Raw genomic sequence first — 55,453 nt, forward strand, 5'->3', positions numbered from 1 at the left:
CCGGGCAAACTGCTGTTCGCCGACATCAGCGTCGACCCGAGTACCGGCCAGATCATTCTGCGCAGCGAGTTTCCCAACCCGGACCTCGACCTTTTACCGGGCAGTTTCATCCGCGTGCGTCTGGAGCAAGCGGTGAATCAGCAAGGTATCAGCGTACCGCAACGGGCGATCCTGCGTGACAGCGCCGGCATTGCGCAGGTGCTGTTGCTCGATGCCGACGCCCGCGTCAGCCAGCAACCGGTGCAGCTTGGCCAGGTGCAGAACGATCGCTGGATCGTCACCGGCGGCCTGAAACCCGGCGACCGCATTGTCATCGAAGGCCTGCAGCACGCCCGTCCCGGCGAAAAAGTGCAGATCGACGACACCCCTCTTCCCCTTGCCCAAGTCACCGGGCAGTAGGCAGGACGCAGACTTTATGCCGCAATTCTTTATCGACCGCCCGGTGTTCGCCTGGGTGGTCGCGCTGTTTATCCTGTTGGCAGGCAGCCTGGCCATCCCGCAGCTGCCCGTCGCGCAGTACCCCAACGTTGCACCGCCGAAGGTCGAGATTTACGCGGTGTACCCCGGTGCCTCGGCGCAAACCATCGACGAAAGCGTGGTCAGCCTGATCGAGGGTGAGCTCAACGGCGCCGACCACCTGCTGTATTTCGAATCCCAGAGCAGCCTCGGTGCCGCCACCATCACTGCCACCTTCCAGCCCGGCACCGATCCGGAAATGGCTCAGGTCGACGTGCAAAACCGCCTCAAAGCGGTCGAGTCGCGCCTGCCGCAAGCAGTGACTCAGCAAGGCTTGCAGGTCGAGAAAGTCTCGGCTGGCTTCCTGTTGTTGATCACCCTCACCTCCAGCGACGGCAAGCTCAATGACGTGGCGCTCAGCGATTACCTGGCGCGCAACGTGATGAACGAGATCAAGCGTCTGGACGGCGTCGGCAAGGCTCAACTGTATGGCGCCGAGCGAGCCATGCGGATCTGGATCGACCCGCAGAAACTGATCGGTTTCAACCTGACCCCGGCCGACGTCAACGCGGCGATTGTTGCGCAGAACGCCCAGGTCTCGGCCGGTAGCATCGGCGATTTGCCGACCCGTACCACCCAGGAAATCACCGCGACCGTGCTGGTGAAAGGTCAACTGTCGACCCCCGAAGAGTTCGCCGACATTGTGCTGCGGGCCAATCCCGACGGTTCCACCGTGCGCGTGGGCGACGTGGCACGGGTCGAGATCGGCAGCCAGGAATACCAGTTCTCCACCCGCCTCAATGGCAAGCCGTCGACGGCGGTCAGCGTGCAACTGGCCCCCGGCGCCAACGCCTTGAGCACCGCCACCCTGGTGCGCGAGAAGATGGACGAGCTGGCGCGCTACTTCCCGGCCGGCGTGGAGTACAAGATTCCGTACGACACCTCGCCGTTCGTCAAAGTCTCGATCACCAAAGTGATCTATACCCTCGGCGAAGCCATGTTGCTGGTGTTCGCGGTGATGTTGCTGTTCCTGCAAAACATCCGCTACACGCTGATCCCGACCCTGGTGGTGCCGGTGGCATTGATGGGCACCTTTGCCGTCATGTTGGCGCTGGGTTTCTCGATCAACGTGCTGACCATGTTCGGCATGGTACTGGCCATCGGCATTCTGGTGGACGACGCCATCGTGGTGGTGGAGAACGTCGAGCGGATCATGGCCAATGAAGGCCTGTCGCCCAAAGAAGCCACGCGCAAGGCGATGAGCCAGATCACCGGGGCGATCATCGGCATTACTCTGGTGCTGGTGGCGGTGTTTATCCCGATGGCGTTCATGCAGGGCTCGGTCGGGGTGATTTACCAGCAGTTCTCGCTGTCGATGGCCACTTCGATTCTGTTTTCGGCGTTCCTCGCCCTGACACTCACCCCGGCACTCTGCGCCACGCTGCTCAAACCGATCGCCAAAGGTGAACATCACGCCAAGGGTGGTTTCTTCGGCGGGTTCAATCGGCGCTTCGAGCAAATGACCGAGGGTTATCAGCGCTGGGTCGTTTACGCGCTGAAACGCAGCGGTCGTTTTCTGCTGGTCTACGGCGTGTTGTTGATCGGTCTGGTGTTTTGCTTCAGTCGCCTGCCCTCTTCGTTCCTGCCCGTCGAAGACCAGGGCTACACCATCACCGACATTCAACTGCCACCGGGCGCGAGCAAGAACCGCACGGTGCAGGTGGTCGAGCAGATTGAAGCGCACAACGCCACTGAACCTGGCGTTGGCGACAGCACGGTGATTCTCGGTTTCAGCTTCTCCGGCAGCGGCCAGAACGCAGCCCTGGCGTTCACCACGCTCAAGGATTGGTCTGAGCGCGGCAGCAATGACTCGGCGGCCTCGATTGCCGATCGGGCCAACATGGCGTTGAGTCAGATCAAGGATGCTGTGGCCTTCTCGGTGCTGCCTCCACCGGTTGACGGCCTCGGTACATCGAGCGGTTTTGAGTTCCGCCTGCAAGACCGTGGCGGCCTTGGTCATGCGGCGCTGATGCGGGCTCGCAGCGCCTTGCTGGAAGCGGCCGAGAAGAGCCCGATCCTGATGAACGTGCGCGAAAGTGCCTTGGCTGAAGCACCGCAAGTGCAACTGATCGTCGATCGCAAACAGGCCAACGCCTTGGGGGTTTCCTTCGCCGATATCGGCAACGTGCTGTCCACCGCCGTGGGCTCGGCGTATATCAACGACTTCCCCAATCAGGGACGGATGCAGCGGGTGGTGGTTCAGGCCGAGGGCGACCAACGCAGTCAGGTTGCCGATTTGCTGAAGATCCACGTGCGCAACAACGCCGGGAAAATGGTGCCGTTGTCGGCGTTCGTCCAGGCCACGTGGACCCAGGGCCCGGCGCAGCTGACGCGCTACAACGGGTACCCGGCCATCAGCATTTCCGGTGAGCCCGCACCCGGTCGCAGCACCGGTGAAGCCATGGCGGAAATCGAGCGCCTGGTCGCCCAAGGTCCGGCGGGGCTAGGTCAGGAATGGACAGGTTTGTCATTGCAGGAGCGATTGTCCGGCAGCCAGGCACCGATTCTGCTCGGCCTGTCGTTGCTGATCGTGTTCCTGTGTCTGGCGGCGCTGTACGAGAGCTGGTCGATTCCGACTTCGGTGCTGCTGGTGGTGCCGCTGGGTGTACTCGGCGCGGTGCTGGCCGTGACGTTGCGCGGGATGCCTAACGACGTGTTCTTCAAGGTCGGACTGATCACCATCATGGGTCTGTCGGCGAAAAACGCGATCCTGATCATCGAGTTCGCCAAGAGCCTGTACGACGAAGGCCATGACCTGATCGACGCCACGGTGCAAGCCGCTCGTTTGCGCTTGCGGCCGATCATCATGACTTCGCTGGCGTTCATCCTTGGCGTGGTGCCGCTGGCGATTGCTACCGGAGCCAGCTCGGCGAGTCAGCAAGCGATCGGCACTGGCGTGATTGGCGGGATGATTACCGCAACAATGGCCGTGGTGTTTGTGCCGGTGTTTTTTGTGGTGGTGATGAAGTTGGTGCGCAAGCGACATAAAAACATCTGAACAACATAAATCAACTGTGGGAGCGAGCTTGCTCGCGATAGCGGTGGGGCAGCAGACATCAATTCTGAATGTTACGCCCTCATCGCGAGCAAGCTCGCTCCCACAGGGGTTATCGTCTACCTGCTGACTGTGGTCACAACGGACTGTGCTGAGCTAAGGTGTTGCAAAGCCCTGACGTATCGAGCCTCCATGCCCCACCTCCTGCGCACCCACCCGCGCCTGACCGCCGCCACCCTGCTGGGGGTGGCGGTCAGCCTCCTGGCTCCGGCCGACTCACTCATCAGCAAGATCCTGATCGGCTGGAATGCCGGCGTCTGGACCTACCTGGTGTTGATGCTCTGGCTGACCGTGCGTGCGCGAGCCGATGACGTCAAACGCATCGCCGAAGTCGAGGATGAAAACGCCGGGCTGGTGCTGTTCATCGTCTGCATGGCGGCGATTGCCAGCCTCGCCGCTATCACCTTCGAACTGGCGGGCAGCAAAGACCTGGAAACCAGCCGAAGGCTATTGCACTACGCCTTCACCGGGATGACGGTAATCGGTTCGTGGTTATTGGTCGGGGTGATTTTCAGCGTGCACTACGCGCGGCTGTTCTACACCTGGAACGGCAAGGACCCGGCGCTGCGTTTTGCCGAGGGCCTGTTGAACCCTAATTACTGGGACTTTCTGTACTTCTCCTTCACCATCGGCGTGGCGGTGCAAACCGCCGATGTCGGAGTGGCCACACGCGGTTTACGCAAGACCGTACTTGCGCAGTCATTGATCGGTTTTCTGTTCAACACGGCCATCCTTGGTTTTTCGATCAATATCGCCGCGGGGTTGTTTAGTTGATGAAACGCCTGAAAAATTCAAAAAGCCTTTCAACTAGCGGTTATATGTTTTTGAAATAACATTCCACATACATAAAACCTCACAACAACGACCCACATAAAACACCCTCTGTAAACTGTTATATATGACAGTTTACAGCGCAGTGCGACTGCGTTCTGATTAGTTAATCCATGAGTTAGCGATGGTTATCTATCTGTGGATTCTTTGTTAATTACCAGGGAGAAAGCAACCATGAACGTAGCCGCAAAAAAAACCAGCACACAAGACTACTTCGACGTCACGCTGGAGGGTGCCGACGAGTTCAAGGCCAGCGGGACAGCGCTGCGCAGCAGCACAAGCCCGAACCGGGGTGAAACCTGGGTAGTGGAAGCGACTGAAAGGGATAGCGATGAAAAACGCCTACGGGTATTTTTAATCGTGTTCTCCAAAACACTCTCCGACGGGAATCATCAGGTTGGTGAGGACAGACCAGGCTTCGTTACCATTGAACTCGTTGATTACACGGACCCACAGAACCCGACCAGTCAGCTGGCAGTATCAGGAGATATAGATTTTCAACTCAATGTTGCGGGCAGCCGATTCTCAGGTGCCTTTAACGCGCAGATCAAAAAGAAAGACACTGATGCCCGCTCCACCGCGGCTGATGGCGCATTCGATACCCTGTTAACCAGTGAAAACCCTTAAGTACAAAAGCCCTGTCTCGATAGAGACAGGGCTTTACGATTGCGCAGCGATAAAAAGCTACTCACCCATTACCACTTGAACTGCACGCCCAGCGTCCCGCCAATCGGCATTTCGATGTTCTTGCCGTTCATGTACTCGACCTCGGCGTGTGCACTCCAGCGATCCGTCAGTTTCATGGCAACCCCCGCCCCTACTTCAAAGCGCGATCCGGAGAGGTTATGGCTGAACGCAGTGTCGTTGACCTTGAACTCGTCACCTTTGGAAAACTCGTGGGCCAGCGCCGCACGGACATAAGGTTGCAGCGTGCCACCGTTGGCCATCGGCATGTCACGACCTGCCGTCACCCCCGCCTTGCCCACGAATGAATAGGTCCGATCGCCCTTGGCCTGCATGCCGTTGTCCAGCTCATAGTCCTGGCCCTGAATGAACGCGGTCGTCCACCGAGTGAAGGGTTCGATGAAATAGCCATCGTCGAGTTTGATGTTGCGGCCGAACTCCACGGAGCCGCTCACACCGGTGTTGCCATAATCCCCCTTGGACTTGGTACCATCACTCATCGCGACATCCGCCTTGCTCTCGAAGCGGTTGAGCTTGACGGTACCATCGACATAGTACCCGCTCACGTCATCCATCCAGGTCAGGTAGCTGCCCAGATAGTAACTGTCGACGGTGCCGGAAGAACCGTGGCTCAGACTGAGGTCCGACTGGCTGTACCCGGCCATCACACCCAGCAACCATTGACCGTCGCTCAAAGGTGCATCGACACCCAGCGCGAAGCCTTGCTGGGTTTGCCGATAACCATCGCCGAAATCCCCGCCAACGCTGTACTTATTGCCATATGCGCGACTCCAGGCACCCGACTTGTCGGTGTTGAAGCGCACTTCGCCCATGCGCGTGCGCAACGAGGCGTCTTCGCCGTACAACACGGTGAGCGGCGCACCAAACAAGGCACTGACGACCTGAGTGGAAGGGCTGACAGTGCGCTTGGTCGGATCGAGGAACCAGTCTTTGCCGGCCGCATCCTGACTCAGCCCGTAGGAATAGGTCCCTAGATCGACCGCACCATCGGCATTGGCCAGCGAGAACTGCGCATTTCCCCCTTGTGTGTGCACCACAGTGATCGGCTGGCCGCTGGCTGGATCGACACCACTGCTGGTGATCAACAGCTGATGATTGCCGGCAGTGGTCCCGGTGACGTTCAACAGATCGGTCTCACCCGTGGTGAAATGGGTGCGCATGATAAACAGGCCTTCGCCCGACAGGTTGGTCACATCCAGTTGTTTGTAGTCATTGCCATTATCGGCACCAAACCTGACAGTGCCCTCTGTGTGCAGGTCACCGACCCGGCTGTTACCGGTCAACGTCCATCCAGATTGATGGTCGATACCAACCACGGCTGCGTTCTCCATGCGTCCGATCAAATGTGAACCTTGCTGCAGCTGAACATTCGCCGTGCTGCCCGACTCGGCAATCACATCACCGGTCAGCGAGCCTTGATTGAAGCTCAGGTTCGCGGTGCTGTTACCGGCCACCTGAACATTGCCTTGCAGTGCGCTTGCGCCAACGTTCATGTTGACCGACGCCGCACCCGCGACCTCGAGAATCGTGCCGTTGCCACCCTTGAGGGTCGAGCCATTGCGGACTTCAATTTCCGTCGCAGCGCTGGTCGCACCAGCGTAATCGACAACAATCGCCGACCTCGTTCGACCTTCCACGCTTGAATTGTCCAGCACCAGCTTACTGGGCTGCACATCGGCACGTTCAAGACCGAACACCACGCCATCCTGGCCACCGATGATGTGGCTGCGATTAGTGGCAGACACATTGCCATTCAATATCGAAAGCCCAGAGCTCGTTGCTCCGGTGCCTTCCAGTGTGGTATCCGATAACCCAAGGGTGCTGAAGGCTGTGACGCGAGCGCCTCCTGTTTCACCGCTGATGGTACTGCTGGTCACCGTTGCGGTAGACCCGGTGGTAGAGCCATTCACATGGGCGACTTGCAGACCCAGGCGGTTGCTATTGATGGTGCTGCCGGTAATGTTCGCGGTGCTGTTGGACAGTTCGACACCGGCCCGGCCGCCGATACCGTTGACGGTTGCGCCCACAAGATTGACCGTTGAACCACCCACGGCCGAGATCTCGAAGGTCGACATGCCGTCGACCGTTAACGTTGCCCCCTGGGAAAGCCTCCAGCTCTCGGTCAGCCCAGGGGCGCTGACCGTACGGCTTGTGCCGACCAGGTCTGCTGCACTGGCATAAGGGGGCATCAGCGACACAAGAGCCAGTGATGGTGTACAGAACCCGATGAAAAAGGGGCTCAGGCTAAACCGTTGCATTAACGACATGATGAAATTTCCGGATGATAGTCGCGGACAGAGATTCGGTAGGGTTGTGACCCTTCCCGTGATGGCCGGCAGACTACGGCGATAGCTGACACCGGTATGTAGGACTAATCATCAATACCAATGAGATTGTTCCCGCATCGTTTGAATAGAGTCATCAAAAAAAGAGAGAGGCGTCGGACCTCTCCCTTCTATTTTTGAAACGACACCTATTTATTAAAGTGTTGGTGTTCCCTCACAATAGTTACCACCAGAACCCAGCAGCGCCACTTCATTCAAAAACTCAAGAGACTTGGTCTGCTTACCACTTACCGGCACGGTGTACCAGATCTTGATATAGCCATTTGGAAGACCAGAGGCTTGCGTTGGTTGAATGGGTTTGATTTTTGTCAAGTACGGTTGAATATTCACCTGGAACACTCCACCGACCTCTCCTCCATTGATTGGATAGTCCTCAAAGAACTCGGTACCTAAGATCTCATCAAGCCCGGCAGCGTCCGTAGTACCGATTGAATGCACCGTGACAGTGGTGCCCGTTGGCATGTGTGTAGAATCAATAATGACGGTCACAGGCAACAGGCGATTTGTTCCAGAGCCCGACACGCTTCTGCAGTTCACTACCCGCTTCTTGCCACCACTACCATTACCATCATCGACTTCATAAGTGGGTGCCGTAGGTGCAGGAAAAGTAACGGAGACTTCATCAATCGTTACTTCGGTTTTCGGAGAGAACATGACGTTGCGACCGCCGTCTTCCTCGATGCTCCACTGGGCAATTTTTTTGCCCGGCCCGGCGTTATCAATGACGTCGGGACTCATATCAAATGTACGGTCTTCCTCTGGTACAGGCCCCCCCCTAAGAGCAAAGCTTGCGACTACCTTGCCGTCGAACCAAAATTTTAGAATTTCATCGCCGTACGATTGCCAGGGATCTGTCGGCTTAGTCAAGGTGCTCTTGATAGTCACCGGCTTTCCACGGTCGGCCGCGGTTACATGATTCAGTGTTCCGGAGCCCCCTAAAACATCAACGGGCACCATCTCACCGTTTTCCAGTTCCGGCAGGTTCGGGTTGACCGGGCCTCTGTACGTGAAGTCAATGGTGAAATCTCGTTCAGGCGATTTACGAGGGGTCTCAATACCGCGCTTCAGGTAGTAATAAAGTTTAGTGTCAACCAGAGCATAAGGATCGGTGATCAAGTGCTTGAGGTGAATGTAGTTCAATGTGAACCGAAGTTGAGTCCCCGAGCCCATCGGCAACTGTTGTACAGGAGAGGCATCCGTGTCTACACACAGTAAAATGTCATCGTTATCCAATGCATGTAATGGGCGCTCTACGATGACATAAACAGGTGACTCGAGATCCTTGAAGTCCAGTACATCCGGCAATACAGCTTTGGGGATTGTGGGGGCAAGCAGCACAGGTTCAGGTCGCAGGTTTACTTCCAACGTACTGGCGAATGAAACTTTACTGATATTCCCTACGCTATCGGTCAAATTATAATAGACATAATATTTCCCTGTCGTCGGCGACCCCAAATCTGCAACAGGAATATTAACCAGACCGCTGGGAGGTAACGTTGTGGAATACGTCGGTGTTGGCGGAGCGGTATCCGAATAAGTATCCGAGACAAAAACCCGAACGGTATCATTGGTCCGGTAGAATGGATAAGTGGCGTCAATAGTCAACTGAAGTTCAGTATTGGCCTTGAGCCAAGCGTCATCAATTACATCGCCGGGTACATTTCGATAGATTGGTTTCGGGCCCGAGCTACGAACGCCATCAACTTTGCTTTGATAAGGCGCAAACTTGTCAGCTCTAAGCTCCAGCGGGTCAGAATGATCAGAGTTCCCTGTATCACCACGCCAGACTCTGAGCCTTAACTTGTAAAAGGTTGAGTAATTACCCCCGTCATCATCAGGTATTTGGTCGGTCGGTAGCGGAAGATTGATTGGGTAAGTCCTTGGCGGTGGAGGTAAAAGCACGGTTGCACCAATAACTACCCCACCCTCAGGATCATCCACATTTCGCTGATCGTACAAAACGAGTTCAACCTCATCACCCCTTTTTTCTTCAATCATCCCCATCATTTTAACGGTGAGTTCAGGGGTATCCAGTAGCGCTTTAGGCACCAGCCCCTCTTCAATCAACCCGTCAATTTCCGGTTTCTGATTATTCGCCTTCGGACCTGAAAGGTTGAAAGAGCGATAGTTGAAGCGAGATTGTTTGGCAACAATTTGTGCGGCGCTGAGCTTCGATACTGGCCCCAGACTTTCTTTAGCAGTCATTTCACGTTCTCCATCACAGTTGAACTGATGTATGTCCGGGTCGATAAAACCCAAGAACAATCCACTTTCCTCTGGGCAACATTCAACGTGCGCCGAGAGGCGTTTTGTCGGTAACGTTCTGCGATCAATAACATGCGCCTGCTTCTTTCAGAATCCAGTGCCGGCGATGTCTCTTTGATAACCGAGAGGGGGTCTGCAACCCTTGCTAGAAATTAAACGCCCTATCCCCGACACCGGCTACTGTCAGATCTGACAGGTCTAACGACCGTCTGTCGGTTTAATGCGACTTTTCTCACAGGCGCCTAAACGCCGACCCGATGACGCGCAGCTGAAACGCAGGCGTATCCGGGCAATCGGCATGGGGGGTTGAAGGAGTGGGTAGCGAGGTTAACGATGGGTTTTCAGCAAGTCTGCCGCGCAGCGTACGATCCGGCGGCAGGCTTCGGCCAGGCGCTGTTGGTCCAGCACCAGCCCAATGCGGATATGCCCCGCCGCACTCGGCCCGAACGCTTCACCGGCCAGTACTGACACGGCATAACCTTCCAGCAATTTCTCGGCGAACGCCTGCGCGCCGACTCCGGTCTGGCGCACATCGACCATCACGAACATCCCGCCATCCGGGACGACCGGGTTGATGCCCGGGCAGTCGCTCAAGCGCGCGCACACCAGATCACGCCGTGCGCGGTACTCGTTGCGCATCAGTTCGAGCTCCGGCAAGTCAGCCTCCAGCGCCACACACGCGGCGTTCTGCACGAAGTCCGGAAGGCCAAAGAGCATGCACAACGACAGGTTCTCCAGGTGTTCGGTCAGCGGCTTTGGGCCGATCACCCAACCGACTCGCCAGCCACTCATGGCGTGGGATTTCGACAGACTGTTCACGGTCGCCGTGCGTTCGGCCATCCCCGGCAGGCTGGCCGGACTGATGTGCTCACCTTCATACAACAGGTCACTGTAGACCTCGTCGCTGATCAGCCACAGGTCATGCTGGATGCACAAACGCGCCAGGGCCTGCCAGATCGGCAACGACAGGCTGGCCCCGGAAGGGTTGTTCGGACTGTTGAGCAGAATTGCGCGGGTTTTCGGGGTGATCCGTGCGGCGACATCGGCCGGGTCAACGCGAAAACCGTTCTCCGGCCGCACCGCAATCGGCACCACTTTCGCCCCGCAGGCGCCGAACACGCCTTCGTAAGTCACGTACATCGGTTCGGCGACCAGCACTTCATCACCCGGGTCGAGCAGGCATTGCACCACCGAATACACCGCACACTGCGCGCCCGGCAGCACCAGCACATGGTCGGCATCCACCCGCTGACCGCTGCGCCGGGTGTGACGACGGGCGATGCTGGTGCGCAGCGACCGCGTGCCGCGCACTTCCGAATAGTGGGTATCACCGGCCAGTAAGCTGTCGATGGCCGCCTGGACGATCGGCTTCGGCGTATCGAAATCCGGGTCGCCGACCGACAGCAGCAGTACATCGACGCCCCGCTCGCGCAACTCCAGCGCTCGGTAGTGAATCTGCCAGGCATCGGCTCCGTCACCGGCGATTCGTTGGGTCAAGGCTGAATAGCGCATGTACTTCTCCTGTCGCGCACACTCCACATTGAACCCTATCTCAAATCACGAAACGCGCCACCATCGCATTCAAATCAACCGCCAGACGCGACAGCTCATGGCTGGCGGCGCTGGTCTGGTTGGCACCGGCGGCCGATTGGGTGGCCAGATCGCGGATGTTCACCAGGTTGCGGTCCACTTCGCGCGACACCTGGGCCTGTTCTTCCGAGGCGCTGGCGATCACCAGGTTGCGCTCGTTGATCTGGTGGATCGACTGGGTGATCTGCTCCAGCGCCACGCCGGCAGCACGGGCCAGTTCCAGCGTAGAGTGAGTGCGCTGGTTGCTTTGCTGCATGGAATCGACTGCTTCGCCGGTACCGTTTTGAATCCCCGCGACCATTTTTTCGATTTCCTGGGTCGATTGCGCGGTGCGATGCGCCAAGGCGCGGACCTCGTCTGCCACCACCGCGAATCCGCGCCCGGCTTCACCGGCACGCGCCGCTTCTATGGCGGCGTTGAGTGCCAGCAGGTTGGTTTGCTCGGCAATCGCCCGAATCACGTCCAGCACCTTGCCGATATCGCGGCCCTGAGTGGCCAGGCCTTCGATCATCAGCGAGGTGGTTTGCACGTCATGGGTCATGGTCTGAATCGCGTTAACGGTTTCCACCACGCGGTCGCGACCTTCGCGGGCGGCCTGGGTCGATTGATTCGACGCTTCGGACGTCGACACCGCATTACGTGCGACCTCTTCCACGGCGGCGGTCATTTCGTTGACGGCGGTCGCGGCCTGTTCGATTTCGTTGTTTTGCTGTTGCAGACCGCGTGACGCTTCCTCGGTCACGGCGCTGAGCTCTTCTGCCGCAGCACCCAGCTGATTCGCGGAACCGGCGATCTGCTCGAGGGTTTTGCGCAAGTTGGCTTGCATGGTCGACAAGGCGCCGAGTAAACGCGCCGGTTCGTCCTTGCCGTCGACTTCAATGGGTTGGGTCAGGTTACCGCCAGCGATGGATTCGGCCGCGGCAACGGCACGGTTCAGCGGTGTGACGATGCTGCGGGTCAGCAGCCAGGCCAGCAACACCGTCACCAGCGCGGCGATCACCGACACCGCGATGATGCCGTTGGTGGCGTAAGAATATTGGTCGCCGGCTACGGCATCGGCTTCGGTTGCGCCCGCCTGGTTAATAGCGATCAGCTTGTTCAACTGCTCGCCCATCAAATCGGTACCTTCCTTGATACGCGTATTGATCAGGTTGCGCAGGTCATCGAGTTTGTTCTGCCGCGACAGGTCCATCATCTGGCTTTGCGCTTGCAGATAGCTGTCCAGGGTGGCGGCAAAGGTTTTGTACAGCGCCGCTTCCTCCGGGCCGGCTGGCAGGGCTGCATAGCTCTTTTGAGCTTGCCTGGCCTTGTCAGCGAGTACGGTGATGCGGGTTTCAGCTTCTTGCAACCCGGCCGCGTCGCGGTTGACCAGCACACGGAACGACAGAATGCGCATGCGCAAAACGCTCTCCGAGATATTCCCAAGGAAGGCTACGCTGGGCAGTTGGTTGGTTTGCATGTCGATGGACGCCTGACGAATGATCGACATTCGATTCGCGGCAAATACGCCGAGCCCGATGACCAGCAACGCAATGAAAGCAAAACCCAGGAAAGCTCGAGGCGCGATATTCATGTTACGCAAAGACATAGGATAACTCTCGGGGCAGTGAAGTCTTTGAGCATCCATGCAGTGAACGCTGGCAGGCAGGGGATCGCTCCCGGCGTGCAGGTAGGCGACTTTGTCTGGGGGGGTGTGCGCCTATACCCTGTATCGGCAGGGCTTTAGGTTTTATGCAGGCGCGAGAGAAATATATTTCTGGACATGACAAGTGTTTCAAGGGTGAAACACTTGTCAGGCAATGACTGTCATCAGTCCTTGCGAAGCGCCGTGCGCCAGACACGGGCGATGTCCCGTGCTCGATCACGCAACAGGCACGGGGCGTCGGTGCAGGCTTGCTCCAGTGTCATGGGCCCGGACGCGAGCGCGAATGCTGCGTCCACACCCTGTTCGTACATTTGCTGATAGCCCTCGCCGAGGGTGCCGGCGATGACAATCACCGGCACGCCCTGCTGTTGGGCGATACGCGCCACGCCAAATGGCGTTTTGCCGCGCAAGGTCTGGGCGTCGAAACGGCCCTCGCCGGTGATCACCAGATCCGCATCGCGCACCGCATCCGCCAGGCCAACCAGATCGGCAACCACTTCCACACCCGCGCGAAATTGCGCGCCGAGAAACGCCTTGGCGGCAAAACCCAGTCCGCCCGCCGCGCCACTGCCCGGCTCGTCACGCAGATCGTTTCCCAAGGCCTGGGCACAGAGCCCGGCGAAATGCCCAAGGGCCTGATCCAACTGTTGAACCTGCTCGACCGATGCACCTTTCTGCGGGCCGAATATTGCTGAGGCACCGTGGGGGCCGCACAGTGGATTGTTGACGTCGGCGGCGATCTCGAAGCGCACGTTGGCCAAACGCGGATCCCTGTGACTCAGATCGATCTGCGCCAGTTGCGCCAGCGCCAGGCCACCCGGTTTCAATGTCTGCCCCCGGTCATCGAGCAAGCGCACACCCAGCGCCTGCAACGCACCGGCACCCGCGTCGTTGGTGGCACTGCCGCCGATGGCCAGGATGATCCGCTGCGCCCCCGCATCGAGTGCCGCGCGGATCAGTTCGCCCGTGCCGAATGTGCTACTGATGCACGCATCGCGCTGGCCCACCGGCACCAATTGCAAACCGCTGGCCTCGGCCATTTCGATGATCGCGGTGTGGCTATGAGGCAACCAGCCCCAATGCGCCTCGACCTGTGTGCCGAGCGGCCCCCGTACGGTGACGCTGCGTAGCTCACCCTCGCAAGCGGCAAGAATTGACTCGACCGTCCCTTCCCCGCCGTCAGCCATCGGGCACTTGACCAGCGTCGCGTCCGGCCAGACCTCGGCCAGTCCCAACGCGATGGCGTCGGCCACGGCTTCGGCACTCAGGCTGTCCTTGAACGAATCAGGGGCGATGACGATTTTCATGTGAATTCTCCAGTTCCAATGGAGCCCATGCTGCCAGTTGAAATGAACAATAACGCCGGTCCGTTGCACAAGTGCAGCAGGGGTTTATTGTTCATTCTCACAAAACCCACAGGGATTTGTGTCGTTCATGGTTTGGTGTCGGTCTGCGGCAGCAGTTGCACGCCCAGGTACAGCGCGAGCATGCCATCGAGGCGCAACGGGTCAACGCCACTGAGTTCGGCGATGCGCTCCATGCGGTAGCGCAAGCTGTTGCGATGGATGCCCAACGCATCGGCACAGGCCTGGCTTTGTCCGTCGTGCTCGCACCAGCTGCGCAATGTCGCCAACAGTTGGCCGTTAGCGTCCTTGGCAATGACTTTGCGCAGTGGGCTGAGCAACTCGTCCAGCGCATCGTCGTTGCGATGGCGCCAGAGCATCACCGGCAGTCGATAGCGGTTCAGCGTCAACAATCGACTGTTGGGCAGCACGTCACGCCCATAGGCCAGCAAGTCGCCAACCCTTCGATAGCAACGGCGCAAGCCTTGCAAACCGTTAGCCTGGCCACCCACGGCGATCCGTAGAATGTTCCAGCCCAGACCTTCGAGTTTTTCCAGCAAGCGCTCGTTTTCCACCGTTTGCGTGGTCGGTCGGCACCACAGCAACGATGACTTGGCGGAACTTACGCACCAACTGTCGGGATAGCGCGAGATCAGCCAGGCACTCAAGGCCTCGACGGTTTGCCCGGCCCCATGCTCCAGGCCCAACTCGAACAAATAAGGGGTACGCGACAGTTGCGGTTTGAGGCCCATTTGCTGCGCTTCGTCGATCAGTCGCGGCGAATCCCCCGCCTCGCTGAGCAGCAGCGCCAGCAGATCGTCGCAACGCTGACGACGCCATTGCTGCTCGGCCTGCTGGTTACGCTGGCCAACCAGCATCTCGGCAGTCATGCGCACCAGCTCGGCATAGGTTCGCAGTTGTTCGGGCTCACCGGTAATGCCCAACACGCCGATCAGGCGCTGATCGAGCAGCAACGGCAAATTGATGCCCGGCTGCACGCCTTTGAGGTGCGCGGCGGTCTGGGCGTCGATTTCCACCACCCGCCCATTCGCCAGCACCAGCTGCGCACCTTCGTGGCGGGTATTGACCCGCTCCGGCTCGCCGCTACCAAGGATCAGCCCCTGGCTGTCCATGACATTGACGTTGTACGGCAGGATAGCCATCGCCCGGTCGACGATATCCTGCGCCAGGTCGTGATCGAGTTCGAACATGCGGGGTAATCCTTGAAAACGTACGGTGATTGATTGTTCACCCGCACAGGCTGTTGGCGCAAACCCTGTGCTCAGGCACAAAGACATCCGCTTAGGGGTGACCGAGACTCTCCAGGCGATCAACGTTACCCTCGCATCGCAAAAAATCATAATAAAGAGAGACCCGCCATGTCACAGAGCGCCGCTGCCACCCTGGCCACCGATGACGATAAAAACGCCGTCTACAAGCGCGTTACCCTGCGCCTGATCCCCTTCATCTTCATCTGCTACCTGTTCAACTACCTCGACCGGGTCAACGTTGGATTTGCCAAACTGCAGATGCTCGACGCGCTGAAATTCAGCGAAACCGTGTACGGCCTCGGGGCCGGAATTTTCTTTATCGGCTACGTGCTGTGCGGCGTTCCGAGCAACCTGGCGCTGAGCAAATTCGGCCCACGGCGCTGGATCGCGCTGATGATGGTCACCTGGGGCACGCTGTCGACCTGCCTGCTGCTCGTTACCACACCCACCGAGTTCTACACCCTGCGTCTGTTTACCGGAGCCGCCGAAGCCGGGTTCTTCCCGGGCGTGGTGCTTTACCTCTCGCAGTGGTTCCCGACATTCCGCCGTGGCCGCATCATGGCGCTGTTCATGTCGGCGATCCCGGTGTCCGGCCTGCTCGGCAGCCCGTTCTCTGGCTGGATCCTCAACCACTTCGCCGCCGGTCAGAGCGGTCTTGCCGGCTGGCAGTGGATGTTCCTGCTGCAAGGCATTCCGACCATCACTCTCGGCGCCCTAGCGTTCTTCCTGCTCAGCGACAACGTCGCCAGCGCCCAATGGCTGAAGCCAGAAGAGCGTGCAGTCCTTGAGGCGGATCAAGCCGTCGATTGGGCCAACAAACCAAAAGCCTCCACCGACTCATTGCTGGCGGTGTTCAAGAACCCGGCGATCTGGGCGTTCGGCCTGATCTACTTCTGCATTCAGAGTGGCGTTTACGCGATCAACTTTTGGTTGCCGTCGATCATCAAGAACCTCGGTTTCGCCGATAACCTGGTGATCGGTTGGCTCAGTGCGATTCCGTACCTGCTGGCGGCGGTGTTCATGTTGATGGTGGGTCGCTCGGCCGACCTGCATAAAGAACGTCGCTGGCATTTGGTGGTGCCGATGCTGATGGGCGCAGCGGGGCTGTTGATCGCGGTGAACTTCGCCGCCAACCCGGCCATTGCCATTCTTGGCCTGACCATCGCCACCATGGGCGCCCTCACCGGCCTGCCGATGTTCTGGCCGGTGCCGACCGCCATGCTCAGCGCCGGCGCTGCTGCCGGTGGCCTGGCGTTGATCAATTCCATGGGCCAGATGGCCGGTTTCCTCAGCCCGTACCTGGTGGGTTGGGTCAAGGACAGCACCGGCTCGACCGACACCGCGCTGTACCTGCTGGCCGGCGTGATTGTCAGCGGCAGTTTGCTGGCACTGCGCATGACCCGCACCTTGCGCGTGTAATCCCCAGCAATCAGTGTGGGAGCGGGCTTGCTCGCGAAAGCGGTCTATCGGTCAATATCAATATTGAATTGACCACCGTCTTCGCGAGCAAGCCCGCTCCCACATTTGATCTGAGGTGTTCGATAATTCCGTTTGCCCCGTGCGGTTGTTCTGGTATTTGATTGAACCTTTCCCACCGGTAAAAGGACTTTGCACATGAGCTACCGCACCCTCGGCCATTCCGGACTACAGGTTTCCACATTGACGCTGGGCACCATGATGTTTGGCGAGCAGACCAGCACCGCAGATTCGTTGCGCATCATCGAAAAGGCCTGGGATCAGGGCGTCAACTTCATCGACACGGCGGACGTGTACACCAACGGCCGCTCCGAGGAAATCGTCGGTGAAGCGATTGCCAGTCACCGTCAGGAATGGGTGGTGGCCTCCAAGGTCGGCTTCGGCCCGGTCGACGGTGTGCCGAATCGCAGTGGGCTGAGCCGCAAGCACATTTTCAATGGTATCGATACCAGCCTGACCCGCTTGGGCACCGATTATCTGGACATCTATTACCTGCACCGCGAAGACCACAATACGCCGCTGGAAGTCACGGTGTCGGCCATCGGCGACCTGATTCGCCAAGGCAAGATCCGTTACTGGGGCCTGTCCAACTACCGTGGCTGGCGTATCAGCGACGTGATTCGCGTGGCCGAGAAACTCGGCGTCGACAAACCGGTGATCAGCCAGCCGCTGTACAACATTGTCAACCGCCAGGCCGAAACCGAACAAATCACCGCCGCCAACGCCTACGGCCTTGGCGTGGTGCCTTACAGCCCGTTGGCCCGTGGCGTGTTGAGCGGCAAGTACGCGCCGGACGTCACCCCGGACGTCAACAGCCGCGCCGGTCGTCAGGACAAGCGCATCCTGGAAACCGAATGGCGGGTCGAGTCGTTGCGCATTGCCCAGCAAATTCAGGCGTACACCCAGGAGCGCGGCGTCGGCATCGTCGAGTTCGCCATCGCCTGGGTCCTGAACAACTCAGCCGTCAGCTCGGCCATCGTCGGCCCGCGCACCGAAGCACAATGGGACGCCTACACCAAGGCCCTGTCGGTAAAGATCACCGCCGAAGACGAAGCCTTCATTGATTCGCTGGTGACGCCAGGGCATTCGTCGACCCCAGGGTTCAACGATGTGAGCCATTTTGTGTCGGGGCGTAAACCGCATAGCAACTAACTGAACACACACGCCTGAGTGGGAGCGAGCTTGCTCCGGGCGGCGCTCCGACGATAGCGGTCTACCAGCCAACATCAATGTTGAATGTGAAGCCGCCATCGCGAGCAAGCTCGCTCCCACATAGGGTCGGTGTTGATCGCTCGGGCAATATTTAGCTGGAAAACCACGTATCCTCTGCACCCGCTTCACGCTCACATCAAGTCTCGCGAGGACAGTTTGTCTAAAGGTATTGCTCTATCGGTGTCAGCCTCAGTGCTGTTCGCCGTCATGTATTTCTACACCTCATTGCTGTCTCCCCTGAGCGGCGTGGAAATCTTCGGCTGGCGGATGCTGTTGACCGTCCCGTGCATGACGTTGTACATGGTAATTTCTGGCGAATGGAAACGCGTGGTCGAACTCCTCCGCAGGGTGGCAGGCAAACCGGCATTGCTGGGGGGGCTGCTGCTGTCTTCGGCCTTGCTGGGTGTGCAACTCTGGTTATTCATGTGGGCACCGCTGAACGGCCACAGCCTTGATGTTTCGCTGGGCTACTTCATGCTGCCGCTGACGATGGTCCTGACCGGGCGCGTCGTCTATGGCGAACAGCTCTCGTACCTGCAAAAAATCGCCGTGTTTCTTGCCACCCTTGGCGTGCTCAATGAGCTGTACCAGGTGAACAGTTTTTCTTGGGCAACGTTGTTGGTGGCCATCGGTTACCCGATCTACTTCGTGCTGCGTCGACGCCTGGCGGCGGATAATCTCGGCGGTTTGTGGCTGGACATGGCGCTGCTGCTACCCGTGGCGTACTGGTTCGTGCACAGCGGTGAACAAGGTTTTGCGGTATTCGATCAACATCCGTGGCTGTCGCTGTTGATCCCGCTGCTTGGGGTAATCAGCGCCTCGGCACTGATGGTGAACATCATCGCCAATCGGTTGCTGCCCTTCAGTCTGTTCGGACTGCTGAGCTATGTCGAACCGGTGCTGTTGCTCGGCGTTGCGTTGCTGCTGGGGGAAAGCATCAAGGCTGGAGGATGGCTGACCTATATACCGATCTGGTTGGCAATGCTGGTGTTGATGCTCGAAGGGTTCAAGCACTTGGTCCGGCAGCGAAAGAAGTCAGTATAAAAAAAGCCCGGTCAGACGTTATGTCTGACCGGGCTTTTTCACATCTAAAGCAAATTACTCAGTCGCGAGCACACCACGGCGGACCTGGTCACGTTCGATGGATTCGAACAGTGCCTTGAAGTTGCCTTCGCCGAAGCCATCGTCGCCTTTACGCTGGATGAATTCGAAGAACACCGGGCCCATCAGGGTTTCCGAGAAGATTTGCAGCAGCAAACGCTTGTCGCCCGACTCGGACGAACCGTCCAGCAGAATCCCCCGCGCTTGCAGTTCGTTGACCGGCTCGCCGTGGTTCGGCAAACGGCCTTCAAGCATTTCGTAGTAGGTTTCTGGCGGCGCGGTCATGAAGCGCATGCCAATCTTTTTCAAATGATCCCAGGTCTTGATCAAGTCATCGGAGAGGAAGGCAACGTGCTGGATGCCCTCGCCGTTGAACTGCATCAGGAACTCCTCGATCTGCCCGGCGCCCTTGGACGACTCTTCGTTCAGCGGGATGCGGATCATGCCATCCGGAGCCGTCATGGCCTTGGAAGTCAGGCCGGTGTATTCGCCCTTGATGTCGAAGTAACGGATTTCGCGGAAGTTGAACAGCTTCTCGTAGAAGTTCGCCCAATAGGCCATACGGCCGCGATACACGTTGTGGGTCAGGTGGTCGATGATCTTCAGGCCGGCCCCTGGCGGATTGCGGTCGACGCCTTCGATGAACACGAAGTCGATGTCGTAGATCGAGCTGCCTTCACCGAAACGGTCGATCAGGTACAGCGGCGCGCCGCCGATGCCTTTGATCGCCGGCAGGTTCAGCTCCATCGGGCCGGTTTCGATGTGGATCGGCTGGGCACCGAGTTCCAGGGCTCGCTTGTAGGCTTTTTGCGAATCCTTGACGCGGAACGCCATGCCGCACACCGACGGGCCGTGTTCAGCCGCGAAGTACGAGGCCACGCTGTGAGGTTCGTTGTTGAGGATCAGGTTGATCTGGCCCTGACGGTACAGGTGCACGTCTTTGGAACGGTGGGTCGCGACCTTGGTGAAACCCATGATCTCGAAGATCGGCTCAAGGGTATTCGGGGTCGGCGATGCGAATTCGATGAATTCAAAGCCCATCAGGCCCATTGGGTTTTCGTATAAATCTGCCATGGTTGGCGCCTCATCATGCTGCTTTTGGAATTAACGGAACGTTAGTTACAAGCAATGCTGAGAGCGGCAGGTGGCGCGCAGGAGATACCTCGCACACTGCGGGCGAGAAAATCACCGTAGATCAATTGGAACCCAAATATCTTCATTGTCGACCCAAGGCTCTTGCGGGCGAGGCTTCTGCTGCCAGAAGACGTTATTCTTATATGCGTAACTCGATTCTACACAGCGTAACCAGGTTTGTCCGCCTTCTCTATAAAATCCCCCTTTTTGAGGCCGGTGCAAGGGGTTTGTTGCACAGGTAGATCCCCAGCAGAATCGCCCCGCCTCCCAGGTACATCGCCAGGCTCAGTTGCTCGCCCAGCAACAGCGCGCCAAGCAGCACCGCCGTCAGCGGATTCAGCGCGATGAACACCCCCGAACGGGTGGCGCCGATTTTTCGGATACCGTCGTAGTACCAGATGTAGGCCAGCGCCGAACCGAGTACGCCCAGATACAACAGGCTGAGAATCTGCCCCACCTGCAATCCGCGCAGCACCTCAAGACTCACCTCGCCGCGCACCGCGCTGGTCGCCCATAACATCAAGGTGCCCAGCACAATTGAATAGGTGACGGTGTGCAGCGGGCCTAACGTTTGGCTCAGGCCTTTGGAAAACAGCGAGTAAATGCCCCAGCCCAACACACAACCAAGAATCAGCAAATCACCGACCCAGGTGTTCGCGGCGCCGCCAGCAAACACGTGCTGGTTTCGACTGACAATCACCACCCCTGCCCCCGCGATGCACACCGCGATGCCCGCGACTTTGGCTCGACTCAAGCGCTCCTTGAACAGCAGCCACGACGCCAACCCGATGACAGCCGGATTGAGCGCCACGATCAGCGATGCACGAGAAGCGTTGATGTAGTGCAAGCCGTAAAAGAAACACAGGTTGTAAAAGAAGATCCCGAAAAAACCCAACACCGCCAACTGCAACCACTGCCTGAAGGTCGGGCGCGCCAAAGGGATACGCGCCAGCGCCATGAACAGCAGCAAGGCCAGGCTGGCCAGCAGAAAGCGCAGGCTCGCGGCCAATAACGGGCTGAGCGAGTCGGCAAGAAACCGGCCGGCAACGAAGGTCCCGCCCCAGATCATGGTGACGGTGGCGAGCTTCAGGTAAACCGGAACATCCGAATCACGGAAGCCGCTCTGGACAAGGCTTTTCATAAATCTCCACGGTAAGAAAGCAGTCAGATGACGTATTCTTTGCGTAATGTCCGATCATCGTAAAATGAGTAAATGCTCATGACTCTGACCCAACTCGAGATTTTTTCGCTGGTGGCCGAGCTGCACGGTTTCACCAGTGCGGCCAACCGTCTGGGCATCACTCAGTCAGCGGTGTCCCATGCCATCAAGTCGCTGGAGCAGGAACTCGGCGTCGAGTTGCTCAGACGGCATCAGTCCCACATCGAGCTCAGCGATATCGGTCAACAGCTGTTGTTACGCGCCCGCGCCATGCTCGGGCTGGCCAGCACCCTGCGCCAGGAAGCTGCTGATGCCCGTGGGATGAAGCGCGGCACGCTGCGCATCGGCTCATTCGGACCGACCTCGTCGATCAAATTGCTGCCGAAGATTTTGCAGCACTACCGCGCGGCTTATCCCGGGATCGAGGTCCATATCGATGAAGGCCCGGATCGGCAAGTACTGCAATGGCTTGAAGAACGGCGCATCGATATCGGTTTTGTGGTGTTGCCCGAGGAGCGGTTCGACACCTTTGCGCTGGTGGAAGACCAGATGGTCGCGCTGATCCCGGCCAATCATCGGCTCGCCGGGCGCGACAGCCTGACCTTGGGTGATCTGTGTCACGACCCGTTCATTCTCACCGAAGCAGGCTCCTCGGAACTGGTTTCGCGCCTGTTCAGCGCTGCCCGGCTGACCCCGGACATTCGCTATCGCAGCTCGCAACTGCTCAGCACGCTGGAAACCGTCAGCCGTGGCGATGCCTTGACACTGGTCGCCGAACTTTCGCTGCCAAACGCGGAACAGCCGCGCTACGTGACAAAGCCCCTCACACCGCCGGTCAAACGCCAGGTCGGTCTGGCGGTTCTCGACCAGCGCCAGTCATCGCCGGCCACCCTGGCGTTTATCAAGTTGGCCATAAGTCTGGACTACCGTTGAAAGCACAAAGCCTGTACGCCATCTATCATGGCCCGTGTCTGTACTCTTTTTGAGAGGCAAGCCTGCGCCCTTCCTGCATTTGAGAGCCCTTCTCTATCTGAGTGCCCTAGTCCATCGTCACAGGTTCCACAAATGCCCTTGACCGTCAAAGCCCGCCGCACGCCGCTGACTCGCCACCTCATTACGCTGCTGATTGGCCTGGTTCCGGTGCTACTGGGTGTCGTCATTCTGCACATGCAAGCCGAACGGGTGCTGGAGCAAAGCACCTACCAAACGGCCGAAGAAGCGGTGCACCAATTTGATTTGATGCTCGACAACACCGCGCAGGCGGCACAAGAACTGCTGCCGCTGGCGGGACAACCTTGCGTCGACGTAAAACTGGCATTGCGCGAACAAGTCACGCGCCGGCCCTTTGTGCGCTCGACCAATCTGGTGTGGGACAACAACCTGTATTGCAGCTCGCTGTTTGGCGACTATCAGGCAGAGGTTGATCCTGGCGAGTACACCCAAGGCACGTTGTGGTTGATGAACGGTAATCCGGTCACGCCCAATACCGCATTGTTGGTGTATCGCCTCAGCAATGGCAAACAAGGCGCCCTGACCTCCCTTGACGGCTATCACCTGAGCAATGTCCTGCGGCTGATTGGCCGCAAGACCCTGCTGTTACTGCAAGTCGGGCCCCACTGGTTGTCGGCCGATGGCAAGGTCCATGAGGGCGCCCTGCCCGTATTAGCGGTAGCCCGAAGCAATCTTGAATCTTCGCGGTATGCCTTTGAGGTCGAGGCCGGTTTTCCCGAAGGCGAAGTCTGGCGCTACATGAAAAGTGAATACCCGCCGCTTTTCAGTCTGCTGATCTTCTTCGGGGTGATTGCCGGGACCATTGGTCATTGGCTACAGAAGCGCTCGTCATCACAGAGTCACGAACTACAGCGGGCACTGGAAGCCCATGAGTTCATTCCTTACTTCCAGCCGGTGGTCCACGGCGACACTAAACAGTGGGCCGGCATTGAGGTATTGATGCGCTGGAAGCACCCGAAAGAAGGTCTGGTGCGTCCGGATCTGTTCATTCCGTTCGCCGAGCACTCCGGCCTGATCGTGCCAATGACTCGCTCGTTGATGCGCCAGACTGCAACGTTACTCGCCCCGCATGCGCAGTCGTTCCAGGAGCGCTTTCACATCGGGATCAATATCACCGCGAGCCACTGCAATGACCTTGAGCTGGTAGACGATTGTCGCGAATTTCTCTCGGCCTTCCCGCCAGGCAAAGTCTCGCTGGTTCTGGAGCTGACCGAGCGCGAGCTGATCGAGCCCAGCGCCATCACCCTTCAATTGTTCGAACAGTTACATGAACTGGGGGTAATGATTGCGATCGATGACTTCGGCACCGGGCATTCGAGCCTGGGCTATTTGCGCCAGTTCAATGTGGATTTTTTGAAGATCGACCAAAGTTTTGTGGCGATGATCGGGGTCGATGCCTTGTCCCGCCATATACTCGACAGCATCATCGAACTCTCGGCCAAGCTGGACCTTGGTATCGTTGCCGAAGGGGTCGAAACCATTGAACAGAGTGATTATCTTGCCCGCCATGGGGTGAACTTTCTGCAAGGTTACCTATTTGGACGACCGATGCCGGGCAGCGACTTCATTATTGCGTTGAACAGCCACTAATTAGCCACTCGTAGCGCTCCACAGAAACCCTCAACAAATGGCCCCCCGTACCCAATTGCATCAAATAGCCGCATGCGTTACATGAAGAAAAAGACGTGATTTACTCTGAGCGAATTAACTACTACAATTTTTATTGCCTGTGCACGATTGGCAGGTGAGCCGTTAACACCGAGTCGCTACAAGGCTCTTGGCTTATAGCTTTGTTTGCGGTTGGTATCAGCCAAACACACTATTGGAGTAAAGATATTGTCCAGACTCGCTGAATTTCGTGCCGCTGAAAAGGCCCTTCAAGAACAGCTCGCGCAGCTGGAATCGCTGAAGAACGACGCCGGGCTCAAGAAAGAAATCGAATTCGAAGAAAAGCTCCAGGGGCTGATGAAAACCTATGGCAAGAGCCTGCGCGACATTATCGCCATTCTCGATCCGAACCCAAAATCCAGCCTCCAGCTGGCCGCCGCGCCCAAAACTCGCCGCGCCCGCGTAGTCAAGGTTTATCAAAACCCGCACACCGGTGAACTGATCGAAACCAAAGGCGGCAATCACCGCGGCCTGAAAGCCTGGAAGGAACAATATGGTGCGAGCACCGTTGACTCCTGGCTGCGCGCTTAAGCTTCCCTGCGCCCCTCCAAAAGCCCTGCCTGTGCAGGGCTTTTTATGCTCATCTGCACTCAATGCAACGATGATCGCCGATCTAGTTGAAAACACCCGGCAAATACCGTCGGTGCCCTGCACAACTTTATGCTTAATCCCTTTGGGTATTGAACAATAACCCTCGGCACTGAAAACACGCAGGCGTCGCGCACTACTAAAGTTTCAAACTGTTTCGTGCATCGCGTATCTCACCCTGACTTGCGGCATAAGCCTCAGCCTGGCCTGCGTAGGAAAAAACATAGGCCTTATCGGCATCTAGCGCTGCGACTAATGTTTGCGACAACACATGTCGTCCATTCTGGGTGACCGTACAAGTGGTTTCCAACGCTTGCAGCCTGCTCAATGTAGCGGGATGAATTTTGTTGCAAACACTTTGATAGCCGCCCTGAAAAAAATCCTTTTGCACGGACTTGCGCATTTCCAGCAGCACACCTTGCAAATTGACTTCATGCCCAGGCTCAACCTGGGTCATGGTCAACTCCATGACCAGGACCGGATCACCGTTTGCATCGTTTTTCACCGCCCGCTGCCTTGAAACCCTGGACGGTGTTTGAGCTGTCGCATCATCTTGTGGCAACACTTGCACTTCCCAGCCGCTGGGCCAGGTGATCTCGGAAAGCACAGTCTCGGTGCGGGCAACAGCCGAAAACAGGCAGGTCAACACAAACAGATAGCGATACGGTCGAATCATTGCACTCAACACTGACAGGGCGAACGTTAAAGTCTGAGCCCAGCCACGTCACCAGGCAATAGCCGACGGTTTTGCTTTTGCGCAACGCGGGCCCTTGCGTATCATTGGCGCACTGCAAGGAAGCCCAATCAACCGCAAGCCAAGGGACAGCTCTTATCTGGAGCGCCGTTTGCCCCACTTATTTTCCGGAGGGCCCATGAGCCTGCACGAACTGAACACGTTCCCCGGCGTTACCGCCCAACCTGACACCGCCACGCAACAATTCGTCTTCAACCACACTATGTTGCGGGTCAAGGACATCACCCAATCCCTGGACTTCTACACGCGAATCCTAGGCTTTACGCTGGTGGAAAAACGCGATTTCCCGGAAGCCGAGTTCAGCCTGTACTTCCTGGCGCTGGTCGACAAAAACCAGATCCCGGCCGACGCCGCTGCACGCACCGAGTGGATGAAATCGATTCCCGGCATTCTTGAGCTGACTCACAACCACGGCACCGAGAGCGACACGAATTTCGCCTACCACAACGGCAACACCGATCCTCGCGGTTTCGGTCATATCTGCATCTCGGTACCGGACATTCGTGCCGCGTGCGAGCGCTTTGAAGCCCTGGGCTGTGATTTCCAGAAACGCCTGAACGACGGACACATGAAGAGCCTGGCCTTCATCAAGGACCCGGATGCGTACTGGGTTGAAATCATTCAGCCGGCACCGCTGTAGCCTCACCACAGATCCCCTGTGGGAGCGGGCTCGCTCGCGAAGCTTCTGTCGGCCTGACAGTGTCAGCGACTGTAATGGCCTCTTCGCGAGCAAGCCCGCTCCCACACTTGAAATGTGCGAGACACAAAAAACCCCATGATCGCTCATGGGGTTTTGTGTTTTCAGCGTTGACGTTTATGCCGGCGCCGAGGTTCGAATCAGGTGATCGAAGGCACTCAGCGATGCCTTGGCGCCCTCGCCTACCGCAATCACGATCTGCTTGTACGGCACGGTCGTTACGTCACCGGCAGCGAAAACACCTGGTATCGAGGTCTCAGCGCGGTTATCGACGATGATCTCGCCGCGCGGCGACAGCTCAACGGTGCCTTTGAGCCAATCGGTGTTAGGCAGCAAACCGATCTGCACGAAGATACCTTCCAGCTCGACACTCAGCACTTCGCCTGACTGGCGATCCTTGTAACGCAACCCGTTGACCTTCTGATCATCCCCCGTCACTTCCGTGGTCTGGGCGCTGGTGATGACGGTCACGTTCGGCAGGCTGTGCAATTTGCGCTGCAACACCGCATCTGCACGCAACTGCACGTCGAACTCCAGCAGGGTGACATGGGTGACAATGCCGGCCAGGTCGATAGCCGCCTCGACACCCGAGTTGCCGCCACCAATCACCGCAACACGCTTGCCTTTGAACAGCGGGCCGTCGCAGTGCGGACAGTACGCCACGCCTTTGTTGCGATATTGCTGCTCGCCCGGGACGTTCATTTCACGCCAGCGAGCACCAGTCGCAAGGATCACGGTCCTGGCTTTCAGTGAAGCGCCGCTGGCGAACTTGATCTGGTGCAGCTCGCCGTTTTTCCCCGGCAACAACTTGTCGGCGCGTTGCAGGTTCATGATGTCGACGTCGTATTGCTTGACGTGCTCTTCCAACGCGACAGCGAGCTTCGGCCCTTCAGTTTCCTGCACCGAGATGAAGTTTTCGATCGCCATGGTGTCCAGCACCTGACCGCCAAAACGCTCGGCCGCAACGCCGGTACGAATGCCTTTACGGGCCGCGTAGATCGCCGCCGAAGCACCGGCCGGTCCACCACCGACGACCAGCACGTCAAAGGCTTCCTTGGCGCTGATTTTCTCGGCCTGACGCTCGATACCGCTGGTGTCGATCTTGGCGAGGATTTCTTCCAGGCCCATGCGGCCCTGACCGAAATTCACGCCGTTCAGGTAAACACTGGGTACGGCCATGATCTGACGATCGTTGACTTCATCCTGAAACAACGCGCCGTCGATGGCGACGTGACGGATGTTCGGGTTCAGCACCGCCATCAGGTTCAACGCCTGGACCACGTCCGGGCAGTTCTGGCACGACAGCGAGAAGTACGTCTCGAAATTGAACTCGCCTTTGAGCGAGCGGATTTGCTCGATCACATCATTACTGGCCTTCGAAGGGTGACCGCCGACTTGCAGCAAGGCCAATACCAACGAAGTGAATTCGTGGCCCATGGGGATACCGGCGAAACGCAGGCTGATATCGCTTCCCGGGCGATTCAACGAGAACGACGGCTTGCGCGCATCGGTACCGTTGTCGAGCAAGGTAATCTGCTGGGAAAGACTGGCAACGTCTTTCAGTAATGCGAGCATTTCCTGGGATTTCGCACCGTCGTCGAGGGAAGCGACGATCTCGATCGGCTGGGTGACCCGTTCCAGGTATGACTTCAACTGAGCTTTAAGATTGGCGTCCAACATACGGGCGATTTCCATTTTGAATACGGTAGAAAAAACAACGCCCGAGCGAATCTCGCCCGGGCGTTGTTTTGGGCGGTGCAGCTTACTAAGTGCGGATTACCGCTCTTGAGTGACTCACAGACTCAGATCTTGCCGACCAGGTCCAGAGACGGCGCCAGAGTGGCCTCGCCTTCTTTCCACTTGGCTGGGCAGACTTCGCCCGGGTGAGCTGCGACGTACTGAGCCGCCTTGATTTTGCGCAGCAACTCGGAAGCGTCACGGCCAACGCCGCCATCGTTCAGTTCGACGATTTTGATCTGACCTTCAGGGTTGATCACGAAGGTGCCACGGTCAGCCAGACCGACTTCTTCGATCAGCACGTCGAAGTTGCGGGAAATGACGTGGGTCGGGTCGCCGATCATGGTGTAGCGGATTTTTTCGATTGCAGGCGAAGTGTTGTGCCATGCGGCATGGGCAAAGTGGGTGTCGGTCGACACGCTGTAGATTTCTACGCCCAGCTTCTGGAACTCGGCGTAGTTGTCAGCCAGGTCTTCCAGCTCGGTTGGGCAAACGAAGGTGAAGTCGGCCGGGTAGAAGAACACGACAGACCATTTGCCTTTCAGATCGGCGTCCGACACTTCGACGAATGCGCCGTTTTTGAATGCGGTAGCTTTGAACGGTTTTACTTGGCTGTTGATGATAGGCATCGTTGACTCTCCGTCAGGGTTGAAAAGTTGATGAGGTGAATCCTACCCAGTCGATCGCCTGATCGCTCATTGGCAAACCTGATGCTGCTAATTGGTTTTCGCTATTAGCCAGCACTCTTAATAGAAGAAAACCGTATCTATTCGCCAACAACCTTTTCAGTAATCCGGGCCATCCCGAGAAACGGGCTGGCTTCAACATAGCGCATGGCAGACTTCACATCCTTCCAGCCCACATAACTCATCAACGATTTCAAATCCCAGCCACTGCGATGAGCCCACGTCGCAAAACCGCGTCGCAGCGAGTGACTGGTGTATTGCTCGGCGGGGATACCTGCACGCTCCAGAGCCTGGCGCAGCAATGGGATCACGCTGTTGGCGTGCAACCCCTCTTCGCTCAGGTTGCCCCAGCGGTCGATCCCTCGAAACACCGGCCCGCGTACCAGCGCCGAGACCTTCAGCCAGTCGATGTAGGCCTGCACCGGGCACAAGCGCTGCAACGCAGGTGTCTGATAGGTCCTGCCGAGGTTCTCGCGATCACTCTTGCTACGCGGCAGGTACAGACTGATCCCCGATCCCGCTGTGGCCTGTACATGCTCGACCTGCAGGCGGCACAACTCATCACTGCGAAACCCGCGCCAGAAGCCCAGCAGGATCAGCGCACTGTCACGGCGTGCGCGCAACAGCGTGGGTTGGTCGTTGTTCTGGGTGGCTTGTAGCGCCTCCTGCTCAAGGCTGGCCACTACCTGCTCCAGATGCTGAAGCTGCAGGGGTTCCGCCTGTTTTTCCTGGACCGGGTGCAAGGCTCGAATGCCCTTGAAGACTTTGCGCACCACGGGCGCCTTGGTCGGATCGGCAAAACCCTGACTGTTGTGCCATTGCGCCAGCGCCGACAAGCGCAGCTTCAGTGTGTTGATCGACAACTCGCCAGCGTAAGCCACCAGATAGCGCGCCACGCTGTCGCTGGTCGCCGGCAAAAACCCGCCCCAGCTGACTTCGAAATGCTCGATCGCCGCTCGATAGCTGCGACGCGTGTTATCGCGGGTGGCCGCTTGCAGATAACGATCCAGCTCGGTCATGGGCTCAATTCTCGAAACGTACGGTAAAGGCGGATCAAAACCGCGCATGGGCCGCTTTACACGGGATAATCCCAGTATATCCCATGTGAATATCTAGCCATGTTTCAACTTATTGATTGCGTGGTACAGTGCCTATATTCATGGTACGTACCACAGTACGAAATCGTAGGAGAAGACATGGCTCGGGGCGGCGTAAATAAGGCAGTGGTGCAGACAGCACGCTTGGCGATCCTCGCGCGCGGCGAGCACCCGAGCATTGATGCGGTACGTATCGAAATGGGCAATACCGGATCGAAAACCACTATTCATCGCTATCTGAAGGAGCTGGATGATGGCGTTGAGCGCTCGAGCGATCCGCAAGAACTGATCGACGACGAGTTGACGGGACTGGTTGCACGTCTGGCGCAACGCTTGAAGGAGCAGGCGCAGGAGCCGATTGACCGCGCGCAAGAGCGTTTTGATCAGTCGCGAAAAGCACTGGAGGCACAACTGGCTGACGCCCTCCAGAATCAGTCTCAGCTCAAACAACAGCTGGACATTCAGGGCATCGCACTGACCAGTGAAACCGACGCGCTGCAACACACCCGCTCCATGCTTCAAAGCGAGCAAACCCGCAACGCCGGGCTGAACCAGGCACTGAGCGATTTCGAATTACGCTTGAAAGACAAGGATGAGCAGATTCGCTCACTGGAAGAAAAACACTTGCACGCCCGCGACGCGCTTGAGCACTACCGCAACGCCGTCAAAGACCAGCGCGAGCAAGAGCAACGTCGTCACGAAGGGCAAGTGCAGCAAATTCAGATGGAGTTGCGCCAGGCCCAGCAGAGCGCGCTGATACGCCAGGACGAGATCACCCAGCTCAACCGTGACAATGAACGCCTGCTGACCGAAAACCGCGGCACATTGCGTGAACTGAACCAGCTACAGGATCAACTCAAGCAGAGCGAGAAACGTCAGGAACAGGTCCTGGAGCACACCCGCCGCACCGACGCTGAATGCACCCTCCTCCAGGAACGCCTGCGCGTTGCCTTGCTGGAAAGTTCGGCACTCAAACAAAGTGCGACCGAACAATCACAAACCAACAAGGATCTGGAGCTGCGCGCAACCAAGGCAGAAGCCAGTCTGGAAGCGCTACATCTGGCGTCCGCGATTAACGCGCAGCCAGACGCAACTTCAGAGGCACCGAAGGACGATTAACCCGCTACCGGCGTGCGCATGGTGACGAATTCTTCGGCGGCGGTAGGATGCACACCGATGGTTTCGTCGAAATCGCGCTTGGTGGCGCCAGCCTTCAAGGCAATCGCCAAGCCCTGAACGATCTCCCCCGCTTCCGGGCCGACCATGTGGCAACCCAGGACCTTGTCGGTCTTGGCGTCCACCACCAATTTCATCAACGTGCGCTCCTGGCACTCGGTCATGGTCAGCTTCATCGGCCGGAAACGGCTTTCGAAAATCTGCACCTCATAGCCTTCTTCCCTGGCCTGCTCTTCACTCAGGCCAACGGTGCCGATGTTTGGCAAGCTGAATACCGCCGTGGGAATCATCTTGTAGTCGACCAGACGATACTGCTCAGGCTTGAACAGCCGACGCGCCACCGCCATGCCTTCAGCCAGGGCTACCGGCGTCAGCTGCACACGACCGATCACATCGCCGATCGCCAGGATCGACGGCTCAGCGGTTTGATACTGCTCGTCGACTTCGACAAAGCCTTTCTTGTCGAGCGTGACTCTGGTGTTCTCCAACCCCAGGTTGTCGACCATCGGACGACGACCCGTAGCATAGAACACGCAGTCCGCCTGCAACTCGCGACCATCCTTGAGGGTCACGTTCAAACTGCCGTCGGCCTGTTTCTCGATGCGCTCGATATCGGCATTGAATTGCAGATTCATCCCACGCTTGGTCAGCTCTTCCTGCAAATGCTTGCGCACCGAACCATCAAAGCCGCGCAGGAACAGATCACCGCGGTACAGCAAGGTGGTTTCGGCGCCCAGCCCGTGGAAGATCCCGGCGAACTCTACGGCGATGTAGCCGCCGCCGACCACCAGAACGCGCTTGGGCAGCTCTTTGAGGAAAAATGCCTGATTGGAGCTGATGGCATGCTCATGCCCCGGAATTTCGGGGATCTGCGGCCAGCCACCCGTGGCAACCAGAATGTGCTTGGCGGTATGGCGCTCGCCATTGATCTCGACCTCATGCGGGCCAATGATTTTGGCGAGACCTTCATGCAAGGCTACGCCGCTTCCGACCAGCAGATTGCGGTAGATACCGTTCAGCCGACTGATTTCGCGATCCTTGTTGGCAATCAGCGTTGCCCAATCGAAGTTCGCCTCGCCCAACGACCAGCCAAAGCCCTGCGACTGCTCGAAGTCTTCGGCGAAATGCGCACCGTAGACCAGCAATTTTTTCGGAACACAGCCAACGTTAACGCAAGTCCCGCCCAGATAGCGGCTCTCGGCCACTGCCACTTTTGCGCCGAAACCTGCAGCGAAGCGCGCTGCTCGTACACCACCGGAACCGGCGCCAATCACGTAAAGGTCAAAATCGTAGGCCATTTTTCAATCTCCTTGGCAGGCCACAGCATACCCGCTGCAGCTTTCTCGGTCAGCACTGCGAATTACATGGGGCCGGAAAATGAAAAAGCCACCCGAAGGTGGCTTTTCAGAACAAAACAACGAAGCGCTTTTAGTAAGCCTTGCCAGTCTTGTAGAAGTGTTCGAAGCAGAAGTTGGTCGCTTCGATGTAGCCTTCAGCGCCACCGCAGTCGAAACGCGTGCCTTTGAACTTGTAGGCAATCACGCAACCGTCTTGCGCCTGTTTCATCAGGGCGTCGGTGATCTGGATCTCGCCGCCTTTGCCCGGCTCGGTTTCTTCGATCAACCTGAAGATGTCTGGAGTCAGGATGTAACGACCGATGATTGCCAGGTTGGATGGAGCATCTTCCGGCTTTGGCTTCTCGACCATGTTGCGTACGCGGTACAGGTCATCACCAATCAGATCGCCAGCGATTACGCCGTATTTGTGGGTTTCCTGCGGGTCGACTTCCTGGATCGCCACGATGGTGCAACGGTACTGCTTGTAGAGCTTGACCATCTGGGTCAGTACGCCGTCACCGTCCAGGTTGACGCACAAGTCGTCCGCCAGCACGACCGCAAACGGTTCGTCACCGATCAATGGACGGCCGGTCAGAATCGCGTGACCCAGGCCTTTCATTTCGGTTTGACGGGTGTAGGAGAACGAGCACTCGTCGAGCAGCTTGCGGATGCCGACCAGGTACTTCTCTTTGTCAGTACCCTTGATCTGGTTTTCCAGCTCGTAGCTGATGTCGAAGTGGTCTTCCAGAGCGCGCTTGCCACGACCGGTAACGATGGAGATTTCTGTCAAACCAGCGTCCAGCGCTTCTTCAACGCCGTACTGGATCAGTGGCTTGTTCACCACCGGCAGCATTTCTTTAGGCATGGCTTTAGTCGCTGGCAGGAAGCGAGTACCGTAACCGGCTGCTGGGAACAAGCATTTCTTGATCATAAAAGTCCTTAAAAGGGCTGTGTGTACGAGTTTTGGCGCAGTCTAATCAGGAGGCGAGCACCTTACAATGCCCCCACACTGGCTAACCGATGCCATCATAGAGAAATATTCCCGCGGATAGTTCCACAGCGATGCATATATCGCCTCCAGGCAAACGCTGGCGGAACAACGCAAAGCCTTCACTTTAGACCAGCGAACGCGCCCAGGCACTTTTCCAGTTATCATTGCGCGATTGAACCAGCCAACGAGGCAGATAGATGTCGGCAGCAAAAAGCGTAAACGGTTACCTGATCAATCAGGCCAAAGATGGCCAATGGTGGGTCGACAGCGCCAGTGGCGAAAACATCGCCGGGCCTTTCCCTTCTGAAGCAATGGCGATTGAAGTCGCCTCAGTGCTGCAAGACACCCCGCCTGCACCCAAGCGGCGCGGCGCCAAGCCTGAGTAACACCAGCACCTCAAAAGAGCCCTGCCGCCAACGCGCAGGGCTTTTTGGTGTTTGTTTGTACCGAAATGGCCGTTCGCTATAGCATCTCGCCACAGGGCGACTAGTGCCCTGTGCCGCCCTTTCCACTTGAGGACGCGCATCACATGAAAAAATATCTGGCTCTGATTGCGCTGTTGGCCTTGAGCGGTTGCGCCACCGCGTCCAAAACCTATCTGGATAACGGCGAACAAGGTCTGTCGATCGACTGCTCGGGCGAAGTCAATTCCTGGGCCAAATGTTATGAAATGGCTGACGCTTCCTGCGCTGGAACCGGCTATCGGATCATCGGCACCGAAGGCTCGCCAGCCACCAAGGAAAGCGACAAGACCCTGGGCGTCGACGTCGGCAACTTCAAGAGCCGCAGTGTCGTGGTGGTGTGCAAGTAACCGGCAAAATGCTGTTGGCCATTACATGTGAATTTCGGCGAACTTGATCCCGAGGCCACGCACCGTCTCGATCAGATCGTCCAGCCGACTGAAGGATTCGACCTCGTCGTTTTCGTCCACCAGGAAAAAGCTGCGCCCTGCACTTTTCTTGAAGAACACGATCCATTCCCCGGAATTTGCCGGGTCTTGAATCACATGGGTCGCAGAGATTTGCCCCTCTGCATGCCGCTCTCTTACTTGCTCTCGCTTCATTGACCACTCCAGAAATGACAATGCCGCCGAAGCGCTGACCCGGACGGCATTGTGTCGATGGACGACAGTTTATCGGATGCCTTGACCCATCAGCACGCGATACTGTCCGCCGCCGACTTGCCGTTCATGCCGTACTGGAAATAGTTGAGACCTCAGCCGGAAATGCACGCATTGGCGGCATCACCGATATCCCCAGGCCGAAACGGCACATTGGACATGCTCTCGTGGAGCTTGATGCTGCTTCCGCCAGATCGCTCTTCGATATCAAATACCGCAGCAGGACCTGCGGACAGTTTCCCGGGAACAATCACCCGCACGCCATCCTTGTGCGGCTCCATCTGCAGCGCGTCGCGGGTCTTGGCCAGCTTACCGGCCACGCAACTGGCATACTCCTGAGGCTTTTTCCCCGAGATCACATTCATGGTCGGCAGCGTCTGGCTAATGTCCGAGACTGTCGCACAACCACTCATCGCCAACGCCAGTATCAAAACACCCCGCTTCATACAATTCCTCCGATAAAGACCCTCCGACAGCACATATACTGTTTTTCTCCGGAGACTGCTGCTTTATCCCTCATAAAAACCCGAATAACTGTTTTTAATTGTCAAAGCGCCCAGCGGCAGCCGGATAATAAACCGTTCGGGCTGATAAACTGCGCTATCGCCCATGCTATCGTTTTGATTTTGTAGAAAAAGCCCTTCTGGAGGCGCCCCCATGAAATTTATCCACCAGCGCGAGCACCTCAATGAAGATGACATCGTCGTCATTCAATGCTCCCAAATGTGCAACATCCGTCTGATGAACGACGCCAATTTTCGCAGCTTCAAGAATGGCGGCCGTCACACCTACCACGGCGGCGCATTCGACACCTTCCCTGCGAAGATCACTGCGCCAAGCACCGGTTTCTGGAACATCACCATCGACACGGTCAACCGCCGGCCGATCAGCGTGACCCGCAAACCGACCCTGACTCACTCGATCAAAATCATCCGCCGGTCCAGCTCGAAACTCAGCTGAGCCCCCCAGCCCGCACCGCTACAGACAGGTACGACCGTGGCCCAAACGACCAAGTACGTCATCAAATACAAACTCAACGGCGAGCGTCGCTTCGAATTCGCCCAGCTTGAAAATGGCACCGAAGCCGAGGCCAAGGCCGCGCTCACCGCCATTCATGGTGAAACGTCAGACATCATCAGCGATATCAGCGTGAGCAAAGCGCTGTAACGCTGACAGCAACGGCGCAAGACATCATGCGCCCTGGCCCCCTCGGCAGCCACTCCGGAGTTCGACCGCAAGCACCGGAGTGTCGCCCACCCTTGAGCCCCCTAGACTGGCGCACCTCAACCTTGAGTTCAGGAGCCGGAACATGCCTACTTCTTCGCAGCACAACGCCCCCGTAGCGAGTGGTATCAGCGGCGTCTGTGCGATGGCCGAACACTCTCTGACCTCGCGTATCAATGCACTGGATTGGCCTTCCCTGGAGCAAGACCTCGACCGGGACGGCTGCGCGACGATCAAAGGACTGCTGAGCCCTGAGCAATGTGAAGACCTCAGCGCACTCTACGCTCAGCCTGCGCTTTTCCGCTCGCAAGTGATCATGGCTCGGCATGGTTTCGGGCGCGGCGAATACAAGTATTTCAGATACCCGCTGCCGGATATCGTTGCTCGCCTGCGCGACACGCTGTACCCAGGGCTTGTCCCGCTGGCCAATCGCTGGAATGAACGGATGGACTTGCCCACCCGCTTTCCCATGGAACACGCAGCCTTCCTGCAACGCTGTCATGACGCAGGACAAGAACGCCCTACGCCGCTGTTGCTGCAATATGGTCCGCAGGACTACAACTGCTTGCATCAGGATCTGTACGGCGAGCATGTGTTCCCGCTACAAGTAGCGATTTTGCTGTCCGCACCCGGTGAAGACTTTACCGGCGGCGAATTCGTGCTCACCGAGCAGCGCCCGCGAATGCAATCACGGCCCATGGTGATGAGCCTTGAAAAAGGCGATGCGCTGATTTTTGCCGTGCATCAGCGCCCGGTCAAAGGGGTTCGCGGCGATTACCGGGTGAACCTGCGCCACGGTGTCAGTCGCCTGCACAGCGGCAAACGGCACACCCTTGGAGTGATCTTTCACGATGCGCAGTAAAGTGATGCCCCCAGCGACCTTCGACCTGTTTGCCGGTGAAGATCAGCAACCGGCCAGGACCGAGCAAATCGGCGAACAGTCTTTCGTTCTCCGAGGTTTCGCTCTGCCCTGGGTGGAGCAATTGCTACCGGCGCTGGAGAAGATTTTACTGGCCGCACCGTTTCGGCAGATGGTGACCCCCGGCGGTTTCACCATGTCTGTCGGCTTGAGCAGTTGTGGCACGCTGGGCTGGACCACCGATCGCAGCGGCTATCGCTACACTCGCATCGATCCTCTCAGCGGTGAGCCGTGGCCGGCAATGCCTGAAGTCTTTCGGGAGTTGGCGCAAGCAGCCGCACAAGAAGCCGGCTTCCAGCATTTTGAGCCTGACGCCTGCCTGATCAACCGTTACCTTGCGGGTGCCAAGATGTCATTGCACCAGGACAAGGATGAAAAATCCTATGATCCACCGATTGTTTCGGTGTCCCTCGGCCTGCCGGCGATGTTCCTGTTCGGCGGCTTCAAGCGTGCCGACAAGAGCCAGCGAGTGCCGCTGTTTCACGGTGACATCGTGGTGTGGGGCGGCGTGGATCGCTTGCGTTATCACGGCGTGCTGCCGCTCAAGGAGGGTCACCACCCGCAACTGGGCGGACAGAGGATCAACTTCACGTTCCGCACCGCAGGATGACACCCGGAATTTGACCGCAAGTGCCGGAGTGTCCTCACCGCTTGCACTCGCTAGGCTGAACCGAACCTTCAACCGGTAAGACTTTATGACCACTGCCAAACACACCACTGAGCAAGATCCCCGTTGGTCCGCGGTACTGGCTCGCGACCCGCGTGCTGACGGTCAGTTTGTCTACGCGGTGAAAACCACCGGGATCTATTGCCGCCCCAGCAGCCTGGCGCGATTGCCGAAACCGGAAAACGTCGAATTCTTCGACACCGAGGAACAGGCTCAGGCTGCCGGTTATCGCCCGAGTAAACGTGCGGCGGCAGACCAGACCCATCTCGCCGCACAGCACACGACACTGGTCGCAGCAGCCTGTCGGCAGATCGAGTCCGCCGAGACGTTGCCCAGCTTGAACGAGCTGGCAGAAACCGCGCGAATGAGCCCTTTCCATTTTCACCGGGTGTTCAAAGCGGTCACAGGTCTGACGCCCAAGGGTTACGCCACCGCACAGCGTTCACGCAAGGTTCGTGAGCGCCTGGAGGTCGCAGGTTCAGTGACTGACGCGCTGTATGACGCAGGCTTCAACTCCAACAGCCGTTTTTACGAGTCCGCCGACCACCTGCTCGGCATGAAGCCCAGCGACTATCGCGCTGCGGGCCAGAACATCGACATCCGCTTTGCCGTCGGCCAATGTTCATTAGGCGCGATTCTGGTGGCGCAAAGTCAACGCGGGGTGTGCGCGATCCTCTTGGGTGACGATCCCCACGCGCTGGTCTGCGACCTTCAAGACAAGTTCCGCCAGGCCAACCTGATTGGCGCCGATCATGAGTTCGAGCAACTGATTGCCAAGGTGGTGGGTTTTATCGAAGCCCCAGCGCTTGGCCTGGACCTGCCGTTGGATGTGCGCGGCACGGCGTTTCAGGAGCGGGTGTGGATGGCGTTGCGAGATATTCCGGCGGGCAGCACTGCCAGTTACGCCGAAATTGCCCAGCGCATTGGCGCGCCAAAAGCGTTCCGTGCCGTGGCCCAGGCCTGCGGTGCCAATAGCCTCGCGGTGGCGATTCCCTGCCATCGGGTGGTGCGCAGCGACGGCAACCTCTCGGGTTATCGCTGGGGCGTGGAGCGCAAGCGTCAACTGCTTGCGCGTGAAACCCAGCCTTAGTAAATGCCGATATGCACTGCCACTGACTCAGGGCCGGTATAGGCCTCGAAGTCGGTGGCAAATCGGCGTTTGACCTGCGGATTAGCCTCGAAATACACCCAGACTCTGCCCCATGCCTCGATCACACAGCCCGGCATCGCCCCTTTCGCCTCGAAAACCAGGTACTCGCCGCCCTGCACCTCAATGGTTGCGTAACCAGAGGCCGCTTCACTGACTGCCACCCCGGCCATCACATCGAAAGATCCCGAGGCATCAGACTCATAGTTGGAGTACACCCCATAAGCCGGTGAGTCCGGTTTCTTATTGGCAATCTTGTCAAACAACCCATCGACAAAAAATCGCTGCCACATCGGGCCGATTCTGGCGGTAGCTGCCTGCTGCTCAGCACTGTTGAGCGTATGTACACGCAGTCCCGACACGCGGAATGGCGAAATCTCAAGTTGCTTCAAATCCATGGAACAGTTCCTCCGTAGTTAACGATTCACATCCACCACAACCCGACCACGCAACTGGCCGGCCAGCAACCGCGACGCTGCTTCAATCGCTTCGCTCAAACCAATTTCATGACTGATCAGCGGCAACAAAGCGAAATCCAGATCCTTGGCCAGACGATCCCAGGCAACGATGCGGTTGGCTTTGGGCTGGGTCACGCTGTTGATCCCGGCCAAGGTGATGCCGCGCAAAATGAACGGCGCAACGGACGCCGGAAAATCCATGCCTTGCGCCAAACCGCATGCGGCCACGGTGCCATTGGCCCGAGTACTGGCGCAAGCGTTGGCCAGGGTATGGCTGCCGACCGAATCAATCACCGCTGCCCAACGCTCCTTGGCCAACGGTTTGCCCGGTTCGGAAAGACTGGCGCGGTCAATGATCTCGCTGGCACCCAGTTGTTTCAGGTACGCGTGTTCCGAGGTGCGGCCGGTGGAGGCAACTACCCGATAACCCAGTTTGGCCAGCAGTGCGATGGCGAAACTGCCGACGCCACCGTTGGCGCCCGTGACCAGCACTTCACCTTGCTGCGGGGTCACGCCGTTACGCTCCAGTGCCAGAATGCTCAGCATCGCCGTGTAACCGGCCGTGCCGATCGCCATGGCCTGGGCCTCGGTGAACGCCGCAGGCAACGGGATCAGCCAATCGCCATCGAGCCGCGCCTTCTGTGCCAGCCCACCCCAATGACCTTCACCCACGCCCCAGCCATTGAGCAATACCCTGTCGCCGGCCTTGAAATCCGGATGGCTGCTGACATCGACCGTACCTGCCAGATCAATCCCCGGCACCATCGGGAATTTGCGTACCACGGGACTTGCACCGGTAATCGCCAGGCCGTCCTTGAAATTCAGTGTGCTGTACGCCACTCGAACCGTGACATTGCCGTCGGGCAATTGATCTTCGCCAATTTCCCGGAGATTGGCGTGGTAACCGCTGTCATCTTTCTCAATCAAAATGCCGTTGAACATGGTTGTCTCCTGACTTGATCGTTAGTCGAAGGGCGAGCCCGAACGAACACCTTCGCAGCCGTTCCACAAAAAAGCCATGACCGATATCACAACCGAGGGCTACGCTTTTCTGCACTCGGCATCTGCGCTTAAAGGCCACTGGCCTTGTGGCGGCGACTCCTGTTACAAAATCCGCTCTTGTCATGAAGAGGACGTCCCAATGAGCCAGTGGCCTGACACGCGCATTCTTGATCTGCTCGGCATAGAATTGCCGATTATCCAGGCCCCCATGGCCGGCGCCAACGGATCGGCCATGGTCATCGCGGCCAGCAATGCCGGGGCCCTCGGCTCAATGCCCGCGGCCATGCTCAGCGTCGAACAATTGCGCGAAGAGCTGAAGATCATTCGCCAACACAGCCAGCGCCCGTTCAATGTGAACTTCTTCTGCCATCAACCACCGCTCGCCGATGAGCAACGCGCAGCACAATGGAAAACCCTGCTGGAACCGTATTACCGCGAACTGGGCGCTGACTTTGACGCACCGACACCGGTTTCCAACCGTGCACCGTTCGACGCCGCCGCCTGCGCGGTGATCGAGGAGTTCCGCCCGCAGGTGGTGAGTTTTCACTTCGGCCTACCGGAAAAATCCCTGCTGGAGCGGGTCAAAGCCACGGGCGCGAAAGTCCTGTCTTCGGCGACCACTGTTGATGAGGCGATCTGGCTTGAACAGCACGGCTGCGACGCGATCATCGCCATGGGTTACGAGGCCGGCGGCCATCGCGGGATGTTTCTCAGCGATGATCTGAGCAGCCAGGTCGGCACCTTTGCCCTGGTGCCGCAAATCGTCGATGCGGTCAACGTACCGGTGATCGCCGCTGGCGGGATTGGCGATGCGCGCGGAATCGTCGCCGCATTCGCCTTGGGCGCCTCGGCGGTGCAATTGGGCACCGCTTATTTGTTTACGCCTGAAGCCAAGGTCAGTGCCTCCCATCACCGGGCACTGCGTATTGCCAAGGAAAGCGAGACGGCGCTGACTAACATTTTCAGCGGGCGTCCGGCACGGGGGATTATAAATCGGGTCATGCGCGAACTCGGCCCGATCAGCCCGCAAGCACCGAGCTTCCCGCTGGCCGGCGGCGCACTGATGCCACTGCGGGCCAAGGATGAAGCAGATTTCAGCAACCTCTGGGCGGGGCAAGCGCTGCGGCTTGGGATTGAATTACCAACCGCTGAACTGACCCGGCGGCTGGCTGACGAGGCGCTGGCCTTGATGGCGCGTCGATAGCGCAAAAAATTGTATACATTTTTTGCCCGGAGAAAGCCTGTGAGTTCCGTTCGTCGCCAATTCGCTATATATTCCGATATATAGCGTTTCGCCTCAGCCCCGGCGCAGTCGACTTACAACAACAAACTGCCCACCTCACCTGCACCTCGGAGCCGCTCCATGACCATTTGTGCCTCACGTTTTGCCCCTACTCGCCTGGCGTCTTTGCTCGCCGTGTTCGCGTTTGGCTCAGCCCAGGCCGATGAAGTCCAGGTTGCGGTCGCAGCCAACTTCACCGCACCGATCCAGGCCATTACCGCCAACTTCGAAAAAGACACCGGGCACAAACTGGTCGCCGCTTATGGCGCCACTGGCCAGTTCTACACCCAGATCAAAAACGGTGCGCCGTTCGAAGTGTTCCTCTCGGCTGACGACACTACCCCGCAAAAACTTGAGAGCGAAGGCGACACGGTCAAAGGTTCGCGTTTCACCTATGCTATCGGCACCCTGGCGCTGTGGTCGGCCAAGGACGGTTACGTTGACGCCAAAGGCAAAGTGCTCATCGACAACACCTATCAGCACCTGTCGATTGCCAACCCGAAAGCCGCCCCTTACGGTCTTGCTGCAACCCAGGTATTGGCAAAATTGGGCCTGACCGACAAGGTCAAGGACAAGATCGTAGAAGGTCAGAACATCGCCCAGGCCTACCAGTTCGTTTCCACCGGTAATGCTGAAGTTGGCTTCGTCGCCTTGTCGCAGATCTATAAAGACGGCAAAGTCACCGGCGGTTCGGCGTGGATCGTTCCAGCCGACATGCACGACCCGATCAAACAAGACGCGGTGATCCTCAACAAAGGCAAAGACAACCCGGCCGCCAAGGCACTGGTTGCCTACCTCAAGGGGCCTAAGGCCGCTGCTGTCATCAAGTCCTACGGTTATCAACTCTAAATGACGCTATCGAGTGCCGACTATTCCGCCATCTGGCTGACCCTCAAACTGGCGTCCCTGACGACGGTCATCCTGTTGATCATCGGCACTCCGATTGCGTTATGGCTGTCGCGCACCCGCTCCTGGTTGCGCGGGCCGATCGGCGCAATCGTCGCCCTGCCCCTGGTGTTGCCACCCACAGTGATCGGCTTCTATCTGCTGCTGACCCTCGGCCCTAACGGGGTCGTCGGCCAGTTCACCCAAGCACTGGGGCTCGGCACGCTGACGTTCAGTTTTGCAGGGCTGGTGATCGGCTCGGTCATCTACTCGATGCCCTTTGTCGTCCAACCGTTGCAGAACGCGTTCTCGGCGATCGGTACACGCCCGCTGGAAGTAGCCGCCACTTTGCGAGCCAACCCTTGGGACACTTTTTTCAGCGTGATCTTGCCGTTGGCCAGGCCAGGCTTTATCACCGCGGCCATTCTCGGCTTCGCCCATACCGTCGGTGAGTTCGGCGTCGTGCTGATGATCGGCGGCAATATCCCAGACAAAACCCGCGTGGCGTCGGTGCAGATCTACGATCACGTCGAAGCCATGGAATACGCCCAGGCCCACTGGTTGGCCGGGGCGATGCTGGTGTTCTCATTCCTGGTCTTGCTGGCGCTGTACTCCAGCCGCAAAACCAAAGCTGGCTGGAGCTGATCGATGACCTCAACGATTCACGCTCGCCTGCAACTGCACTATCCGGATTTTTCCCTGGACGTCGACCTGCACCTGCCCGGTCGCGGTGTGACTGTGTTGTACGGTCATTCCGGTTCGGGCAAAACCACCTGCCTGCGCTGCATCGCCGGCCTGGAAAGAGCCGCGCAAGGCTTTATCCAGATCAATGACGAAGTCTGGCAGGACAGCAGCAAAAAACTCTTTGTCGCCCCACACAAACGAGCGCTGGGCTATGTGTTTCAGGAGGCCAGTCTGTTTCCCCATCTGTCAGTGCTGGCCAATCTGGAGTTTGGCCTGCGGCGCATTCCACGCCAGCAGCGCCGGGTCGACATGGTCCACGCCACCGAACTGCTGGGAATCGGCCATTTGCTCGGCCGTCATCCACAACACCTCTCGGGCGGCGAGCGTCAACGGGTCGGAATCGCCCGGGCACTACTCACCAGCCCGAAACTGCTGTTGATGGACGAACCACTGGCAGCGCTGGATTCACAGCGCAAAAGCGAAATCCTGCCATACCTCGAACGGCTGCACGACGAACTGGAAATCCCGGTGTTGTACGTCAGTCACTCGCAGGATGAAGTCGCGCGGCTAGCCGATCACATTGTCTTGCTCAGCTACGGCAAGGCTCTGGCCAGCGGTCCTGTCGGCGAAACCCTTGCGCGGCTCGATCTGCCACTGGCATTGGGTGATGACGCGGGCGTGGTGATCGAGGGTCAGGTGACGGACTACGACGCCAATTACCAACTGCTGACTCTGCAACTGCCCCGCAGCCTATTGAACGTGCGGGTCGCACATTCGCCGTTGGCTGTGGGCAAACTGCTGCGCGTCAAAGTCCAGGCTCGCGATGTCAGTCTGAGCCTTCAGGACGGCGAACTCAGCAGCATCCTCAATCGCCTGCCGGTGACGGTGACCAGCGAAATTTCCGCGGATAACGCCGCCCACGTGCTGGTGCGCCTGGACGCTGCCGGAACGCCCTTGCTGGCGCGCATCACCCGCTATTCCCGCGATCACTTGCAACTGCATCCTGGCCAGCAGTTATGGGCGCAGATCAAGTCAGTGGCGGTCCTTGCATAAGCGACGAACAGCGCCGCGCTGTTTTGCACCTTTTCAACTTGCTTCTATAGTTGATGTGAACACGATTGCACCTCGGTGAAGCCATGGAAGACATTTTCGTTGTGAAACGTTGCAACAAGATCACCGTCCAGGGTCGCCGTGAAGGAGAAGTGGCTCATCAGCAGCCGATTGCGGCGGTCTGGTACCGGATTGCCGATACTCGCACCGGTGGCGGTTTTATCGGCGACGGTTACGATCGTATGGAAGATGCCATGCGTGAGTGCAGGCGTCTCAATGCCGCCAGCTCGCGGGGCTCGCGTAAAGTCTGAAACGCAGGCCTATGGCTGCGCCGTTGCAATTGATTTTCTGGGTCTATACTGGTTTTAGCTGAAGGATCGGCGACCTCATCGGCAAACGCTCGCTTCCGGCGAGCGTTTTGTTGCTCGATCAAAAGCTTCTCTGATACGGAGGTGTTTCTCATGTCCGAAAAAGAGTCCATCACCACATTGCTCACCCTGCTCGACTCGCGTCAGGCGCGTTTGGCGGCTGCCTGCAAGGAAATTGCCGACTGGGTCGACATCCATGGCGGCCACCCCACTGCGATGAAAATTCGCGACCGTCTGCAAGACATCGAGAAAGATGCACCGCTGATTCAGAACGCGCTGACGTCGCTCAAACCTATCGACCGGCCACTGCCTCGATTCCGCTAAGCAAGCTCCGGCTCGTACGCTCAAGCCAACTGAAGCCGGGACTCGCTCAGGATCGGCACCCCACCGATACGGTGCTTTTTCAGAGCCGATCCCGAGCAATACCGCTGCGAATACGCAGAATATCGGCGAGCACCGCCAAAGCGATTTCCGCCGGCGTCTTACTGCCCAGATTAAGCCCGATGGGCGCGTGAACACGTGCCAGCTCAGCCTCACCCAAACCACCGATGCGCCGCAAACGCTCAAAGCGCTTTTGCGAGGTTTGCATCGAGCCCATCACACCGATGTAAAACGCCTCGGTGCGCACTGCTTCCATCATGGCCAGATCATCAATGCGCGGATCGTGTGTCAGCGCCACCACCGCTGTATCTCTGTGGCAACCACCGTCGGCAATGAACACCGACGGCAACTCGCGACGAATCTCCACGTTCTCCAGGACCACCCCTTCGAGGACCTCCTCACGCGGATCACACAGAATCACCTCGAAACCCAGGCCAACCGCAAACTCGGCACACGCCTGCGCCACGCTGGAATAACCGGCGAGCAGCAGTCGCTGGGCCGCACCGACGCGCACACGCACCCGATCGATTTCTCGTTCGATACGCGATCCGTGTTCACGGTCAACCCGCAAACTGCGTGCGCCGCTGGCCAGATTCACTTCACGAATCAAGCGACGCTGGCCGAGCAAGGCGGACTCCAGCTCACGCAGATGGGCTTGCACCTCACAGTCCGGTTCAAGCTTTTCCACCAACACGTCGAGCAACCCGCCGCAGGGCAGCTTTACCTGAGCGCGCGGGTCATTGCCTTCGCCGTAGCGCACCACCGAAACGGCGTCGAGAAACACCCCTTCGGCCATGCGCTCAAGAAAGTCATCTTCGACACAGCCGCCCGACAGCGAACCAATCCAATGGCCGCTATCGTTGACCGCCAGCATCGAGCCCGGCGCCCGGGGCGCCGAACCGTAGGTGCTGAGCACGCTGCAGAGCCACACACGCTGACCGGCGCTGGACCAGGCCAACGCTCGTCGAACCACTTGCAGGTCAAGATGCTGCATATCAGTGCGCCTTTTGCTCAGCGGGAGCGTCCATCTTCAACTGCTCGATCTGACTGACCAGCAGATCTGCGATGACCCTGCTCCAGTGCGCTGCACTGCCCCAAAAGCCGTGTACCAACAAAATCGTGGGTTTGTCGCTCATCAGATCGCTCCCGATTTCGTAGAGTTGAGTCGCTCAGTGCGTCTACCCAATTTATCCTTTAACGCCCTTGAGCAACGTATTGAATGTAGGGGATCTGCATAAATGACGGGATTCATTGGAGAGCCTATCGACGAATGGACAATATTCAGGTCGAAAAAAAGCCCGCATGCGGGCGGGCTTAAAGGGAATATCTCAAAGGAGTCAGGTCAATCTAGGCAGGTCAGGGTGAAGACTTCGTGAAAGGGTTGTCACGGTTACGGAAATCTGACAATTCCAGACATCCGGACCAAAGTCTGTGTATCAAGCGGTTGAAACCATCGCCTTATCTAACACCCTCACATTTACGTTGTCTTTTTTTTTGCCTCGCACCTTTACTCCACTTTTTTCTCGACCACTTGTGGAAGGGCTCAAGCAGAAAAAACAGTACATAGCCCGAGAGAACGAGCGCGAGATCGATCCAGGACTCGGCAATGGGCCCTTCAAAGTACTCGATGCAGTACTTGATAACGAACAGCAACGAGATTCCACCGAGTGCCATTAATGTGACAACGGCCAGACTTGATAACCTATCCTTCAATTGGGTACATCTCCCTACTGTATAAAGGCGACTTCATGTGAGACGCCTGGAAATTTCCATCGTTCCGTCAAATCCAAAAGGATGCACCAAGCCCGGGCCCTGAAATGACGGGGCCCGAAGAGCAGAAAGAGTGAGCCATGCTCATTTAAGGCTGATTCGATGAGCCTTCACTTCCTCCGCATAGGTTGCCAGCCGCTCTTCGGCGGTCTCCAGCACTTGACACGTCTTGAGCAGTGACTGAGCGTCGACCTCATTACCAGCCTGCCTCAGTCGCTCGGCAATGCTTTTGAGCTCCACCGCTGACCATCGTAAATCAGACGCAAGGTTCTGGAAATCGCTGCGCAGTTCGTGTTCGGGTTTGTTGAGTAACATGGCAACTCCCTCCGCGTCACGGCATCACTCGATGCGACGCTCTGAAAATCGGTATCACTGCATAAGACTTGATAACCCTCTCGTGAACTTGATGCAACTACCAGATTTCCACTGCCAGGCTCTTCCCGAAAATCAAGCCTTCCGTCCGATTATTCGCCAGACGCCTACACAGGCGCAGCGAAAACCGCCATCACCTCGGCCAGAAAAGCGCTTCCGGCGTCACGCTGACGGGCTGAGTACCGAACAGCTGCGTGGCGACATAACGTCCATGTCAGCAGGTCGCTGACTGATGGACGCTAGAGTGTGTAGCAAGCAGGCAAGTGGCAGACCAGAAACCAACAAGGGTTTGCATTAGCCTTCGCCAGCAAACCCTTGGTTTATTCGATCTCTGTATCAGCCTGCGAACGCTCTACGCCCGGCTTTCATCTCAGTCCGTAACTCGCCGATAAAGTTGGATATTTCCCGGACACTGGTCAACTTCGCGGTCGATACGCCGGTGATCAGTAATTCAACGCGTGCGGATTCTGGCTCGACAATTTCGATCCTCAACGATCCGTCGGGACTCACCGTGCAGCTGCACGAGAGTGGATGGAAACCGGACTCCACAATTTGGCAAAGCTCAAGAAGAGGAAACATGGCATTCCGTCCGTGGGGGATTGTGTACTGGAGTGTTACCTGATCTTTACAGGTTAGCTGACCCCGGCGAATGCGAACGAATTAAGCGCAAAGTGCTATGTGTTTCTCACCTGAGTAATGCTGCGTTGCCCGAAACAGTCCTCTGCAAACCACCGAGACTCCAACGAAGAAGTACTGAGGGTTCATGCAAGTATTAGCCCTTGATAGCGAGCCACTCCCACCCAAACCGTGAGTACACAAGACTATGTGTGAATCCTGTGATTCAAACCCTGCGCTCGAAGCGGATGGTCGTCGGCGCTTTCTCCGACTTGCAGGACTAGGGGCCGGCGCCCTGTTACTTGCCGACGCACTCCCCGACAGCATCGTCCAGGCCGCCGAAAAAAAGGCCCCACCGCCAAAACCACAAAACTCGATCAGCCCGGACATGGCCCTTCAACGACTGATCAAGGGCAATCAGCCTGGCCAGAACCCGTTTGCGGCAGTATTAAGTTGCGCTGACTCGCGCATCGCCCCCGAGTATGCATTTGACACCGCCCGCGGAGACCTTTTCGCGGTGCGTGTCGCGGGCAACTTTGTCACGGAAGAAGGCTTGGCAAATCTGGAATATGCAGTCCTGGCGCTCGGCGCCCCGCTGATTCTGGTGCTAGGGCATCAAGACTGCGGCGCCCTCACTGCCGGCATCAAGGCAACAAAGGACAGGTTTTCCCGGGCCAAATCCAGAAACTGACTGACGCGCTCAGACCCGCTATCGAGAAGGTCCTCAAGGAGCCGGGAGATCTTCTCGAAAACGCGACCGTGCAAAACGTCAAAGACTCGGTAAACAACGTCAAGAATACCTCACCCGTACTGACGGAAGCACTGAGCAAGGGCACGCTGAAAGTCGTCGGAGGCATCTATCGCCTGGCAAGCGGCAAAGTAGATTTGATTGCCTGATACGAAAAATGCATCTCGCCCGGCGGTGAGATGCATTTTTTGAAACTCACTGACTCGCGTTGTTTACCGCGAGGTCAGAGGCCTGGCTTTGTCGTGGAGTTTTTCGAGCTCGTTATCGACCGAGTTTTGATCATCCCTCCACTTTTTCGGATTATTTGTTTCGAGCTCGTCGCGGTCCTGTTTCGCTTCACCTGTAAGGATCGGCTCAACTGTTTTGTTGGCGCCCGGTGCATGCTGATCGGTCTTCATGGCTCACCTCTCGTAGGCCCTGCGGTCGATACGTATTAGAGGTTTCGAAACGGCCAATGTTCAAAAGCCGGTTCCAGCCAGCGACAAATTTCAGGCAAAAAAAAACCCAAGCAGCTGATGGACGCTTGGGCCTTAAAAATGCGTAAACCGTGGTAGGTGAACACGGAGCTATCGTAGCTCATCAGTCAACATGCAACAAGATATTTACATCTTGATTTCACTCAAAAAAATCACCTAACCCCTTAAATAACCACACTTTTTTCAAGTCTACGTCTCTGCGGGACTAGAGATTCACATGCCCGTCACAGTACGTGCGCAAACGCAGTCAGATCCGGTAATTCTTGAACAGTTCCTCTTTGATGATCAGCAAGGCATCTTCGTAGTAGCGCTCACCGCGAGCCTCACTAAGCAGCACGGATCTGACGCTGCCTTCACCCTCACGAGGTGTGTGCTCGCAGGTAATGAAGAACGCTGCCGTTTCTGCCTTGAACTCCAGATAATAGAAAAGCTCCCTGCCTTCGCGATCCCAATAACCAATTTCTCTACGCATCAACAACCACCGCAGCACTGTGAAGTTGCCCCATTCTAGCGGGTGTGGTCGACACCAACGAACGATACATGGCTACTTCAGCGGGAGCTTGGAGCTATGGAAATACCGTCGCTCACATCACCGTAAATTCGAAAGCGCTTTACCTCTCCGGCAGTCATGGTCGTTACGACCTCACGCAAGGAAATACCTATCGAGCACAAGCCGTTACCCTTCAGGTCTTCTCCAGCGCCTACAAAGACTTCCCCCGGCTTGGTGAAAAACCTTGCGCCTTCACCAGGCCCTACTCTCGCGACAAAATCACCGTTCACGTAGACACCGATGTAGCAGGCCGAACCAAGCAAGCCAGCATCACGAGTCACAAGAATCGTTCCGCTGTCCCCCTTGATCGGTTGCTGAAATGCAAAAACCCGGTCACTCGGAACCCCAGCTGCTTTTTCTGCTGAAATCGGTGAAGTCATGCACCCTGAAACAAGTACAAAGGCTGCAATCCCTATCAGAATCCGCATGTCGAGCCCTCGCTGAACGATGCCAAGACTTCATCACCACCGAGTGAATTGGATATGCACCAGGATCGTGACCCCATGGCTGAACATATGACAAACAGTATAGATGTCTGGAATGAGAGCCTTGTCTGTTGGGGTGGCTGACCAAAAAATATTCCTGCACCGTTGGCGATCCAAATATCCAGTCCCGCTATCCGAAGTCGCGCTCCGAACACGGCACTGCACACTGCGGGTCAGGAGGGAAATCAGAGCGGCGATTAACCGCTCTGAAGGGCAGGCGTCTAAACGTCAGTCGTCTCTATCATCGTGATCGCGACCGTGGTTACGACCATACCCCTGATCATTGTCACGACGATCGTATCCTCGGTCATACCCCCGATAATCGCGGTGATCATAGCCACGGTGATATTCACGACCATGCTCACGGCCGCGATCATGATCTCGACCGTACCCTCCTTCATCTTCCCAGTAAGGCCAACAGCCTCCCAGCAGGAGAGAGCTTGAAATGGCCAGGATCATTATCGCTGTGCGCTTCATTTGAACACCCTAAAAGCAAAGGTCAGAGCTACGGAGATGGGTCGTCGCTACCCCCGAATTCAACTCGGAAAGCGTTCAACCGTAGATACGACCATGAAGCAGATCAATGATTCATTAGCGAGATGCGACAAGCAAAAGAACGAATCCAATGATCGTAAAGCCTTACAGCGGTTTTTGGTCGTTACCGGTGCGTCTAGCGATTTCGATCCCCCAGTCCAGAGCGTCCTCCATGTCCAGCAGATGCGGTTTTGGGTCGTTATCCTCCAGGATAACCGTGCCATCTGGCCGGTAAACACCGATGAACATCTGCAGCGATCCGTCCCTCAGTATCTTGGCCCTAACCTCGATCTTGCATCCATTCGAAAGAGTTTCCGAGTGGATCAAATGGCGCTCAGTCATTGTTGCATCCCTCTCGTAGTTGATATTCGAGTAACGCACACACCCATAACCACGGCGACAAGCCATTTGTTACAGCTCCCGCTGTAAATGCCATTTTCACGGGTCGAACTTTAGCTTTGCAGCGACCTCTACATTTCTAGATATCCCTCAGACTAGAACACACTGCAGAGAGAAGCTTGGCGATAGAATGCAAAAGCGTACCTTTTCAAAGTGCTCAACACTCTGAAATAGCGCCCTGAACGAAATAACTACTTCTTGAGGTCCACAGCATGCGCATAACACTGCTTACTCTTGCTCTAGGTGCTCTGATCACACAAGGAGCAATGGCCGCTGGGGATGGTACCGCAGCCGTCGGTGGCGGCGTGGGTGGCGTACTGGGTAACATAGTCGGCCAGCAAATCGGCGGAAGTACCGGTGCAGCGATTGGCGCTGGTGTAGGAGGTGCTGCCGGTAGTGCCGTCGGTGCGCCGAAAGGGAACAAAACCAACGCAGCCATCGGCGGCGGGCTCGGATCGGCAGGCGGCTCGGTCATTGGTCATCAGCTGGGCGGCACAACCGGCTCCACCATCGGCGCTGGTCTTGGTGGCGCCGCAGGCGGCGCAGTAGGCAATAGCTTGTCTGACGATAATCGTAATCGCAGTTCAGGTGACAAGAGTTATAACGGCAAACACAAACATAAGTACAAGAATAAGTACAAGCACGATTAAGTGACTGAATTTACTTGTACGCGAACAGCCCGACCTTGCGTCGGGTTGTTCTTCTCGCCCCTGTCATACCCTCGTCACACCTGCCAGGCACAATGAGATCAGCTGGCCCCATCTACAGAGAGCCTGGCCCCAATACAGCGATCTTACCAGCGGCGATACTCTTGTCCCCGATGATCGTCACCGTAGTAACGTCCATGATCATGCCCGCGCCCATCATGGTCATGCCAATACGGCCAGCACCCGCCAAGCAGCAGCGTTGCTGACATCACCAGGATCAAAGTCGTTGTGCGTTTCATTTGATCAGCTCCCGGCAGGCAATGCCTGACACTTTGTTCGTTTGATCCCCCCAAATTAAGGAGGTTCAAACGCCCTATCGCCTGATCACGGGCTGGCCGAACCCTGTGATCGCCTATTACGGCTATTTCGCCGTGGAAGACCAAAGTGGCACCCTATGTGAAGAGCCCAGCGCAATGGCTGGGCTCGGTTTATTTTCTGTGTTCCATCATCTTGTCAGCAAGAAGTTTGGCCCTATCGACCAACAGGTTCTGCCTGTCTTCGTGATTCGATTTCGGCCCCCCTACCGTCGGTGCCGTCAGATGGCTTTCCGCAATCAATGCAGCACAAAAATACTGATCCCAAACGACTCGTTCTCCAGCCGTCCGTTTGTTCATTTGGTCGGAATTCATATGCGGCTCCTTTTGATGAGGTAGCTCAGCTATTTTACGCCCGAACCACAAACAAACCCGCCTGGAATCGAAGAAGCAGGCCATGGCGATGGATGGAAAGGGGATCAAACGTTTGGATCTGTGGGGATGCCAGGCAGAAGCATCGTAACGCGGCCCTGATGCGCGGAGCGCACACAAGCGGTCAGTCAAAAATATTGATCATCCGTAGCAAGCGCCGAACATCATCAACTGACCGCAACTTAATGGTCCACTCGCCATCAGGCTTGTCATTTACTTCGCCAAACTCCACGGATAACGCTTTAAGCGAATGATGTTCAGTCTTGAAGGATGGCAGCCGAAAGTAAAAAAGAAGCCAATTGTGATTAGACACAAAGCTGAAAGGGCAGCTTCCATCGGAGGTAGAAAAAACCCAATGGACCGCTCTAACCCACCCAGTGTCTTGGGGGCGCAATTGTAATTTTTCGCAGCAGAAATCGCACCGACCAGCATGCAAAACGCTTCCCGCACTTGCGGGCTTTCGATGGACGAATAGCACTCAACGTACTTCGCTGCATCCCGAGCATCAGTAATCATCTGATTCTCTCCTTAGGCTTGCCCCTCCTTCAATCTAGCACCATCCATACCGGCTGGAGCCCTTCCCCCATGCCCGCAGAAAACAAAATCACCTAACCGCAGAGCGCAACGAAGGTGCGTAAATTCATCCTGAAGGGTCGCCGGACCTTCAGCATCGACACTGCGGTACAGCAGGCGCTTCGCCAAACCGAAGTCAGAACGTCCATCTAATCCGAAGTGACGGATTGCCTAAAACGATTCGACTGGCTGGTAGATTGCTCTTCAGCGTCGTGATGCAATAAGGAAACGCTGTAATCGTAGGTCGATATCAACGGCACTGACTCGTCATTACGAGACATTTCAAGCCATCGCCTTGTGCGTTCAATGTCAAAGGACTCGTTCTTTAACGTCATTTTCGCAACAAGATTCGCTGAGACCCTGAAGTGACCACAACCGACTGAGCATTTGACCTCAGACCAGTCTCCGAGCGCGTGAACAGTCCTAACGGCAGCCTGACAAATCAAGCACTTCATATTCGATCTCCCTATCAGTGGTCTATCAACTGTAGCCGATCCCCAGCCAAAGACCTCTCCCCATGCCCACAGAAACCCGCACGATCATGATTTTTCCTCGCCCTGAAAGGGGCTGATTACCACTCGTCCAGGCCAATGAGCTGCTGCCAATTCCTCGTCTACACCTTTAATCATGGAGTCTCTGGCCGCATTTCAGCGCTCCCCGAATATCTTCGTGTGGTATGCATCCATTTCCTTCTCTTGGGCGTTACGCTTTAAATTCGATGGCATACGAAGCGCCATACGGAACTGCAGTACCTCAAGCTTCGAGCTTCATTTCTCAAGGAATAGAAAAATGACTATTAGCTCCAAAAACTGGCATGCATGGCTGAACACGATGCCACCGAAACCGGACGACCTTCATGTCGTCGGAGATGTTGACGTTGCCAATCCGGGAGTCGAGGCCTATCTAACCATGCGAGCCCTGCAGGGTTCTAACCCGGCATCACTCATGTTGGATCTGCACTTGATCCAACGACCAGGAAACTGGATTCAACAGATGAGCTGCACGCAAGCCAGATTCTCCAGAGTCATGCCTCCACACTCGCCTCACTACACAACGGTTGAAATTTTCTACAATAGTGAGCGAGTTGCGTTTATCGACAAAATTCCAACCATTTCCTGACTGATTCGCACTGGATCAGTTAAGCCGTAACGCCCAACCGGACACCGTGGCCATGCTGCCCGGCTGGGAGTGCTCGAAGAGTGTCAACCTTGAACAGCGCGTAGCAGCGAACGTCGGCATTCGGGTCGTCATGTCTGCGCCATCTGCCATCGCCTTTACTACACGATATTCTTGGTTCGAAAGGATCAAGCTGCGGAGGAGATAGGGGATCAATGAGCCCAATGCATTGGTGCGCGAGCAGTTGGCCAAAGTCGCAGCTACTTATCCCTGTATCGGCAATCAGACTCATTGATCGTTGCCCAGCACAATGTTGGGCGATTTCCATTTAACCAAATGGAGATGCATCGGCACGCAAACAGCGTGCTATGCATTAGTTTTTTAACAAAGCAGCTTCTGCACGTCTAATAACCTTTTTTCCTGGTCTTATAGGCTCAGGAAATATCCCTTCCCCCTTCGAAGGTGGCCGTTATGGCGGTAAGGACGCAGTGATCTTCATGATTAAATGCCGGACTGCCCTCAATTTGATTCTTGAACGCGCCCAAGGCCGAGACGATTTGCTGACTGATCTCCGGGCTCGTTGCGATGTCTGCCTCATCCATTCCTTTAGCCAGCAGGTTCACTGTTATCGAAGCGGGCTCGACAATAATCGCGGACATCGTTTCCAGCACTAACCTGAGGGCCGCCTGGGCGTGACTCGCTCGTGGTGATGCGTTGAAAAGTGCTACCGGTTTACCGGGAAAGTCCTGGCTGGCCACGAGCCAATCCAGTGCATTCTTGAACGAGCCCGGTATTCCGCGAGCGTATTCAGGACACGAAATGAGAATGCCGTCTGCCTTGGCAATAATCCCGCGCAGCTCTGTGACGATCTGTGGAGGATCGTCAGCCAGGTCCGGATCGAAGTGAGGTAATTGACCCACCTCCAGATAGTGCTTGATCGACATCCCTTCAGGACTGAGCATCTCGGCAGCACGCAGTAGTGCGGAGTTTGAGGAGGCTACGCGGAGGCTTCCTGAGATCGCAAGCAATTGCACCATGTGTATTCGTTCCATGACTTAGTGGGTCGGTGCATTGTCACATACACGGGCCAAAGCCATCTTTAGCGTGATAGCAATCCCGATCGGCAGGCGCGCTCGATCGCCTCCCAGTCGGGCTGCCTGGTTATCATGATGTATCTCGGGGTTAAAATGAGTAGTGGGATGCAGCTATCAGTGAGACTCAATCCTTCGAGGGCAGCACCATGGGTACGACTGAAGAATCGATAATCGCAGCAGCAAGAATGCGCGCCGCCTATCGGGGAGAAAATGAGGCATTGGCTTCGGCTTCAGCACTTGAAGCCATGGCAGTCCTGAAAAAGTCTTTAACGGGAGACAAATACCAGGAGGCTCTCGAAAGACTGTATCTCGAGTACACCGCGTCCTGATCCACGCGTAACGCATTCACCTGCGGCACACCTACCCTACTGCGTCTTCCAGGATGATTTCGATCAGCTTCTGCTCAACCAGCCGAAACAGGGCAGCGACTGTATGTCGTCGGCCTTCGGGCCAAATCCGAATACATCAAGCGGATGCGCTTTACATTGCTCATGAATGACTCCGCGCCACCATTCGTCGCTTATGAAAACGTGGCGCGGTATACGCGACCATGCCTGGCTTAAGGATTGCTATGTACGCCCGTAGCGGCCCCAGAACGACGTAATTCTGACGCGGCGGCAATCAAAATTAACGCTTAAGGACTCCAGCGATACGCTTGGTCAGTCACCGGAGATGCAACGTGTCAACTCTCAATGAAATCGCAGCGAACCACGCGAGAATGGCTAAGGCAAAGGAAGAAGAGTCGACCGGA

58 protein-coding genes and 3 pseudogenes (2 of these 61 only partly in view) are annotated in these 55,453 nt (G+C 57.1%); 31 read left to right on the plus strand and 30 right to left on the minus strand.

Annotated features, from left to right (window positions below):
• From AC1RPZ_RS13450 to AC1RPZ_RS13465, 4 genes are all read left to right on the plus strand, one after another.
• Positions 1-399: the final stretch of an efflux RND transporter periplasmic adaptor subunit gene (locus AC1RPZ_RS13450; protein WP_493137535.1), read on the plus strand. The gene continues 759 nt to the left of window position 1, outside the view; the window shows 399 of its 1,158 coding nt (coding positions 760-1,158); its start codon lies off the left edge, out of view; its stop codon occupies positions 397-399.
• 16 nt (positions 400-415) lie between these two features.
• Positions 416-3,514 carry a multidrug efflux RND transporter permease subunit gene (locus AC1RPZ_RS13455; protein WP_493137536.1) on the plus strand — a complete coding sequence of 1,033 codons (3,099 nt, stop codon included), beginning with the start codon at positions 416-418 and terminating at the stop codon, positions 3,512-3,514.
• A 189-nt stretch (positions 3,515-3,703) separates the two neighbouring features.
• Entirely contained in the window at positions 3,704-4,345 is a 642-nt protein-coding gene (locus AC1RPZ_RS13460) for a DUF1345 domain-containing protein (protein ID WP_493137537.1), read from the plus strand.
• Positions 4,346-4,576: 231 nt separating this feature from the next.
• On the plus strand, positions 4,577-5,029 hold the full coding sequence (locus tag AC1RPZ_RS13465; protein WP_493137538.1) for a hypothetical protein: 453 nt from the start codon (positions 4,577-4,579) through the stop codon (positions 5,027-5,029).
• Between the two features lie 68 nt (positions 5,030-5,097).
• On the opposite strand, the gene AC1RPZ_RS13470 is transcribed toward AC1RPZ_RS13465, so the two are convergent.
• From AC1RPZ_RS13470 to AC1RPZ_RS13500, 7 genes and pseudogenes are all read right to left on the minus strand, one after another.
• Positions 5,098-7,296: an autotransporter outer membrane beta-barrel domain-containing protein gene (locus tag AC1RPZ_RS13470; RefSeq protein ID WP_493137539.1), complete on the minus strand. Its 2,199-nt coding sequence runs from the start codon at positions 7,294-7,296 to the stop codon at positions 5,098-5,100.
• Between the two features lie 291 nt (positions 7,297-7,587).
• Positions 7,588-9,657, minus strand: coding sequence for a hypothetical protein (locus AC1RPZ_RS13475; protein ID WP_493137540.1), 2,070 nt, complete (start codon positions 9,655-9,657; stop codon positions 7,588-7,590).
• A 387-nt stretch (positions 9,658-10,044) separates the two neighbouring features.
• On the minus strand, positions 10,045-11,229 hold the full coding sequence (locus AC1RPZ_RS13480; RefSeq protein ID WP_493137541.1) for a pyridoxal phosphate-dependent aminotransferase: 1,185 nt from the start codon (positions 11,227-11,229) through the stop codon (positions 10,045-10,047).
• A 40-nt stretch (positions 11,230-11,269) separates the two neighbouring features.
• Positions 11,270-12,133, minus strand: coding sequence for a methyl-accepting chemotaxis protein (locus AC1RPZ_RS13485; protein WP_493137764.1), 864 nt, complete (start codon positions 12,131-12,133; stop codon positions 11,270-11,272).
• Positions 12,128-12,934: pseudogene (locus AC1RPZ_RS13490) on the minus strand (MCP four helix bundle domain-containing protein); the annotation flags it as partial. The pseudogene AC1RPZ_RS13490 and the gene AC1RPZ_RS13485, both read right to left, overlap by 6 nt.
• Before the next feature lie 182 nt (positions 12,935-13,116).
• Positions 13,117-14,259: a glycerate kinase gene (locus AC1RPZ_RS13495; protein WP_493137542.1), complete on the minus strand. Its 1,143-nt coding sequence runs from the start codon at positions 14,257-14,259 to the stop codon at positions 13,117-13,119.
• 125 nt (positions 14,260-14,384) lie between these two features.
• A complete protein-coding gene (locus tag AC1RPZ_RS13500; protein ID WP_493137543.1) occupies positions 14,385-15,506 on the minus strand; it encodes a sugar diacid recognition domain-containing protein in 1,122 nt (373 codons plus the stop codon).
• Positions 15,507-15,674: 168 nt separating this feature from the next.
• On the opposite strand from AC1RPZ_RS13500, the gene AC1RPZ_RS13505 reads away from it, so the two are divergent.
• From AC1RPZ_RS13505 to rarD, 3 genes are all read left to right on the plus strand, one after another.
• Positions 15,675-16,985, plus strand: coding sequence for an MFS transporter (locus AC1RPZ_RS13505; protein ID WP_493137544.1), 1,311 nt, complete (start codon positions 15,675-15,677; stop codon positions 16,983-16,985).
• A gap of 195 nt (positions 16,986-17,180) precedes the next feature.
• The gene (locus AC1RPZ_RS13510) at positions 17,181-18,194 is read left to right on the plus strand and encodes an aldo/keto reductase (protein ID WP_493137545.1); all 1,014 of its coding nucleotides are present in this window, start codon (positions 17,181-17,183) and stop codon (positions 18,192-18,194) included.
• 216 nt (positions 18,195-18,410) lie between these two features.
• Positions 18,411-19,298, plus strand: coding sequence for an EamA family transporter RarD (gene rarD / locus AC1RPZ_RS13515; RefSeq protein ID WP_493137546.1), 888 nt, complete (start codon positions 18,411-18,413; stop codon positions 19,296-19,298).
• 54 nt (positions 19,299-19,352) lie between these two features.
• On the opposite strand, the gene hppD is transcribed toward rarD, so the two are convergent.
• Positions 19,353-20,429, minus strand: a complete 1,077-nt coding sequence (hppD, locus tag AC1RPZ_RS13520) for a 4-hydroxyphenylpyruvate dioxygenase (RefSeq protein WP_493137547.1) — start codon at positions 20,427-20,429, stop codon at positions 19,353-19,355.
• Positions 20,430-20,679: 250 nt separating this feature from the next.
• A complete protein-coding gene (locus AC1RPZ_RS13525; protein WP_493137548.1) occupies positions 20,680-21,630 on the minus strand; it encodes a DMT family transporter in 951 nt (316 codons plus the stop codon).
• A gap of 78 nt (positions 21,631-21,708) precedes the next feature.
• On the opposite strand from AC1RPZ_RS13525, the gene AC1RPZ_RS13530 reads away from it, so the two are divergent.
• The 3 genes from AC1RPZ_RS13530 (at position 21,709) to AC1RPZ_RS13540 (ending at position 24,858) form a co-directional block, all read left to right on the plus strand.
• On the plus strand, positions 21,709-22,581 hold the full coding sequence (locus AC1RPZ_RS13530) for a LysR family transcriptional regulator (protein ID WP_493137549.1): 873 nt from the start codon (positions 21,709-21,711) through the stop codon (positions 22,579-22,581).
• Positions 22,582-22,713: 132 nt separating this feature from the next.
• Positions 22,714-24,249, plus strand: coding sequence for an EAL domain-containing protein (locus AC1RPZ_RS13535; RefSeq protein ID WP_493137550.1), 1,536 nt, complete (start codon positions 22,714-22,716; stop codon positions 24,247-24,249).
• Between the two features lie 246 nt (positions 24,250-24,495).
• Positions 24,496-24,858 (plus strand): histone-like nucleoid-structuring protein, MvaT/MvaU family, encoded by a 363-nt coding sequence (locus AC1RPZ_RS13540; RefSeq protein WP_493137551.1) that lies wholly within the window; start codon positions 24,496-24,498, stop codon positions 24,856-24,858.
• A gap of 196 nt (positions 24,859-25,054) precedes the next feature.
• Here AC1RPZ_RS13540 and AC1RPZ_RS13545 read toward each other — a convergent pair whose 3' ends face one another.
• Positions 25,055-25,591: a DUF4946 domain-containing protein gene (locus AC1RPZ_RS13545; RefSeq protein ID WP_493137552.1), complete on the minus strand. Its 537-nt coding sequence runs from the start codon at positions 25,589-25,591 to the stop codon at positions 25,055-25,057.
• 196 nt (positions 25,592-25,787) lie between these two features.
• On the opposite strand from AC1RPZ_RS13545, the gene gloA reads away from it, so the two are divergent.
• Complete coding sequence (gene gloA, locus AC1RPZ_RS13550; RefSeq protein WP_493137553.1) at positions 25,788-26,309, plus strand: lactoylglutathione lyase; 522 nt, start codon at positions 25,788-25,790, stop codon at positions 26,307-26,309.
• A gap of 174 nt (positions 26,310-26,483) precedes the next feature.
• On the opposite strand, the gene ahpF is transcribed toward gloA, so the two are convergent.
• From ahpF to AC1RPZ_RS13565, 3 genes are all read right to left on the minus strand, one after another.
• On the minus strand, positions 26,484-28,046 hold the full coding sequence (gene ahpF / locus AC1RPZ_RS13555; protein WP_493137554.1) for an alkyl hydroperoxide reductase subunit F: 1,563 nt from the start codon (positions 28,044-28,046) through the stop codon (positions 26,484-26,486).
• A 122-nt stretch (positions 28,047-28,168) separates the two neighbouring features.
• Positions 28,169-28,732: an alkyl hydroperoxide reductase subunit C gene (gene ahpC / locus AC1RPZ_RS13560; protein WP_493137555.1), complete on the minus strand. Its 564-nt coding sequence runs from the start codon at positions 28,730-28,732 to the stop codon at positions 28,169-28,171.
• A 137-nt stretch (positions 28,733-28,869) separates the two neighbouring features.
• Positions 28,870-29,808 carry a site-specific integrase gene (locus AC1RPZ_RS13565; RefSeq protein WP_493137556.1) on the minus strand — a complete coding sequence of 313 codons (939 nt, stop codon included), beginning with the start codon at positions 29,806-29,808 and terminating at the stop codon, positions 28,870-28,872.
• A 177-nt stretch (positions 29,809-29,985) separates the two neighbouring features.
• On the opposite strand from AC1RPZ_RS13565, the gene AC1RPZ_RS13570 reads away from it, so the two are divergent.
• Positions 29,986-31,005, plus strand: a complete 1,020-nt coding sequence (locus AC1RPZ_RS13570) for a DNA-binding protein (protein WP_493137557.1) — start codon at positions 29,986-29,988, stop codon at positions 31,003-31,005.
• Here AC1RPZ_RS13570 and gorA read toward each other — a convergent pair.
• Positions 31,002-32,360: a glutathione-disulfide reductase gene (gorA, locus tag AC1RPZ_RS13575; protein ID WP_493137558.1), complete on the minus strand. Its 1,359-nt coding sequence runs from the start codon at positions 32,358-32,360 to the stop codon at positions 31,002-31,004. The genes AC1RPZ_RS13570 and gorA overlap by 4 nt on opposite strands.
• Positions 32,361-32,490: 130 nt before the next feature.
• A complete protein-coding gene (galU, locus tag AC1RPZ_RS13580; protein ID WP_493137559.1) occupies positions 32,491-33,330 on the minus strand; it encodes a UTP--glucose-1-phosphate uridylyltransferase GalU in 840 nt (279 codons plus the stop codon).
• Between the two features lie 257 nt (positions 33,331-33,587).
• Here galU and AC1RPZ_RS13585 point away from each other — a divergent pair, with 257 nt between their 5' ends.
• Complete coding sequence (locus AC1RPZ_RS13585; RefSeq protein ID WP_071550483.1) at positions 33,588-33,776, plus strand: hypothetical protein; 189 nt, start codon at positions 33,588-33,590, stop codon at positions 33,774-33,776.
• Between the two features lie 143 nt (positions 33,777-33,919).
• Positions 33,920-34,201 (plus strand): hypothetical protein, encoded by a 282-nt coding sequence (locus tag AC1RPZ_RS13590; protein WP_493137560.1) that lies wholly within the window; start codon positions 33,920-33,922, stop codon positions 34,199-34,201.
• A gap of 21 nt (positions 34,202-34,222) precedes the next feature.
• Here the strand turns inward: AC1RPZ_RS13590 and AC1RPZ_RS13595 are convergent, their stop codons facing one another.
• A complete protein-coding gene (locus tag AC1RPZ_RS13595; RefSeq protein WP_493137561.1) occupies positions 34,223-34,453 on the minus strand; it encodes a hypothetical protein in 231 nt (76 codons plus the stop codon).
• A gap of 152 nt (positions 34,454-34,605) precedes the next feature.
• Entirely contained in the window at positions 34,606-34,956 is a 351-nt protein-coding gene (locus AC1RPZ_RS13600) for a hypothetical protein (protein ID WP_493137562.1), read from the minus strand.
• 211 nt (positions 34,957-35,167) lie between these two features.
• Here AC1RPZ_RS13600 and AC1RPZ_RS13605 point away from each other — a divergent pair, with 211 nt between their 5' ends.
• The 5 genes from AC1RPZ_RS13605 to ada all read left to right on the plus strand — a co-directional run bounded on the left by AC1RPZ_RS13605 (position 35,168) and on the right by ada (position 38,410).
• Positions 35,168-35,470: a DUF1883 domain-containing protein gene (locus AC1RPZ_RS13605; RefSeq protein WP_019690029.1), complete on the plus strand. Its 303-nt coding sequence runs from the start codon at positions 35,168-35,170 to the stop codon at positions 35,468-35,470.
• 36 nt (positions 35,471-35,506) lie between these two features.
• On the plus strand, positions 35,507-35,677 hold the full coding sequence (locus tag AC1RPZ_RS13610; RefSeq protein WP_493137563.1) for a hypothetical protein: 171 nt from the start codon (positions 35,507-35,509) through the stop codon (positions 35,675-35,677).
• Between the two features lie 202 nt (positions 35,678-35,879).
• Positions 35,880-36,596, plus strand: a complete 717-nt coding sequence (locus tag AC1RPZ_RS13615; protein ID WP_493137765.1) for a 2OG-Fe(II) oxygenase — start codon at positions 35,880-35,882, stop codon at positions 36,594-36,596.
• 4 nt (positions 36,597-36,600) lie between these two features.
• Positions 36,601-37,263: a DNA oxidative demethylase AlkB gene (gene alkB, locus AC1RPZ_RS13620; protein WP_493137766.1), complete on the plus strand. Its 663-nt coding sequence runs from the start codon at positions 36,601-36,603 to the stop codon at positions 37,261-37,263.
• An 85-nt stretch (positions 37,264-37,348) separates the two neighbouring features.
• Positions 37,349-38,410 carry a bifunctional DNA-binding transcriptional regulator/O6-methylguanine-DNA methyltransferase Ada gene (ada, locus tag AC1RPZ_RS13625; RefSeq protein WP_493137564.1) on the plus strand — a complete coding sequence of 354 codons (1,062 nt, stop codon included), beginning with the start codon at positions 37,349-37,351 and terminating at the stop codon, positions 38,408-38,410.
• Here ada and AC1RPZ_RS13630 read toward each other — a convergent pair.
• Positions 38,407-38,865, minus strand: a complete 459-nt coding sequence (locus AC1RPZ_RS13630; RefSeq protein WP_493137565.1) for a GyrI-like domain-containing protein — start codon at positions 38,863-38,865, stop codon at positions 38,407-38,409. The two genes, ada and AC1RPZ_RS13630, sit on opposite strands and share 4 nt — an antisense overlap.
• Positions 38,866-38,883: 18 nt before the next feature.
• A complete protein-coding gene (acuI, locus tag AC1RPZ_RS13635; protein ID WP_493137566.1) occupies positions 38,884-39,867 on the minus strand; it encodes an acrylyl-CoA reductase (NADPH) in 984 nt (327 codons plus the stop codon).
• 199 nt (positions 39,868-40,066) lie between these two features.
• Here acuI and AC1RPZ_RS13640 point away from each other — a divergent pair, with 199 nt between their 5' ends.
• The 6 genes from AC1RPZ_RS13640 (at position 40,067) to AC1RPZ_RS13665 (ending at position 44,520) form a co-directional block, all read left to right on the plus strand.
• Complete coding sequence (locus AC1RPZ_RS13640) at positions 40,067-41,131, plus strand: NAD(P)H-dependent flavin oxidoreductase (protein WP_493137567.1); 1,065 nt, start codon at positions 40,067-40,069, stop codon at positions 41,129-41,131.
• 159 nt (positions 41,132-41,290) lie between these two features.
• The gene (gene modA / locus AC1RPZ_RS13645; protein ID WP_493137568.1) at positions 41,291-42,058 is read left to right on the plus strand and encodes a molybdate ABC transporter substrate-binding protein; all 768 of its coding nucleotides are present in this window, start codon (positions 41,291-41,293) and stop codon (positions 42,056-42,058) included.
• Positions 42,059-42,739 carry a molybdate ABC transporter permease subunit gene (gene modB / locus AC1RPZ_RS13650; RefSeq protein ID WP_493137569.1) on the plus strand — a complete coding sequence of 227 codons (681 nt, stop codon included), beginning with the start codon at positions 42,059-42,061 and terminating at the stop codon, positions 42,737-42,739.
• 3 nt (positions 42,740-42,742) lie between these two features.
• Positions 42,743-43,831, plus strand: a complete 1,089-nt coding sequence (modC, locus tag AC1RPZ_RS13655) for a molybdenum ABC transporter ATP-binding protein (RefSeq protein ID WP_493137570.1) — start codon at positions 42,743-42,745, stop codon at positions 43,829-43,831.
• Between the two features lie 83 nt (positions 43,832-43,914).
• Complete coding sequence (locus tag AC1RPZ_RS13660) at positions 43,915-44,139, plus strand: hypothetical protein (RefSeq protein ID WP_493137571.1); 225 nt, start codon at positions 43,915-43,917, stop codon at positions 44,137-44,139.
• Positions 44,140-44,289: 150 nt separating this feature from the next.
• Positions 44,290-44,520: a hypothetical protein gene (locus tag AC1RPZ_RS13665; RefSeq protein WP_071550498.1), complete on the plus strand. Its 231-nt coding sequence runs from the start codon at positions 44,290-44,292 to the stop codon at positions 44,518-44,520.
• A gap of 79 nt (positions 44,521-44,599) precedes the next feature.
• On the opposite strand, the gene AC1RPZ_RS13670 is transcribed toward AC1RPZ_RS13665, so the two are convergent.
• The 4 genes and pseudogenes from AC1RPZ_RS13670 to AC1RPZ_RS13685 form a co-directional block, all read right to left on the minus strand.
• A complete protein-coding gene (locus AC1RPZ_RS13670) occupies positions 44,600-45,571 on the minus strand; it encodes an XdhC family protein (RefSeq protein ID WP_493137572.1) in 972 nt (323 codons plus the stop codon).
• Positions 45,572-45,629: 58 nt separating this feature from the next.
• Positions 45,630-45,713, minus strand: a pseudogene (locus AC1RPZ_RS13675) (alpha/beta hydrolase); the annotation flags it as partial.
• Positions 45,714-46,431: 718 nt separating this feature from the next.
• Positions 46,432-46,662: a hypothetical protein gene (locus AC1RPZ_RS13680; protein WP_493137573.1), complete on the minus strand. Its 231-nt coding sequence runs from the start codon at positions 46,660-46,662 to the stop codon at positions 46,432-46,434.
• 393 nt (positions 46,663-47,055) lie between these two features.
• Entirely contained in the window at positions 47,056-47,298 is a 243-nt protein-coding gene (locus AC1RPZ_RS13685; RefSeq protein ID WP_493137574.1) for a DUF1652 domain-containing protein, read from the minus strand.
• A 244-nt stretch (positions 47,299-47,542) separates the two neighbouring features.
• Here AC1RPZ_RS13685 and AC1RPZ_RS13690 point away from each other — a divergent pair.
• Positions 47,543-48,231 (plus strand): annotated as a pseudogene (locus AC1RPZ_RS13690) (carbonic anhydrase).
• A gap of 63 nt (positions 48,232-48,294) precedes the next feature.
• Here AC1RPZ_RS13690 and AC1RPZ_RS13695 read toward each other — a convergent pair.
• The 4 genes from AC1RPZ_RS13695 to AC1RPZ_RS13710 form a co-directional block, all read right to left on the minus strand.
• Positions 48,295-48,480, minus strand: coding sequence for a hypothetical protein (locus AC1RPZ_RS13695; protein WP_493137575.1), 186 nt, complete (start codon positions 48,478-48,480; stop codon positions 48,295-48,297).
• Between the two features lie 325 nt (positions 48,481-48,805).
• A complete protein-coding gene (locus AC1RPZ_RS13700) occupies positions 48,806-49,030 on the minus strand; it encodes a hypothetical protein (RefSeq protein ID WP_493137576.1) in 225 nt (74 codons plus the stop codon).
• A gap of 77 nt (positions 49,031-49,107) precedes the next feature.
• Complete coding sequence (locus tag AC1RPZ_RS13705) at positions 49,108-49,536, minus strand: hypothetical protein (RefSeq protein ID WP_493137577.1); 429 nt, start codon at positions 49,534-49,536, stop codon at positions 49,108-49,110.
• Between the two features lie 696 nt (positions 49,537-50,232).
• The gene (locus tag AC1RPZ_RS13710) at positions 50,233-50,469 is read right to left on the minus strand and encodes a hypothetical protein (protein ID WP_493137578.1); all 237 of its coding nucleotides are present in this window, start codon (positions 50,467-50,469) and stop codon (positions 50,233-50,235) included.
• Positions 50,470-50,738: 269 nt separating this feature from the next.
• On the opposite strand from AC1RPZ_RS13710, the gene AC1RPZ_RS13715 reads away from it, so the two are divergent.
• On the plus strand, positions 50,739-51,176 hold the full coding sequence (locus AC1RPZ_RS13715) for a glycine zipper domain-containing protein (protein WP_493137579.1): 438 nt from the start codon (positions 50,739-50,741) through the stop codon (positions 51,174-51,176).
• 485 nt (positions 51,177-51,661) lie between these two features.
• Here the strand turns inward: AC1RPZ_RS13715 and AC1RPZ_RS13720 are convergent, their stop codons facing one another.
• A complete protein-coding gene (locus tag AC1RPZ_RS13720; RefSeq protein ID WP_493137580.1) occupies positions 51,662-51,862 on the minus strand; it encodes a hypothetical protein in 201 nt (66 codons plus the stop codon).
• A gap of 270 nt (positions 51,863-52,132) precedes the next feature.
• Positions 52,133-52,435, minus strand: a complete 303-nt coding sequence (locus AC1RPZ_RS13725) for a hypothetical protein (RefSeq protein WP_493137581.1) — start codon at positions 52,433-52,435, stop codon at positions 52,133-52,135.
• An 846-nt stretch (positions 52,436-53,281) separates the two neighbouring features.
• On the opposite strand from AC1RPZ_RS13725, the gene AC1RPZ_RS13730 reads away from it, so the two are divergent.
• On the plus strand, positions 53,282-53,611 hold the full coding sequence (locus tag AC1RPZ_RS13730) for a hypothetical protein (protein ID WP_493137582.1): 330 nt from the start codon (positions 53,282-53,284) through the stop codon (positions 53,609-53,611).
• A gap of 10 nt (positions 53,612-53,621) precedes the next feature.
• The gene (locus tag AC1RPZ_RS13735; protein WP_493137767.1) at positions 53,622-53,816 is read left to right on the plus strand and encodes a DUF4406 domain-containing protein; all 195 of its coding nucleotides are present in this window, start codon (positions 53,622-53,624) and stop codon (positions 53,814-53,816) included.
• A gap of 226 nt (positions 53,817-54,042) precedes the next feature.
• Here AC1RPZ_RS13735 and AC1RPZ_RS13740 read toward each other — a convergent pair whose 3' ends face one another.
• On the minus strand, positions 54,043-54,645 hold the full coding sequence (locus AC1RPZ_RS13740; RefSeq protein WP_493137583.1) for an NADPH-dependent FMN reductase: 603 nt from the start codon (positions 54,643-54,645) through the stop codon (positions 54,043-54,045).
• 203 nt (positions 54,646-54,848) lie between these two features.
• On the opposite strand from AC1RPZ_RS13740, the gene AC1RPZ_RS13745 reads away from it, so the two are divergent.
• Both AC1RPZ_RS13745 and AC1RPZ_RS13750 read left to right on the plus strand, forming a co-directional pair.
• A complete protein-coding gene (locus AC1RPZ_RS13745; RefSeq protein ID WP_493137584.1) occupies positions 54,849-55,031 on the plus strand; it encodes a hypothetical protein in 183 nt (60 codons plus the stop codon).
• A gap of 350 nt (positions 55,032-55,381) precedes the next feature.
• Positions 55,382-55,453, plus strand: partial view of a hypothetical protein gene (locus AC1RPZ_RS13750; protein ID WP_493137585.1) — the beginning only. 135 nt of this gene lie beyond the right edge of the window; the window shows 72 of its 207 coding nt (coding positions 1-72); it begins with the start codon at positions 55,382-55,384; the stop codon falls past the right edge of the window.

The organism is Pseudomonas sp. GW822-FHT02D10 (assembly GCF_058802345.1).

Excerpts from the sequence above, each read along its gene's own strand:
- AC1RPZ_RS13685 (WP_493137574.1), bottom strand. The coding sequence starts at position 47,298 with ATGTTTCCTCTTCTTGAGCTTTGCCAAATTGTGGAGTCCGGTTTCCAT.
- AC1RPZ_RS13680 (WP_493137573.1), bottom strand. The coding sequence starts at position 46,662 with ATGTTACTCAACAAACCCGAACACGAACTGCGCAGCGATTTCCAGAAC.
- AC1RPZ_RS13715 (WP_493137579.1), top strand. The coding sequence starts at position 50,739 with ATGCGCATAACACTGCTTACTCTTGCTCTAGGTGCTCTGATCACACAA.
- modA (WP_493137568.1), top strand. The coding sequence starts at position 41,291 with ATGACCATTTGTGCCTCACGTTTTGCCCCTACTCGCCTGGCGTCTTTG.
- AC1RPZ_RS13510 (WP_493137545.1), top strand. The coding sequence starts at position 17,181 with ATGAGCTACCGCACCCTCGGCCATTCCGGACTACAGGTTTCCACATTG.
- AC1RPZ_RS13535 (WP_493137550.1), top strand. The coding sequence starts at position 22,714 with ATGCCCTTGACCGTCAAAGCCCGCCGCACGCCGCTGACTCGCCACCTC.
- AC1RPZ_RS13740 (WP_493137583.1), bottom strand. The coding sequence starts at position 54,645 with ATGGTGCAATTGCTTGCGATCTCAGGAAGCCTCCGCGTAGCCTCCTCA.
- AC1RPZ_RS13615 (WP_493137765.1), top strand. The coding sequence starts at position 35,880 with ATGGCCGAACACTCTCTGACCTCGCGTATCAATGCACTGGATTGGCCT.
- AC1RPZ_RS13670 (WP_493137572.1), bottom strand. The coding sequence starts at position 45,571 with ATGCAGCATCTTGACCTGCAAGTGGTTCGACGAGCGTTGGCCTGGTCC.
- AC1RPZ_RS13565 (WP_493137556.1), bottom strand. The coding sequence starts at position 29,808 with ATGACCGAGCTGGATCGTTATCTGCAAGCGGCCACCCGCGATAACACG.
- AC1RPZ_RS13505 (WP_493137544.1), top strand. The coding sequence starts at position 15,675 with ATGTCACAGAGCGCCGCTGCCACCCTGGCCACCGATGACGATAAAAAC.
- AC1RPZ_RS13605 (WP_019690029.1), top strand. The coding sequence starts at position 35,168 with ATGAAATTTATCCACCAGCGCGAGCACCTCAATGAAGATGACATCGTC.
- alkB (WP_493137766.1), top strand. The coding sequence starts at position 36,601 with ATGCCCCCAGCGACCTTCGACCTGTTTGCCGGTGAAGATCAGCAACCG.
- AC1RPZ_RS13700 (WP_493137576.1), bottom strand. The coding sequence starts at position 49,030 with ATGCGTAGAGAAATTGGTTATTGGGATCGCGAAGGCAGGGAGCTTTTC.
- AC1RPZ_RS13720 (WP_493137580.1), bottom strand. The coding sequence starts at position 51,862 with ATGAATTCCGACCAAATGAACAAACGGACGGCTGGAGAACGAGTCGTT.
- acuI (WP_493137566.1), bottom strand. The coding sequence starts at position 39,867 with ATGTTCAACGGCATTTTGATTGAGAAAGATGACAGCGGTTACCACGCC.
- AC1RPZ_RS13660 (WP_493137571.1), top strand. The coding sequence starts at position 43,915 with ATGGAAGACATTTTCGTTGTGAAACGTTGCAACAAGATCACCGTCCAG.
- ahpC (WP_493137555.1), bottom strand. The coding sequence starts at position 28,732 with ATGCCTATCATCAACAGCCAAGTAAAACCGTTCAAAGCTACCGCATTC.
- gorA (WP_493137558.1), bottom strand. The coding sequence starts at position 32,360 with ATGGCCTACGATTTTGACCTTTACGTGATTGGCGCCGGTTCCGGTGGT.
- AC1RPZ_RS13600 (WP_493137562.1), bottom strand. The coding sequence starts at position 34,956 with ATGAAGCGGGGTGTTTTGATACTGGCGTTGGCGATGAGTGGTTGTGCG.
- AC1RPZ_RS13570 (WP_493137557.1), top strand. The coding sequence starts at position 29,986 with ATGGCTCGGGGCGGCGTAAATAAGGCAGTGGTGCAGACAGCACGCTTG.
- AC1RPZ_RS13595 (WP_493137561.1), bottom strand. The coding sequence starts at position 34,453 with ATGAAGCGAGAGCAAGTAAGAGAGCGGCATGCAGAGGGGCAAATCTCT.
- AC1RPZ_RS13695 (WP_493137575.1), bottom strand. The coding sequence starts at position 48,480 with ATGAAGACCGATCAGCATGCACCGGGCGCCAACAAAACAGTTGAGCCG.
- AC1RPZ_RS13710 (WP_493137578.1), bottom strand. The coding sequence starts at position 50,469 with ATGACTGAGCGCCATTTGATCCACTCGGAAACTCTTTCGAATGGATGC.
- AC1RPZ_RS13665 (WP_071550498.1), top strand. The coding sequence starts at position 44,290 with ATGTCCGAAAAAGAGTCCATCACCACATTGCTCACCCTGCTCGACTCG.
- AC1RPZ_RS13745 (WP_493137584.1), top strand. The coding sequence starts at position 54,849 with ATGGGTACGACTGAAGAATCGATAATCGCAGCAGCAAGAATGCGCGCC.
- AC1RPZ_RS13585 (WP_071550483.1), top strand. The coding sequence starts at position 33,588 with ATGTCGGCAGCAAAAAGCGTAAACGGTTACCTGATCAATCAGGCCAAA.
- gloA (WP_493137553.1), top strand. The coding sequence starts at position 25,788 with ATGAGCCTGCACGAACTGAACACGTTCCCCGGCGTTACCGCCCAACCT.
- AC1RPZ_RS13475 (WP_493137540.1), bottom strand. The coding sequence starts at position 9,657 with ATGACTGCTAAAGAAAGTCTGGGGCCAGTATCGAAGCTCAGCGCCGCA.
- hppD (WP_493137547.1), bottom strand. The coding sequence starts at position 20,429 with ATGGCAGATTTATACGAAAACCCAATGGGCCTGATGGGCTTTGAATTC.
- AC1RPZ_RS13460 (WP_493137537.1), top strand. The coding sequence starts at position 3,704 with ATGCCCCACCTCCTGCGCACCCACCCGCGCCTGACCGCCGCCACCCTG.
- AC1RPZ_RS13640 (WP_493137567.1), top strand. The coding sequence starts at position 40,067 with ATGAGCCAGTGGCCTGACACGCGCATTCTTGATCTGCTCGGCATAGAA.
- AC1RPZ_RS13500 (WP_493137543.1), bottom strand. The coding sequence starts at position 15,506 with ATGTTCGAACTCGATCACGACCTGGCGCAGGATATCGTCGACCGGGCG.
- AC1RPZ_RS13485 (WP_493137764.1), bottom strand. The coding sequence starts at position 12,133 with ATGCAAGCCAACTTGCGCAAAACCCTCGAGCAGATCGCCGGTTCCGCG.
- AC1RPZ_RS13455 (WP_493137536.1), top strand. The coding sequence starts at position 416 with ATGCCGCAATTCTTTATCGACCGCCCGGTGTTCGCCTGGGTGGTCGCG.
- AC1RPZ_RS13530 (WP_493137549.1), top strand. The coding sequence starts at position 21,709 with ATGACTCTGACCCAACTCGAGATTTTTTCGCTGGTGGCCGAGCTGCAC.
- AC1RPZ_RS13630 (WP_493137565.1), bottom strand. The coding sequence starts at position 38,865 with ATGGATTTGAAGCAACTTGAGATTTCGCCATTCCGCGTGTCGGGACTG.
- modC (WP_493137570.1), top strand. The coding sequence starts at position 42,743 with ATGACCTCAACGATTCACGCTCGCCTGCAACTGCACTATCCGGATTTT.
- AC1RPZ_RS13545 (WP_493137552.1), bottom strand. The coding sequence starts at position 25,591 with ATGATTCGACCGTATCGCTATCTGTTTGTGTTGACCTGCCTGTTTTCG.
- AC1RPZ_RS13730 (WP_493137582.1), top strand. The coding sequence starts at position 53,282 with ATGACTATTAGCTCCAAAAACTGGCATGCATGGCTGAACACGATGCCA.
- ada (WP_493137564.1), top strand. The coding sequence starts at position 37,349 with ATGACCACTGCCAAACACACCACTGAGCAAGATCCCCGTTGGTCCGCG.
- AC1RPZ_RS13465 (WP_493137538.1), top strand. The coding sequence starts at position 4,577 with ATGAACGTAGCCGCAAAAAAAACCAGCACACAAGACTACTTCGACGTC.
- AC1RPZ_RS13705 (WP_493137577.1), bottom strand. The coding sequence starts at position 49,536 with ATGCGGATTCTGATAGGGATTGCAGCCTTTGTACTTGTTTCAGGGTGC.
- AC1RPZ_RS13525 (WP_493137548.1), bottom strand. The coding sequence starts at position 21,630 with ATGAAAAGCCTTGTCCAGAGCGGCTTCCGTGATTCGGATGTTCCGGTT.
- AC1RPZ_RS13480 (WP_493137541.1), bottom strand. The coding sequence starts at position 11,229 with ATGCGCTATTCAGCCTTGACCCAACGAATCGCCGGTGACGGAGCCGAT.
- AC1RPZ_RS13495 (WP_493137542.1), bottom strand. The coding sequence starts at position 14,259 with ATGAAAATCGTCATCGCCCCTGATTCGTTCAAGGACAGCCTGAGTGCC.
- ahpF (WP_493137554.1), bottom strand. The coding sequence starts at position 28,046 with ATGTTGGACGCCAATCTTAAAGCTCAGTTGAAGTCATACCTGGAACGG.
- AC1RPZ_RS13590 (WP_493137560.1), top strand. The coding sequence starts at position 33,920 with ATGAAAAAATATCTGGCTCTGATTGCGCTGTTGGCCTTGAGCGGTTGC.
- galU (WP_493137559.1), bottom strand. The coding sequence starts at position 33,330 with ATGATCAAGAAATGCTTGTTCCCAGCAGCCGGTTACGGTACTCGCTTC.
- AC1RPZ_RS13470 (WP_493137539.1), bottom strand. The coding sequence starts at position 7,296 with ATGCCCCCTTATGCCAGTGCAGCAGACCTGGTCGGCACAAGCCGTACG.
- modB (WP_493137569.1), top strand. The coding sequence starts at position 42,059 with ATGACGCTATCGAGTGCCGACTATTCCGCCATCTGGCTGACCCTCAAA.
- AC1RPZ_RS13725 (WP_493137581.1), bottom strand. The coding sequence starts at position 52,435 with ATGATTACTGATGCTCGGGATGCAGCGAAGTACGTTGAGTGCTATTCG.